Here is a 56,163-nt window from a genome sequence, read left to right on the forward strand (position 1 = left end):
CTGCAGCCCTTCCAAGGCCGGCCACCTCTGCAAGGCCATCGCCGTCCTTCAGAACCACCGCGTTGCCCAGGCCGCCTAAGGATGAAAAAGGGTCAATGTTCCGGCGGCCGGGAGTTCACGAAGCCACGCAGGCGCGGGCCGCTGCTTTTCGCATGGGTCTTGTCCGTGCCGACCCAGGGGCCAGGTTATCCCGCTGGATGCGGATCTCGGCGCCTTCCTCATTGACGCAGAACTACACAGTGTGGGAGGAAGCCACTAGACTCCTCCAAGATCCGGTCCGGGAATCGCTGCTGACCACAGGTAAACGGGGAATTATGAACAGTCCGAGTACGGACCCGCGTGACATCAATGCCACGATGATCGAGAAGATCTTGCACATGCCCCTTCAGCCTTATCGTGAAGCGGCATACGCGTTGCGTGTCATCCAGACGCGAGGTCGTCACACCGGGCAGCCCCGCCGGACGCCTATCGCCGTTGTCCAGCTTTCCGGTGAACATTACCTGGTCGCGCCGAACAGGCAACGACAGTGGGTGAAAAATCTCCTCGCCTCTGGTGAGTGTCACGTTCACGGTGAGGAGAGGGGGCCGTCGCGAACTCTTCTTGTCGAAGGTGAGGAGGCGGCTCGGGTCATCAGAACGTATCTGTCCGTTCTGGACCTTCCCTTCGCGACCGAGGCGTTTCCGTTCGGCGCGGGCGACAGTCTGGAGACGATCGTTCCTCATACCGTGCGCACCGCTGTCTTCCGCCTCGAACCCGCCGAGGGAACGGGGGAGACGGCGTTCGATCCTGCGGTGGAGGTCTGAACCGCGCTTCGCCGGCCGGGGCCACGGGTGGACGGCCACCACGTGACCGTTCGGAGTTCCCGGGGGCATCCGAAGATCGCGTGATGGCTGTGGGTGGTGGTGTCGCTCCCGGCGGTTTACCGTCGGAACTCTGGTGCAACCGTCAACGACCATGCGGAAGGCGCGACGGCCTTCTGCTGTGACAACGGGATGTGTCGCTGACTACGGTTGGGCATCGGGTTCGGCCTCGGAGTCGAACGGCGGCAGGCCTTCCATCTCACGGATCACATTGACGATCTTGGTGAGACTCTCCACCCCCATCGACGACAGCCCCACGGCTCGCATCGCGACCTTGCGTATACCTACGTTCTGCATCGCGATTCGCAGCTCCAACTCGGCGTCGACTTTGGCGGCATAGGCTTCGTCGAAGAAGTACGCCAAGTCGACGCCGAAGAAATCGGCGATACCGGCCAGATGGGAGACCGACAGGTCGTCGGTCTTGCCGGTCCGTATCCGCCAGAGTGTCGTGTGTGAGATCGGGGTGCCTCGCTCTGTGATCTCCCTGGCCACCTGTTCGTAGCTGTAAGAGGTCCCGTCTTGCTGAAGGACGGTCAGAAACAGGTGGTCAACTAGCTCCGCCAGTGGCTGGCGATAGGCCCTCGCAGACATGGCTCCCTCCGGTCGTAGTACTTGAGAGTGAGGCTTCTCGTAGCACTGGAAAGTGATGTCCCCCTCGGATGCCTCACGCAAGCTTGACACCGAATGTACCGCCGTGCAAACTTTCGATACGTTCATAACGTGCCAGATATGGAAATTTATTGGCATAACTGACGTGTTGGGGTGCGTGGCTGTTCGTTCCTGCATCCCGGAAGCTTGCTGATTCAGGCCGGCGTGCTGCCCCCTGGCGGCTGTGATCGGGGGATCCGTCGTCCGGCCGAACGAGATCGGGGCGAGGGGATTGTTCGGTGGGATGCCGTGACCGCTTCATCGATCAAACGCGACTGTTCCCGCACATGTACGCTGCGTGCCCGGTCGTCTACATGTCGGATGGGGCGTTTCTCCGCAGGGGCGTTTTGTAGGGGGTGCGGACGTGTGTGATCCAGGGCGGCCGCCTCACCGTTGCCGCGTTTTTCTTCGGACGGACTTGAAGGTGGATCTTGGGGGTGACTCCGGTTCTCCCGGAACGGTTGCCGGCTCTGTGAGGCGATGCTGGAGATGCGTATTTCCTCGGAGGGGGCGGTGGGGAACAACCGGTGACGACATTGATCGGTTCCGCGGGCAGGGGAACGCGGGAGAAATCTCTCGGGACGGTGTCGGTCGCATGGCCCGCCGACGGTCGGCCCGGTCGCTGCCGATGATGCGGTGAACGTCATACCGGTTCCGTGCGCCTTCCGGTGGATCTGATGTGTGGACGAGGTGGTCGGGGGTTCTCATGCCCGACTCCCTGTCCGGGTGGCCGGGATGTGAGGGAAACGGTGTGGCCGGGGGAATTCTCTCGACCTTCGCTATATCTCGATATACATTGATGTAATCGGCTGGAGAGCCTATGAGGTTCTGGGGATGCGCAAAGTTTCCTAATCCATTTGGGTTGTTTGCTGCAATGCAAAGGTGAGCTATGGCAACAGGCGCGACGGCTCCATTCCGTATCCTCGGCCCTATCGATCTGCACGACGGTGAAGTACCTATTTCCATTTCACCCGGCAGGCAACCGATCATCCTCGGTGCTTTGCTGCTGCAGGCCAATCACATCGTCAGTACCGAGCACCTCATCGACGCCGTCTGGGGTGAGGACCCCCCGCCGAGCGCGCGCGGCCAGGTACAGATCTGCATTTCGGCACTGAGGCGGCTGCTGGCCCTCATCCCGGCCAAGGGAGAAATCATTCGGCGTTCGCCCGGATACTGTCTGCAGATATCGCTGGAAGACCTGGACTCCTACCGTTTCGAAACGATGGTGAGGGAGGCCGACCACCTGGCGCAGGTGGATGCCGCCGAGGCGGCGGCCACATTACGGCAGGCGCTCTCCCTGTGGCGCGGCCCCGCTCTCGGCGGTGCCGTCAGCCGCCTGCTGGAGGGCAAGGCGCTGCGGCTGGACGAGGCCCGGCAGGCCGCGCTGGAGTGCTGCATAGACATCGAGCTGAGCCTGGGCAGGCATCGTGAACTGGTCGGTGAGCTGACCGATCTGGTGGAGCACACCCCGCTGCGTGAACGGCTGCGCGGTCAGCTCATGCTCGCCCTGCACAGGTCGGGACGGCAGGCCGACGCGCTGGAGGTCTACCGCATGGGGCGAGCCCTGCTGGTGGGCGAACTCGGCCTGGAACCGGGGGAGAAGCTGCAGCGGCTGGAAGCGGCCATCCTCCAGGGCGACGACTCGCTGCTGCTCGCCGATGCGGGAAGGGAGGCCGTCACGCTCACACCGGATCAGCCGGCGCCCTCCCTGCGGATTCCCCCGCACCAACTGCCCGCCGACATCCAGGACTTCACCGGCCACGACGACCTGGTGGACGCGGCCGAGGAGTTCCTGCGCGTCAGCGGCAACACCGCGACGCCGGTCGTGGTGATCACCGGCAAGGCCGGTGCCGGAAAGAGCTGCCTGGCCGTACACGTCGCGCACCGTCTCGCGAAGGTCTTCCCCGAGGGCCAGCTCTACCGGGACATGCGAGGCAGTCAGCAGCAGAACGCGCCCGTGGCGGACGTGCTCGGCACCTTCCTGCGCTCGCTGGGGATCCACGGCCCCGCCGTACCCGGGAGTGTGGAGGAGCGGATCGCCATGTACCGCAGTCTGCTGGCCGACAAGCGGATGCTGGTGGTCCTTGAGGACGTGGTCAGCGAGACCCAGGTTATGCCGCTGCTTCCCGGCAGCGGCGGCTGCGCCGTCATCATCACCAGCCGGGCCCGCCTGACCGGCCTGCCCGGCGCGCTGCAGCTTGAGGTGGACGTCATGGAGGAGGCCAGTTCCCTGGCGCTCATCGCCAAGGTCATCGGAGCCGACCGGGTGGCGGCCGAGCCGAACGCCGCCTCCGCCCTGACCCACATGACCGGAGGGTTGCCGCTCGCCCTGCGGATCGTGGCGGCCCGGCTGGCCGCCCGCCCCCACTGGTCGCTGGCCTCGATGGTGCGAAGGCTGACCGACGAACGGTATCGCCTCGACGAACTGGCCCACGGTGAGATGGTCGTCAGGAAGAGCCTGTCACTCACCTACGACGGGATGGGTGAGACGGCCCGTCGGCTGCTGGACCTGCTCGGCCTGGCGGAAGGCGAGACGATTCCCTACTGGTTCGCCGCGGCCGTACTCGACGGCGAGACGTATCGGGCCATGGACCGCCTTGAGGAGCTCGTCGACGCCCGGCTGCTGGACGTGGCGGGCATCGACGGCGGTGGTTACCCGCGCTACAAGTTCCACGGCCTCATCCGCGCCTTCTCACGGGAGAGGTTGGACGAGCACGAGGACGACACGGGCAAGACGGCCGCTCTCGAACGCGTGCTGGGCTGCTGGATGCACCTCGCGGAGGAGGCGCATCGGCGGCTGTACGGCGGTGACTACACCCTGCTGCACGGGGACGCGCCGCGCTGGAGGTTGCCCGAGGACCAGCTCGACCGCCTCCTGACGCGTCCCCTCGACTGGCTGGAGCAGGAACGGGCCAATCTCTGCGCGGCGGTGGTCCTGGCCGGAGAACACGGTCTGGTCGAGGTGTGCTGGGACCTGACGGTCACCTTGGTCACCCTCTTCGAGACACGCAGCTACTTCGAGGACTGGCAGGACACTCACGAGAGCGCCCTCAGCGCCGCTCGGCTGGCCGGTAACGAGCGAGGCATGGCGGCACTCATGTGTTCACTCGGCTCGATGCACCTCAACCAGCAGAGGCCGGCCCTGGCACGGCCCCTGCTGGAGCTGGCCTTCACCCGGTTCCAGGAGCTCGGGGAGACGCACGGCATGGCGCTGGCGTTGCGGAACCTCGCGATGCTCGAATACCGCCAGGGCTCACCGGACAGGGCCGAACACCTGTACAGGCAGGCGCTCACCGGTTTCCAGCAGGTCGGCGACCTGGTCGGGGAGGCCCACGTCCTGGCCAAGCTCGCCCAGATCGAACTCGACGGGCGACGGTACGCGCAGGCGGAGGCGCAGCTGGGCCATGCGCTGAACATCGCCAGGCAGACGGGCAGTCTCCGGGTGGAGGCCCAGGTGATGCACAAGCTCGGCAAGGCGCATCTTCTGAGCGCGAACTACAAGCAGGCCGAAGAGGTGGGGAGCGCCGTTCTGCGAATGGTGCGGGAGAACAGCGACATCATCGGCGAGAGCTACGCCCTGCACAGTCTCGGCGTCGTCTACGGTCATCGCCGGAAGTTCGATCTGAGCGAGCGGGCCCTGCGTCACGCGGCTGAGATCCGGGAAAGCGTCATGGACGATCTCGGCGCGGCTCAGATACGGCTCGACCTGGCTCGGGTCCTGGCCGTCCAGGGAGACGTCGTCCAGGCGCGGGAGCTGGCGGAGAAGGCTCAGGCGCTGTTCCAGGAACGGGAGGCGACGCAGTGGACAAGGGAGGCCGGGAGGATCATCGCGGACCTCGTCGTCCGAGAGCGAAGTGGAAGGCTCGCTGAGAGATGAACAGGCCGCAGTCCGAAACGGTGAACACGTCGGCGAAACCCGTCTGCTCGCCGGCGGTCGCCTCCGTCGTGCTGCCGATGACGACGACGTGCTCCCCGCAGGCCGAGACCATGATCCTGCTCACCGAGTAACGGCGGAGACCGGCGTGCCGCTGGTGGTAGCGTTCCAGTTCCTCTCTTCCGTAGATGGTCAGCTCCGGGCGGTGCAACACGGCGTCCTTCTCGAAGAGAGAGGTGTAGGCGTCGATGTCACCGGAATTGAGATACTCGTAGCTCAGCTGGGCGTGGTCGGCGGCCATGGTCGCCAGGTGGGCGCTACGGACGCTTCCAGGGGGCTGTTCGTCGTGCGGCACGAGGGTCAGCCCAGCAGGTTTCGCCGGGCCAGGTAGGCGACGGTGACGCAGTGTTCCGTCACCCGGCCGCCGAGCGCCTCCGCGGTGGCCTCGATGTCCCGCAGAAGGGCGTCCCTGACCGGTTCGGAGAGTTCCCGGACTGCGGCGAAGGTGGCGTACAGCCGGGAGAGCTCCTGGGCCGACATCGTCATCGGCCACTGGATCACCTCCGTCCGGATGCCCTCGAAGGAGGCGGCGCCCAACGCTTCGATCCAGACATCACGGTCGAACGGTCCGACAACATCCAGGACTCCCGCAGGGCGGTGGTGGCGAAGAACGGCGTTGAGCGCGCTGCGGAAAGGAGTGGGCCTTGCCGGGTTTCCGTAGACGGTCCACCACGCCGCGATCCAGCCGCCGGGACGAAGCAGGCACGCGATCCTCCGCAGAGCGGTGGACCTGTCCAGCCAGTGCAGGCTTGAGGCGCACACCACAAGGTCGAAGCCCCCGCTGAGGTCGGGGAGCGCGTCGAAGTCACCTTCGATCACGGTGAGCGGCCGGTCGTGGAACTCGGCACGGAGCCGGGCCGCGAAGTCGGCCCCCAGTTCCACGGCGCAGACATCGGCGCCCCGGTCCAGCAGTTCCCGGGTGGCCTGCCCGCTGCCCGCGCCGATCTCCAGGACCTTGGCGCCGGGGCGCAGCGCGCCGGCCTCCTCAAGAAGCCGGTAGGCGCGGGTGGGGTAGCCGGGCCGCGATGAACGGTAGCCGTCCGCGTCCTTGTTGAAAAGCTCGCGACGCCGTACGCGATTGTCAGTATTCATAATGAAAAATCCCTCATGTCTTTTTTGCCCCTTCTAGGGAGAGCACAGAAGGCACCTCTTCCGGGGCCACCAGCCGCAACAGGGACAGGCAGGCTCCGGCCCTTCCGGTGAGCAGCCCGGGAAAACGGCCGCCGTGCGCGTGTGCGACGACGGCGCCGCTCGCCACGAGATCCCGCCTCATCCGCCGGTACGGCTCTCGCCCCAGCCGGGGGAGGCGTTCGGCTGTGAGCTGGAGGAACTCCAGACCGCCAAGCCCCCCATGGCAGAGACCGTGGTCGGCGGGCGGGTTTTTCCTCGTGACCACGGGCAGGGCTCCGGCCACCTCTTCGACGAACGCCGGGGAGGGCCGCAGGCGGTGGGCGAGCAGCCGGGAGACTCCCGTTCCCGCGGCGCCGCTGCACCAGTGAGGCTCAGAGGCCGTCATGCCCCGGCCGGAGGCCAGGGCTTGGAGTCCCGCCTCCTCTGCTCCGGCATCCTTCAGGGCCCGGCCGGACCTGAGCAGCGCCCAGCCGATTCCGGCCCTCCCGTTGGCGAAGCCGTCGTCCACGTCATCCCACGGAGAGCCCGTCAGCCGCTCGACGCAGAGGGCGATCGCCGGCTTCAGCCCGGAGAGGCCATGTCGTTCGTAGAGGTCGCAGGCCACCACGGCCGCCCCGGCCAGCCCCGAGACCAGGCCGGGTTCCCACCGCTCACCGATGTTCCTGATGAAGAGCGGGGTCCAGCGGTCGATGACGTCGAGGTGGGTCTCGTCGGCGGTCAGCACCGCCAGGTGCGCCAGGACGTAGAACGTACCCGCCATTCCCGTGTACGCGCCGACCAGCCGTTCGTTCCGCAGTTCGGCGAGAACCGGACGCATGCTCCGTGACGCCAGCCCAAGATAACGATCATCCCCGTACACCTTCGCCGCGTAGCCAAACATGAGGGCCATACCGGACAGCCCGTCGTACAGCCTTGTGGGAAGTGCCCCATAGGTGCGTGGCTCGTCGCTCGCGCTGTCTCCGGCCAGACCGATCCAGGTACAGTCCGTTCTTCCGAGGATCGCCTCGTCGGCCAGCGCGTCGACGGCCTCACGGGTGCTGTCCCGCAGGCTCCTCCGCCCGGAAGCCGGGCGGGAGGAGGCGAGGACGGAGGGGGGCGAGGAGTGCGGCAGGGTGCTGAGAGCGGAGGTCAGGATGTCCAGCTGGGCGGCACGGTCCTCGGCGCCGAACATCCGCAGCCTGCGCTCGACCGCCTCACAGCCCGTCTCGTGGAAGAAGCCGTCGATCTCGCCGTCCTCCCCGAAACGGAGCGAGGTCGACGAGGCGCTGGTGAAGAAGCGGGGAACGTCCCCGGCCAGCAACTGGCCTCGCTCCGCCTCGGCCAGCAACCGGTCCCGCTCCGCCTCGGCCGGTTCGGGCCAGAGCTCCCCCGTCTCCAGGGGCTCTCGAAAACGACGAGGATGATGGAGCTCGCCCAACAGCACGCCGTAGACCTGGGTCGGCCGGGGCAGATAGCGGATCTCGGCGTCGCGGAACCGGCGGACCAGCGCGAGGAAGGCGGGCTTGTTCGCCGCGATGGCGTCGTAGGCGTCCAGGAATCCCCGGACGACATCGGGGACGTGGGCCGCGGGCTGAACCCTCCCGTGGTTCAGGAAGGGAAGGTTCCCGGTCTTCTCCAGGGTCGCGGGTATCAGCCCTGTCCGCATCACGTCGGTGAACGGCGCGACCAGGGCGAGTCTTCTCAGTGACCTCGGACCGCCCAGTCCACCGCCTATCGCACTGGTTTCCAGGGGGAGCTGCCGTCCGGGGACCATCGCGGTGGCCAGGACGCTTCGGGAGAGCGACGCGAAGGCCCTGTCCGCGGCGGAGTCCGCGACGGCCGAGGAGGAGGGCGAGGGCTGGAGAACGGTTTCGAGATCGATCGGAACGGGGAACTCGCCCGCCGCCCTGAGGTTCTCCATGTGGATGTCGGTGGCGGCCAGACAGGTCAGCAGCGCGGCGCAGGAGCCGATCCGGCGGTAGAACCTGCTGATTGCCTCGCGACCGGAGGCTGGACTGTGACCGATGAACTCGCACCAGCCGTACCGGCCCCGGTTGATGACCCGCATCGCCCGTAGTTCGGTCCTGTCGCCGTGGTCGCCGAGACCGTTCAGGTCGTTGAGCAACGTGACGGCCTGGCCGTACAGCTCCTCGGCGCCGAGTGGCCGGGGCTTGTAGATGACCCGGACTCCGCCGTGGAAGGCCACCTCTGTGACGGATCGGCCGCCGTTGTGCGGATCCCCGAGGCCGCAGCGGAGCGCGTCGACCGTCGTCGTGCCCTCCGATATCCATCCATGCCGCCGAAGCAGAGGAAGATCGGTGGTGAGCCGGGAGAGCAGCTCCAGGGAGTTCGTCAGCCAGTTCTCCGCATGGCTCAGCAGAGCCCGGCCGAGCCCGGGGTACCTGCCGGAAAGAGTGGCGAGGTAGGACGGGTCACCCAGCAGGTGGTCGTTGTAATGGCGATATCTGTCCTCGGGCGTCTCTCCGGTGAGCAGCCCGCCGGTCCGTGACTCGTTGAGCTCGAAGATCAGAGTCTGGTGGCTGACGGAGACCAGGCCGTCGATCAGGTTCGCCGTCAGGGAGTCCCAGGCGTCCTCGGTGAGGACGTCCTCGAAGGCCGCGGCCTTCGCTCTCAGGAGGCTTCGGTGACGGTCGGCGAACCTTTCCACCAGCCCACCGAAAGGGACCTGGTCGTAACGGGTTCCGTAGAGCCTCACCGGGGCCTTCACCCGGACAGGGCCGGTGGGGCGTGAGCGTATCTCGTCGATCACGGCATTCCTCAGGCGCGCCGGCCGGAAAGGAGCTGGCTGCCGACGAGTTCCCGATAGAAGCCGTCCGCCGCCAGCAGTTCCTCGTGGGTTCCGCTGGCACGCACCCGCCCGCCCTCCAACACCACGATGCGGTCGGCCCCCACCACGGTGGAGAGCCGATGGGCGATCATGACGACCGTGGTCGTCTTCGCCACGGCGGTCATCGTCTCCCGCAGCGCGAGCTCGTTGGCCGCGTCGAGCTGGGAGGTCGCCTCGTCCATCAGCAGGATCCGCGGACGACGCAGCAGGGCACGTGCGATGGCTATCCGCTGACGCTGGCCACCGGAGAGCGTCGTGCCCCGGTGGCCGATCCGCGTTTCGAGACCGTCGGGCAGGTTCGCGACGAACTCGGTGAGCCTCGTCCTGGCCAGCGCGTGTTCCAGCTCCTGTTCGGAGACCTCCTGTGTGGCGTAACACAGGTTTTCCCTGAGCGTGCCGGCCAGAACGGGGGCGTCCTGCTCGACGTAACCGATCTGCTGACGCAGTTCGGCCAGCGGCCACTGCCGCACGTCCTTGCCGTCGAGCGTGACGATCCCCGACGACGGCTCGTAGAAGCGCTCCAGCAGGGAGAAGAGGGTGGTCTTCCCGGCGCCGGACGCGCCCACGACCGCCGTGACCTCGCCGCCGGCGACGGTGAAGCTGACCTCGCGCAGGACGGGCTCCTCGCCGTAGCCGAAGGAGACCTTCTGGAAGGCGGCCGTGGCCTGCCGGTAGACGGGCTTGTCCACCGTGGCCGTGGGCCGCCCCTCCGCCTCGACCGGCAGGTCCTCCACTTCGCGCATGCGACGTACGGCGGCCAGGCCCACCTGCATCTCCGTGGCGCCCTGCACGAGGGTCGCGATCGGCTGGCCCAGGTTGAACAGGTACAGCAGAAACGCCACCAGCGAGGACACGGAGAGATCACCGGACGCGACCCGGGCGGCCCCGGCCCCGAGCACGGTGAGGAAGGCCACCTGGATGGCGAGCCCCGAGGAGACCCGGGCGAGCGCGGCCCACTTCGCCGCGCCGACGGTATGCCGCCACGCCTGGTCGACGGCGGTTCCCAGCCGGGATATCTCGGCGCTCTCCATACCGCTCGCCTTCACGGTGCGGAAGGCGCCGAGCGCCCGTTCCAGAGCCGTCGTGATCTCTCCGACCGACTGCTGCACACCCTGCTGGGCGCGCGAGATCCTGGGCATGGCCAGGCCGACCACTCCCAGAATGAGGATCAGGATGCCCGCGGTGACGGCGAGCAGCGGAAGGTCGAGCAGGGCCATCAGCGTGATGCCGCCGACGAGCATGAGGGCGCCGCTGAGCGGCTCAACCAGGGCTTGCGAGGCGGCGCCGCTCAGAAGCGTCGTGTCGGAGGTCACCCGTGAGATCAGGTCGCCGGGGCGGTCCAGCGCGTCGACCCGTAAACGCATGATCCTCGTGATGAGGTTGCCACGGGCGCGGCACACGACGGACGCCGCCACCCGTTCCAGCAGGTAGGTGCCCCATGCGGCGCAGAGCGCACTGAGGACGACGAGCCCGACGAGTGCCAGCACCGGGCTCCACGACGCCCCTCCCACGCCGATCGCATCGATGACCTGCTTGGCGACCAGTGGCTGGGCGAGTCCGGCCGCGGTTCCCACGAGGTTCAGGGCACCGCCCGCCAGGAGCGGCCCGCGGTGTGGAAGGCTGTGGCTCGCCAGGAGCCGCCAGGCGGGCAGGCGTGTCCGGATGTCTCCCGTCGTGGCGTTCATCAGCCCATCTCGAATCGGTTGAGGCTTCTCATCGCCGTACGCGAGGCCACCAGGCATCCGGCGACGGCGGTGACCAGCCCGACCAGCCCGAAGGTGGCGAGGGTGCCCACGGGCATCGCCCGTACGGCCGCCGCGACGTCTCCGCCCGCCATGAGGAAGGCCATCCACGCGGTCGCCATCACCCCCAGCAACCAGGCGGGGACGACCGTCAGCACCATCTCGTAGACGACCATCACGATGATCTGCCGCGGGGCCGCGCTGATCTGGCGGAAGGAGTTGAACTCCCCGGCGCGGTCCACCGCGCTCAGCACCAGCGCGCTGACCGCGGCCAACAGGAGGAAGCCGCCCACCAGAACCACGGCGAGGATGCCGATGCTGGAGGTGCCGGCCGCGCGCTCCGCCACGTACCGCTGACGGAACTCCCCTGTCGACTCCACCTTGACCAGTCCGCTCCCTCCGGCGACGTCGTGGAGTCGCGACTGCGCGGCGGGTTCGGCCTGGACCAGGATCCGGTTGTAGGCGGGCGTGGCCACATGGCCCGAGAGGGCACGGCCGGGCAGCAGCAGACCCTCCTGGCCGCCCTTGTCCAGGCCGAAGACGGCCGTGACCGGCAGGACGACCGGGGACGACGCGCCCGTGATGCGTACCTCCACCCGGTCTCCGAGCGAGATGCCACGCTGCTGCGCGTAGGAGTGGCCCACGGCGACTCCCTCGTCGGAGAGTCTGCCCTGCTGGATCTGGAGGTCGAGCAGCCCGTCGACCTTGCCGGTGGTCACGGTCGCGTAGGTGGCGGCGGTGTCCTGGATCCCCCCGGCCGATCCCGTGCGTACGGGCGTGGCCTGAGCCCAGGCGTCCCACAGGCCGACGGTGGCCGTGACACCGGCGATGCCCGCCACCTCCTGCCGGGTCTTCTCACTGAGCCCGATGTAGGCGTCGCGGATCAGCGGCGTCCTGAGGATGTAGTCCGCGCTGATCCGCTCCGCCGCCTCCTCCGTCGTGCTGAGCGTGTAGAGCGGGAGGCTGCTCAGGGCCCATCCCGCGATCGCCACTCCCACAGCGAGCGGTGCCACGACCCCCGCGTACCGGCGGTGCTGGAACCGTACGTTCGCGGCGGCCAGATAGCCGCTGACCGAGGAGAGCGCGGTGATGGGGGCACGGCTGGCCCGGGCCAGTCCGTAGACCACCCAGGAACCGATGAACCCGATGCCGACCATGACCAGCCCGCTCGCCAGCACGCCGTAGACGCCACGCAGGGCGGGCGGCATCAGACCGGTCATGCCAAGGACCTGGACGGTGCCCGCGCCGGCCAGCGCCAGGACACCCACCACGATCTTGAGAGTGCTCTTCCCGGTCTGCTCGGTCACCGCGACGGAGTCGGCAAGAGCCTCCGCGGGCCTGATTCTCAACGCGGTGCGTGCCGTCAGCCAGGCGGCCACCTGGCCGGCCAGGATGGTGGCGACGAGGGCCAGGACCATCGGCTGCGCGCTGTAGCTCACCCGGAACGCCGGGTTGAAGATCTCCCTGGAACGCAGGGCGACGACGAGCAGTTCGGCCATCCCCAGCCCCAGGACACCTCCGACGACTCCGCCGACCAGCGTGAGGATCAGTGCCTCCGCGTGGCAGAGGGACCTGACCTGTCCCGGGGTGGCGCCGACCGCCCTGAGCAGGGCGAGCTGCCGGGAACGGCGGCGGATCGACGTGATCAGCGCGCCGCTGATCACGGTGATGGCCATGAGGGCGACGATCGCGGTCAGCATGCTCATGGTCTGTCCGGTCGCCCGGTCGTCGGGCAGGCTTCCCTCCAGTACGCCGCGGTCGGCTCCCGCGGCCACGCGCAGGGTCGGCAGCCCCGCCGGTCCCGGGGCGTCACCCCGGACCGTCTGGCTCAGCAGGGATTCGACCTCCGCCGCGACCGTCGCGGGGCTGAACCCGGAGTTGACGGAGATCCCCAGCGCGTCCACCCGTCCGGCGCCGCGTCCGGCCAGCTCGGCGGCGCGCTCGTCGGCGAAGAAGAGCGTGCGCTGGTAGGGCAGCGGCCCTGTTGAGGATCCGGGCTCCGCCGTCCCGGCCAGCCGGTAGGTACGGCTCGCGCCGGCCACGAGCACCGGCACCGGCTGTCCGAGAGACACCCCGGCCGCCTCGGCCAGCTCCCGGTCCAGCACCACCTCGTCGGGGCCGGCGGGCCACCGGCCCTCACGGAGAGCGAAGGGGGTGAGTTTCGCGCTCGCCGCGGCGTGACCGAACTGCGCGATTCTCGTGAGCGGAAGCACCGGCTGCCCGTGCCTGTCCAGCACGATCGCGGTGAACGTCAGCTCCGGCACGACCTCGCGGACGGAGGAAAGCCCCCGGACCCGCTTGACCGCTTCCTGGGTGAACAGCCCCGTGCCCCCTCCCGCCACGACGGGGACGGCCGAGTACCGTTCGACCGGTGCCTCCGCGTGCGTCGCCGAGTACTGGATGACGGCGAACGCGTTGATCAGGCCGGACCCGATGGCGATCATCAGGAACGCCCCGAGCAGCACGCCCGGCTGACGCCGCAGCGTGCTCCATGCGATGGACAGCATCAGTCCTCACCTGCCAGACGCGTCATGGTGGCGGCCACCCGCTCGGGGGTGGGCGCCGTCATGACGTCGACGATCCTTCCGTCCACGAGGAAGAGCACCTGGTCGGCGTGGGCGGCGGCGACCGGATCGTGGGTCACCATGATCACGGTCTGGGCGAGTTCGGTGACGGCGTCGCGCAGCACCGACAGCACCGCCTTGCTTGAGGCCTTGTCCAGGGCACCGGTCGGTTCGTCGGCGCAGAGGACGCGTGGCTTGGTGATCAACGCCCGGCAGATGGCCACCCGCTGCTGCTGCCCGCCGGACAGCTCGTGCGGCCGGTGGCTCAGGCGGTTGGCGATGCCGGCGCGACTGGCGAGTTCGTTCATCCAGGCCTGGTCCGTGGCACGGTGCGCCAGCCGGAGGGGGAGCGTGATGTTCTCGGCGGCGGTGAGCGCCGGGATCAGGTTGAAGGCCTGGAAGACGAAGCCGATCAGGTCACGGCGGATGGTCGCCAGCTTCTTCTCCGACATTCCGTTGAGGCGGTGCTCGCCGAGGAGAACCGAGCCGTCGGTGGGTTCGAGCAGTCCCGCCACGCACTGCAGCAAGGTCGTCTTGCCGGAGCCCGAGGGCCCCATCACCGCGGTGAAGGAGCCCGGCGTGAAGGACCACGTCACGTTCTTCAGCGCGGTGACGGTGGTCTCGTTCGCGCCGTAGACGTGACTCACCTGCTCCAGACCCACGGCGGATGAGAGCCGCTGTTCCACGGAGGTCTTCTGCACAGTCATGAGCGGACCGACACTTTCATGGTGATGAAGAAATGAATGATCTCGTCGGGGTTCTCACCGATGGGCTCCCCCTCCGCCTCGACCCACGCGTGGGCCTCGAAGGGGTGGGTGCTCACACCCGCGCACCAGTCCGGCCAGCTGCCCGCCGCCCGGCACATGAGGGCGATCGCGATGGATCGTTCGAGGCAGCGCGGGCCACCGTGCCTGAGGCTCAGGCCCACGATCGCGTTTCTGGCCCGCTCCGCCTCCTCCGCGGTCGCCGCCCTGGCCCCTTTGCTCAGGGAGCGGAGTACGGCGTGCAACCGGTAGGGGGCGCAACGGGCCAGCGGCCAGGCCAGGAGGATGGCGGCCAGCACGACGGGGCGTAGCCGCCAGGGGGGCGCGGTGGCCTGCTGAAGCGCCACCATCTTGGGACTCACCGGGTCACCAGCTTGGCCGCGGCCAGCTTCTCGATCATCTGCTGGACGTCGTCGGCGGCCCGGTCCGCCGCGTCCGGGTACCGTTCACGCAGCACCGCGACCGCCGATTCGAGGTCCCCCTCGGCCATGAGGCACTTCAGCACGATCGCCGCGGTGTCGTTGGTCTGCCAGTATCTGCCGCGGCGGTTGTCCAGAAGGACCGCCCCGGTGTCGGTTTCGGTGAACGTCACATGCGCGGGCAGACGCCAGGCCATCACGGTGCTCCTTCACGGTCGGCTGTGGATCGAAGCCAGAGTTCGACACCCAGCGTGGAGTCGAACGGCATGAACGGCCGTGCGTCCGCGTGCTCTCCGAAGAGGACCGGGCGGATCGCCTCAGGGTCGATGAGACCCATCCTGGCCAGGTGTGAGTCCTCGCACATGGCCCAGAGCTCGTGCCGGTGCCGGCGCAACCCCTCGTAGAAGTCGGTGCTTCCGTCGGCCTTGGTCTGGCGGTCGAGGACATGGGGGACCAGCCCTCGCATCGCGGTGGCGAGGACGGGTTTCATGTGGGTGGGCGAGATCCGGTCCTCAAGGCGGATGGAGAGCGCAGCCTCAAGGACACGGTCATCGGTGTACGGAGCCTCCAGCAGGATGCCGAACTGCTCCGCGATCCGGGAGACTCCGCGGATGATCCAGCCGTTCGCCTGTACGGCGCGGATCATCTCGTGCTGGACCGGCAGGGGGGAGAACGGTTCGGGGCCCGCGGCCGCCGCCTCGCGGATCAACCTGCGCGCGGTCAGCACGGCCTCCTCGGTCGCCCAGGGCGGCATGCGGAGGGACGGTTCCCACCCGGTCTCGTATCCCCAGACCCGCTGGTCGGTGAGCTGGTCGGTGCTCCTGGCCAGCCAGCGGGCGTAGGGCTTGATGGCGGACATCTGGCGCACCGTGGTGGCCAGGCTCCAGCGATATCGTGACGCGGCGGCCCTGATGTGTTGCATGGACCGTCGCGGTTGTTGGCGTGACAGAGAGTGCAGGCAGGTGGTGGTGGCGAAGAACAGCTCGTCGCCCCCCGTTCCCTGCATGTGTCGGGTGGCACCGGTTTCGGCGGCCAGCCGCAGCACGTGCTCGATGCGCGCGCGGGGGCGGGCCAGAGGAGCAGGCCCCTCAAGGTCGAGCCGGGCCTCGGCCAAAGGGGAGTACAGGGCGGGGCCCGTGCCGCGCGGTACGGTCAGATGCCGGGCGTGCGGCAGGTCGGTTCTGCAGAGGTCGGTCCAGTGCTTGTCGTCGTTCAGGCTGCCCGAGGCCTCGTAGTGGACGGTGACCAGCTCGCTGCTCTTCCCGGCGGCGAGGAAACACAGGCTGGTGGAGTCCACTCCGCCGGAGAAGTCCGAGCTGAGGACTCCGGTTCCCCGGCTCCTGGCCGTGACCGCGGCGTCCAGGGCCTCGCGGACCTTCACCGCTCCCTCGGCCAGCGGGACCGTGGGCTCGGGAGGCGTCCACCAGGGCACCTGGCGATCGGCGCCGTTGGCGGAGATCTCCAGGTAGCACCCCGGGGTCAGGGCGCGGACGCCCTTCCACATGCTCACCTCGTTCAACGGCCACGGCGCTCCGAACGGGGTGAGCAGGTGCAGCGCCAGACGTTCCTCGTCGATCCCGGCCCCCGTGAGCTCGGCCAGACTCTGCGGGCGATCCGCGGCGACGGTGACGCCCATGACGGTGCCGTAGAAGATCTGCCGGGCGGTCGAGATGCTGCCCTGTGCCCTTACCGTGCCGTTCACGGAGCCGATCAGGTGGAACGACCCCGCGATCGAGCTCGCCAGGGCGTCGAGGTCACGTATGGAGCGGACCCGGCGGAGCCGTTCGGCCAGGGCGGTCTCGGTGATGTCCACCGTTCCCAGAAGGGCGACCCTGGCGTGTGCCGACTCAGCCTGGACGATGTCGAAGTCGGGCCACTGGCCCAGAAGCCACGGTCGGCCGGAACGATGCGTCAACACTTTCTCGCCGAGCGCGGTGGGAAGGATACTCCTGATCCTGTCCGCTTCCGGATTGTCGGGAAAAATGATGAATTTCATCCCGGCCTCCTTTTCCGTGTTGGAGACGGTGTCCGGCGGCGCCGCCGCCGGACACCGTCGCGGCTAGTTACTCTTCGAATTAGTCGAAGTAGTAGCCCCAGATGCTGTCGGCCCACTTGCCGCGGTTGGTGAGCTGGGTGAGCTCGGAGAAGTTGCCAACCTCGACCAGAGCCGGAACCTCGTAGACGAAGGTCTTCTCGTTCATGTTTCTTCCTTTCGAAAACGCGTTTCGCGTGTTTTTTAGTTTTAATGGCCGGGGCGTTTTTTGTTTCGCCCCGTCCTTGCTGACATGTGAAACTCTCGCAGGCCCCGTTTCCCGCACGCTTCCTCGTCACTTCTTCGCCCGGCAGACGGCACCCGAGGGCAGGGTGAGGTCGGTCAGGTAGCGCACCGCGTGCTCGACCACGCAGTGGGCGCCCGGCATTCCGCCCAGGTAGATGACGTGACCCGGGCCGTCGTAGCGCACGGTCGCCGAGCCCGGGATGTGCCTGAGCAGGCGGCGGGTCGGCGTGTAGTCGCCCGGGTGGGTTCCCGCTCCGAGGAAGGGGGGAAGCCTCCTCGCGGGCAGTGGCCGGGGCGGATTGGCAAGGGGGACGGTCCAGCCGGTACACGCCAGGTTGGGATAGGACAGGGCACCGAAGTCGGGGGAGAGCCGTTCGAGAAACCCACGGTTTCCGCGGAGGGCCGGGTAACCGGTCCTGCCCCAGAGGCCGTCCGGGCACTGCAGGGCGAGAACCACCGGCCTGGTCCAGTGCCGCAGGTTTCCGAGGCTCGGCATCGCGAACCCCGAGGCGTCCCCCCGCAGGGCTCCCCGTACGGACGCCGCGAAGGCACGCCAGGAGCTGTCGCCGGCGACACCGGGCAGCAGGAGGACGGGAGCGGAGATCCTGAGGTGCCAGCCGGTGAGCTCGCGCCCGGCGAAGGCCCCCTTCAGCACGGGGACGGGGAACGCGTCGGCCCGGCGGACCAGCCGGCGCCAAAGCGACCTGACGTTCCTGCCGTGCAGTTCGCACGCGGTGGTGGCGGCGCACCAGGAGACGAAACGGTCGAAGGCCTGCTCGGTGCCCGTGAGCCACTCCCTGCCTCTGCCGGTCCACGCGTCAACGTGGTCGGGAACCCCGTCGAGGTAGGCGGCGCGGACGCGCTCGGGGAACAGGCGGGCGTAGGCCGTCATCGGCACCCCGCCGTACGACCTGACGGTGAAGGCGAGCCGGGTCTCGCCGAGGGCTCGGCGGACCGCCTCCATGTCCCTGGCCGCGGAGATCGAGTCGAGGTGGGTGAGCAGGCCGGTGCGATCGTCGCGCCTGCAGGCGGCGACCCCTCTGCTCAGGGCCCTGACCTGTCCGGCGTAGGCGGCATGGTCGCGCGGGTCGGTGAGCGTGGACCAGGTCCGGGTGCACGAGGCGGGAAGAGCCGACAGGGCCACGGTGGTACGCGGGTCGTAGCCGACGACGTCGAACCGCTGACGCAGCGCTTTGTGCAGCTCAGAGGGGCGCTTCAGCGCCTCCGTGCCGCTTTCCCCCGGCCCGCCGGGGATGTCGAACAGGGTGCCGATGCGCCTGTCCGGCGCGAGGGCCGGCAGCTTCATGAGCCGCAGTGCGATCGTCCGGCCCTCTGGACGCGCCCAGTCCACGGGAACCCGCAGACTCGCGCACTGCGCGGCCACGTCGTTCGGGCAGGGCCTCCAGTCGATCATGGGAGCCGCGGAGGCGGGTGTCACCGTGTACAGGGTCGTCGCGGTCATGAGGAAACCGGCGGCCAGCAGTTTCATGGTGCTCTCCATGAAGAAGCCGTGTTCTGCGGACTTCTTCAGGATCGCCGCTGACCTGCGGGGTTTCCTCCCCCTCCAAGAGGGTCCTCGCCCTGGGACCCGAGTCCTACGAGCCGGCCGCTCTGGGGGCCTGGTCCCCCGGCTTCACGAGTCCGGCCTCGTAGGCCAGAATCACTGCCTGGGCCCGGTCGCGTACCCCGGTTTTGGCGAAGAGGCTGGTCACGTGGTTCTTGACGGTCGATCTGGTGACCTTGAGAGCGGCGGAGATCTCGGCGTTCGAGTGGCCGCGGGCGATCAACACCAGCACGTCCTGCTCGCGGTCGGTGACGCCCGTCAGCCTGGGACGGTGGCGTGGCGGCGGTGAGCGGACGAAGCTCTCGATCAGCCTGGTCAGCAGCCGGGGGGCCACCACGGACTCGCCCTCGTGAGCGATCCGTACCGCTCGCACCAGCTCCTCGGGGGGGATCTCCTTGGACACGAAACCGGACGCCCCGGCGTACAGCGCCTCCATGACATGTTCGTCGAGGTCGAAGGTGCTGATCACGACCACCCGGACGCCGGGATGCTCGGCGGTGATGCGCCTGGTGGCGGTGATGCCGTCGACGCCCTTGGGCATGTGGACGTCCATCAGCACCACGTCCGGAGCCGACCGCGCGCACATCCGGCACGCCGCGTCGCCGTCCTCGGCCTCGCCCACCACGACGATGTCCTCCTGGGCCTCAAGGATCATCCCGAAACCCGCCCGGATCAGCGCCTGGTCATCGACGATCAGCACCCTGATCGGCCGGGATGCGTGCACGGACACGGAAACCTCCCTCTGGAACGGACCCGATCTGCAGTTCCCCGCCACAAAGGGTGACACGCTCGGTGATTCCACGCAGGCCGAAGCCGTTCGTCTCCGACGTGTGCTGTACGGCCGGGCCGTCGTCGCTCACCTCCACCTCGACAGCCCCGGGAAGGTAGGCCACCGTGACGGTGGCCGCGGCTCCGGCGGCGTGTTTGCGGGAGTTGGTCAGCGCCTCCTGGACGATCCGGTAGACCGCGTTGTCCACGGTGGCCCCCAGCGGGAACGAATCTCCGGTCACCTCAAGCCGGACCCGCTGCCCGGCGCCCCGTGCCCGCTCCACGAGAGAGGGCAGAAGGGCGACCCCCGTCGCGTGGTCCTCACTCTCGGGTCTGTGCGTCTGCTCGGCGCGCAGCACGTGTAACAGGTGCCGCAGCTCCGCTATGGCGTCGCGACCGTTCCGCTCAGCCGTGGCCAGCGCCGTCTCCGCCCGGTCGGGGTCCTTGCGCAGGATCGTCCGTGCCGCACCGAGCAGGACGTTCACCGTACTGATGTGGTGGGCCACCACGTCGTGGAGCTCCCGCGCGATACGCGCCCGCTCGGCCCGTACGGCCGTCGCCTCCAGTTCGGACCGTTCACGTTCTCTCAGCTCGTGGCGTAGCCGCACCAGACACCCGAAGGCGACCAGCAGGAAAAGCGGACACAGCAGCAGCGCGGCGACGAGGAAGGCCACGGACAGCTGTCCGTCCGCGTCCCGGTTGAGGATCGGGGAGCCGAGGGCGTGCAGAACAACGAGCGTGCCGCCGTAGACCAGACCGGCGACCACCGCCGCCGTCCAGGAGACGCGGGGCGGAGCGTGCCTGCCGACGGCGTACAGGGCCACCGCCAGCGCCCCGGGCAGCACCGGATGCGACACCAGGAGCTGTGTCGCCAGGGCGCACACGAGGTTGACGACCAGGACCGGGACGGGTTGTGTCCGTCGCCGGAACAGGGCGACCGAGGCCAGACCGCCGATGAGCGCCTGAACGATGAGAGCGGTCCCGCTCGCGCCGGAGGAGGACAGTATCCAGGCGAACAGGATGACCAGGCAGTCCGCGGTCCGGGATCCGCCGAAACGCCTACGCCGCACAGTTCTGCACTCTGCCCCCCTGTGGTTTGGAGATCAATGGCGACCTGTCGAGTCTTCCATCCCGGTGAGAACGCGGCTGACGGCCGCGTCGAGTTCGGTGATCTGATCTTCGGTCAGGGCCCGTTCCCTTGAGTGCGCCAGCACCATCGGAGGGCAGTGATACGTGAACCGCCCACCGCTTTCCATTCCGGAGACCGTGAGCATCCGCGCATCGACGAGGGCCTCGATCCGCCATTCCGCCTCGGCCGGTGAGATCTTCTCCAAACACGAGGCGTCCTGGACCGAGACATCCTGTTTTCCGGAGTAGCCGATCTTCCTGAGCAGCGTCCTGGCCTCAGGGGACAGTGAGAGGTAACCGCTGTCGAGGGCGGCGCGGATGTCGAGGTCGTCATGGCGCAGCTCGGACAGGATTCTGCCGGGGCCCTCCAGGCGGGCGGCCAGGGTGGCGATGTCCCAGTGCGGTCTGGCGGCCAGTTTCGCGGCGATGATGTCCACGGCCAGAGGCAGGCCGTCACACAGTTCGATCACCCGATGGGTGGCCTCGGGCTCGGCCGCCAGGCGATGGGCCCCCACACCGTCGGCGAGAAGCGCCCACGCGTCATCGACGGACAGACCGCCCAGCGTGATCTGTACGGCTTCACGCAGCGAGGAGAGGGACGAACGGCTGGTGACGATGAGCGCGCACTCCCGGCAGGCCGGAAGGAACGAGCGGACCTGCGCCGCGCCGGCCACGTTCTCAACCACGATGAGGATGCGCCGACTGGCCAGGAGAGTGCGCAGGCGGCCGTTCTGTTCGTCCTGCCGTTTCGGCACCCTCGTGTCGCCCAGCGCGCGCAGCATGCCGGGCAGCACGTCGTCCGGCTCGGTGTTGTAGAGCTGCCCGTCGGGAAAGAGCTCCGCCGAACCGTGGGCCGCCTCCAGGGCCAGCGTCGTCTTGCCCGAGCCACTGGCTCCGGTGATCGCCACCGTACGGCTGCCCCGTTCCAGCGCCGTCCGGATCCGCTCCAACTCCCAGGACCGGCCGGTGATCTTCAGAGGGCGGGGCGGGAGCTGCCGGGGAACCGGCGCGTCCTCTGTCGGTACGGGTTCCTGGCGGAGGATCTGCTCGTACAGGTGCCGCAACTCGGGAGAGGGGTCGATGCCCAGCTGTTCGGCGAGCTCCTCACGGAGCCTGGTGAACGCGGCGATGGCCTCCCCGGTCCTACCGGCCCGGTAACAGGCCGTCATGAGCTGCCAGGAGAAGTGCTCACGCATCGGGTGTTCGCTGGTCAGGCGCCGGATCTCGGGGATCAGGTCGTTGTGGTTGCCGAGGGCCAGGTCGGCTCCGAAGCGCTCCTGGATCGCCGTCAGCCGCCGCTCCTCCCACTCCTCAGCCGCTGCCCTGAACACCTGGCTGTCCAACCCGGCCAGAGCCGGGCCACGCCAGACCTTCAGCGCCTCCTGCAGGAGCCTGACCTTGTCCCGGGGGTGCGCCGCGGTCCTGGCGGACTCGGTCAGACTCTTGAACCGCCACGCGTCGATCACCTCGGTGGGGGTGCTGAGCAGGTAGGAACCGTCCTGCTCGACGATGAGGACGCCCTGTTGCCGGAGTTCCCCGACCCCTCGGTGGATCTGGTTGCGCGCGCTCTTGACAGGACGCTCGCCGTAGAGTCCGTCCACCAGGGCGTCCATGCTCACCAACTGGCCCGGGGAGAGAAGCAGCCGGGCCATGACCGTCCTCGCCCGTCTTGTGGAGAGCCTGACCTCCCCGTCCTCCTTCCACAACGCCACGGCTCCCAGGAAGCCGAAGCGCGTGGACCGGCTCGTCCTCGCGCGTGTCCGCTCCGCTGACCGACCGCCCGCCTCTCGCACCATGTCTCGCCTCCTGCCGGTGGCAACCCTTTCAGGTTCCATGATGAGCAGGCGGCTGTCATGGCTCTATCGCCGTTCTATCGCGCCTTACTCGTCCGGGCGAGTAAGGCGCGGGATAGGGCCGCAAAGGACTTTCTCTCTACGTTCCTGCTGTCGCAGTCAGCGAGTTCAACCGAGGCGAAAGGTCGTAACCATGCCGGTCAGGAAATTGGTCATCACCACCATCGTCACCGCCGCCACCCTGCTTTATGCCGCGACCGCCGCCTGCGCCGGCCCTCTTCCGTCGGTTTCCCTGGTCGACACCCCCTGGGACTGATCTCCCACCGTGCTCGGGAGGACCGAGGCGGCGCGTTCGAGAGGCGCTTCGGAATTCGCCGTGGACGGGGTTTTCGGAAGCGCTTTCCGTTCGACGACCGGCCGGTGCGGGCCGGACGTCACATGAAGTCCTTGCAGCGTGTCTGTTTTCCACCCGGTACGGTCACCCGCACGTCGTTCACCTTCATGTGGTTCCTGGTTGCCGTGGCGGTGGCGATCGTGCAGACGAGCTGTCCCGTGGCCAGCCGCGAGAGGCGGCCGACCGTCGGAAACGACTGCGGCTCCAGACTGGCCCGGTCCTCCGGCTTTTCCACCAGGTCGAGGTCGAGGGTCGACAACCGGCGGTCCGGTATCGCCGGAACGCCCTTGCTCCGTGGCTGGATCGTCGGTGTCAGGCGTTTCCTCATCTTCGAACCGCTCGTGTCCAGCGTGAACCCGTGGTCGCTCACCTTGACGGCCAGGCCATCGGGCAGCCGGGTGCCGAGGGAGAGCTCCCGCTCCCGATCGGTCGGCCCTCCGAGCAGCAGTTCGACGGCCTCGGAGGCCCCGAACGGAGCGTCGGGACGGCTGACCAGGATGAGATCGCCGTCCCGCACGAAGTACAGGGGAGTGCCCTGGATGAAACCACGGGCGGGTTCTCCGGCGCCGATCACTTCGCTGGGACCGATGCCGCAGGCCGTACAGGCCATGAGAAGTGCCGCGCAGATCGTGAGAAGGGGGGCTCTCATGTGCGTTTCCTCGGCAGGGTGAGGGTGAAGACGGCGCCAGGGCCGGGGGCGACGGTCAGGTCGCCGCCGTGCAGGAGGGCGTTCTCGCGGGCGATGGCCAGGCCGAGGCCGCTGCCCTCCGAGCGGGCACGGGCGGCGTCGGCCTTGTAGAAGCGTTCGAAGACGTACGGAAGGACGTCGGCGGAAAGGCCGGGGCCATGGTCGGAGACCTCGACCGTCGCGATGTCGTCGGTCGCGCGCACCCGGACGGTGACGGGCGGTTCGCCGTGCCGCAGCGCGTTGCCGACGAGGTTGGCGATGATGACGTCCACACGGCGTGGGTCGAGGGGGACGACGATGTCCGGCGGCAGGTCCACGACGACCTCGGAGCCCCAGCCGCGTGAGCGCAGGCAGGCGGCCACGGCGGCGCCGACGTCCACGTCGTTGAGGTTGAGGACGGCGGCGCCCGCGTCGAAGCGGGAGATCTCCATCAGGTCGTCGACGAGCCTGGTGAGCCGGAAGATCTCGGCGCTCACCAGCCGGGCGGCGGTTCCGGCGTTGGGGTCGAGCCGGTCGGCTCCGGCCTCCAGGACGTCGGTGACGGCGGTCGCGGCGGCCAGCGGGGTGCGCAGTTCGTGGGAGACGTCGGCGACGAACCGCCGTGACCTGGCCTCCATCTCACGCAGCTCGCCGACGGAGTGCTCCAGCGCGGCGGCGGTCGCGTTGAACTGCCCGGCCAGCCGGGCCAGTTCGTCGCCGCCCCGTACCGGCAGGCGGGTCTCAAGCCGCCCCTCACCCAGCCGGCGGGCCGCGCGGTCCAGGTCGGCGACCGGGCGCAGCACGCCACGCGCGGCCAGCAGTCCGGCCAGCACCGCCAGCAGTACGGCGGGCAGCGTGGCGGTCTGGGCGGCGCGCAGTACGGCCGTCTCGTCGGTGGCGGTCTGCGAGAGCGATTCGACGAGATAGACGGTGATACCCGATGGTTCGCCGCCCGCGCCGAACATGACCCTGCTGCCGCCCACGAGGTACGGCACGCCATCGTCCACCACCCGCTGCCAGACCAGTTCGTCCCGCCGCAGGACTCTCGCACGCAGTTCACCGGTGATGCGGTTGTCGGAGGGGACCTCGCCGTCCCTGACCACGTACACGTCGCGGTTGCCGACCTCCAGGTCCTCGGCCAGCTGGTCGAGGACCTCGTCGTTCGCGGGCAGTGCGACGTCACGCGAGAGCAGCAGCACCCGGTACCTGAAGTCCTTCAGCAGCCGGTTCTGCGCTCCGGCCAGCAGGTTGTTCTGCGCCTTGTAGTAGGTCAGCCCGGCGGCCCCGACCGCGCTCAGCCCGCCGACCAGCACGAACGTGATGACCAGCCGGGCCCGTAGTCCTCGCAGCCAGGTCATACCGGCCCGAAGCGGTACCCGAACCCGCGCACGGTCTGCACGTATCTCGGCTCGCCCGGCACGTCCTCGATCTTGGAACGCAGCCGTTGCACACACGCGTCGACCAGCCGTGAGTCGCCCAGGTAGTCGTGGTCCCACACCGACTCAAGCAGCTGTTGCCTGCTGAAGACCTGCCCGGGCACGGCCGACAGGTGCAGCAGCAGGCGCAGCTCCATCGGCGGCAGCGCGATCCGCCGCCCGTCCCTGTTCACGGTCAGGGAGGCGCGGTCGATGCGCAGCGTGTCGTAGGTCTCGACCGGAGAGGGCACACTCTCCGTACGGCGCAGCACCGCCCTGATCCGGGCCTCAAGCACCTGGGGTCTCACCGGTTTGGTCACGTAGTCGTCCGCTCCGGCCTCAAGACCGCCGACCACGTCGAAGTCGTCGCCCCGCGCGCTGAGCATGATGATGGAGGTCGAGGTGGTCGCGCGGATGCGGCGGCAGACCTCGAACCCATCGATACCGGGCAGCATGAGGTCGAGCACCACCACGTCGGCGGCGAAGTGCGCCAGCAGCGCCAGTCCTTCCTCCCCGGACGCCGCCGACTCGACCTCGTGGTCCCTGCCCTTGAGGGCGATCGTCAGGGCGTTTCTGACGCTCGGGTCATCCTCGACCAGCAACACGCGTGCCATGCGTTCCAGTATCGACGGCCATGACTTGCGATTTGTCCGGTCTCGGAAGCTATTACACGTTCATGACATGGTGTGGACGGGTCGCTCATATGGACGGGCCAAGGTGATGGGCAGTCAACCGACCCATTGGAGAGAACCGTGTTGATCACCAAACGGCGTCTCGCCGTACTGGCCGTCCTTCCCACACTGGCGCTGAGTACGGCGTGCGGGGTACAGAGCTTCGCCAGCACGGCGAACTCCGGCGCGAAGGCCGCCACCTCCGCCGAGCCCGCCACGGCTCCCTCCGCCGCTCCGGCCACGTTGAGCTGGCACGAGGCCGCGGTGAAGTTCGCCGGATGCATGCGCGAGAACAAGATCAAGATCCCGGACCCGGTCAAGGGTCAGGACCTCGACACCAGCGCCGTGACCGACAGCACCCAGGCCCAGCTCACCGCCGCCATGAAGGCGTGCAAGGAGTGGGACTGGGTGATCCTCGGCGGCGGGCCGACGACCCCCGAGGAGGACGCCAAGTTCGCCACGTGGGCCAAGTGTCTGCGGGAGAACGGCGTCTGGCAGCCCATCGAAACGGATGAGCAGAAGCCCGCCGACTTCCAGGAGGTCAAGCCCAAGTCGGACGCCTGGGAGAAGGCCCAGAAGAAGTGCGCCCCGCTGGCCCCGCCCGCGCCGTACGAGGAGAAGTAGGGCGTGTCTCCGTCGTGAGACGGAGTCCGTGACGGCGCCGTGGCCAGGGGATACCAGGGGACGCGTCCTGTCCTCGCGGGGGTGGGGACAGGACGCGTGCGCCTCCGGCAGCGTCGCGAGCCGACAGACCGGGTGGTCACTCCACCCGGTCTGTCCGGTTGTCACGGCGGGCCGCGGTCACCGGTAGCGCGACGGGACGACGGGTCAGCCCCTCACTCCACTCGACCTGTTCGGCCGGTACGGCCAGGCGCAACCCCGGCCGCCGGGTCACCAGCGCCCTGAGGGCCTCGGTGAGTTCGACCCTGGCCAGCGCGGCGGCCAGGCAGCGGTGCGGGCCGTACCCGAAGGCCAGATGCGGATGCGGCGGCTGCGTTTCGAAGCGGTGGATGTCGAACCGTCCCGGTTCGGGAAAGGCGCGGGGGTCGTGGTTGGCGGCGTTGAGGTCGGGCATCACGACGCTTCCCGCCTTCAGCACGCCGCAGGAGAGTTCGACGTCCTCGGTCAGCCGGCGCATGAACGCGCTGGCGGGCGGCCCGTCGTAACGCAGGATCTCCTCGGCCGCGGTCGCCGCGAGCTCCGGCCGGGCGACCAGCTCGTCCCACTGCCCACGATGGAGCATGAGACGGAAGACCCCCTTGGACACCATCGAGGCGGTGGTCTCGTGCCCCGCCGTGATCAGCGCGAACACGGTGTTGACCAGCTCACCCTCGCTCAGCCGGTCCTCCTCGTCACGAGCCTGCACGAGCAGGTCGATGAGGTCGTCACCGGGTTCGGCGCGGTGGCGGGCCACCAGCTCCCGGGCGTAGGCCATGAACTCGGTGTAGCCCTGGTACCGGGCCTGTTCGGTGGCGGTCGAGGTGGTGAGGAACATGTCCGTCCAGGCCACGAACCGGTCGTAGTCGTCATAGGGGACACCCAGCAACCGGTAGATGACCCGGCCGGGCAACCGCACCGCGAACGCCTCGACCAGGTCGAACTCCTCGCCGACCCCGTCGAGCAGCTCACCGGCGATCGCCGCGACCCACGGCCGCCACGATTCGGTACGGCGGGGCGTGAACGCTCCGTACATGATCCGCCGGTAGCGGGTGTGCTCCGGCGGGTCCTGGTTGATCAGCGCGTCGGGGTCGTCGTCGATGCCCACGCCGCTCACCAGCCGGGGCAGGCCGGGAAGGCGCAGGTTACGGCTTGAGGCCGCCGAACCGAGCAGGGTCCGGACGTCCTCGTATCTGACGGCGACCGGCACCATGTCCCCGCTCGGCATGACGGCCGGGTCGAGCGGCCCCTCCTCGTGGCGTCGCGCGTACTCGGACGACGGGGTGCCCAGCGGCCCGGGGACGATGTCGTTCGAGATGTCGTTCGGGATGGAATCGGCGGCCATGGTGCCCCTCTCGGCTCCGGGCGCCACAGCGACGACCCTCCCGGAACGTACGCATACCACCGTTTACGGTCAATGCTTAACTTCCTCCGAAAACCGACTTTTCCTCATTTGCCGGATTAACCGGTCATTCTTTTCTGGGAGGTGGTCTGTCGGTTCCGTTGCCTAAGCTTCCCGGCCATGACCTTCACGACCCCTGACCCTCCGATCGATCTCGTCGAAAGGTTCCCCTGGATGAACGCCTACGCCAGGACGGCCGTCCGGCTTCATCCACGCCCGGGAAAGCCGACCATCCACGACAGTCACATCGGAGGGCCATTGATCTGGCCGGTCGCCGAACCGTGGCCCGCCTGTGACCGGGTCGTCCAAATACAGGTCGCGCCCTTTGGGCAGCCCGGTTGGCTGGATCGGCGCGATCACCTTCCGGAGAGCCCGGTGCCCATGGTCGGGGTCGCGCAGTTCTACGCGCGTGACATTCCCGAGATCCCTTTTCCGGAGGGCAAAGACCTGCTCCAGGTGCTGTGGTGTCCCAATGACCACGACATGGAAGACATCGTTGGACCCGTCCCACTACTGGTCTGGCGTCGAAGCGACGATCTCGTCGATGTGCTCGCGGAACCGCCCATGCGACACCACACCACCCCTGACCGCATTCTCGGTGCCCAGGCGGCCGACCTGAGCGTGGAACACTGTCTACCGCGTTCCTGCGTGCTGAGTCCCGAACGGGTCACCGAATACCCTTATCCCGAGGAACTGCCCGAAAAGCTTCAGGCGGCCCTCGACGAGTGGGACGACGGCGACTACCAGTACCTTCTGTCCATCGCGCCCGGCTGCAAGATCGGCGGGTGGGAGTCATGGCATCTCTCTGACATGTACGAGCTGCCCTGCGACGTCTGCGGGACCGAGACCGAGCCGCTCCTCAAGCTGGCCAGCAGCGAGTGGGACGCCGGCAGTGAGCCGCGATGGCGTCCTCTCGAAGAGCGCCATCTCGACCGGAGCACGTCCGAGTGTCAGGAGACCGTCGAGCCGACCACGCTCAACCTCGGTCGCTACGGCGCCTTGACCATCTTCCTGTGCCCCCGGTCCGTGGACCACGGTCACCGCCTGACCATCCAGTAGTCCCCAGACGATCACATGGGCCGCGATGAGGGAGTACACGGCGCCAGTCCACGACTCCTTCGGCATGGTCACCGTCGGCGAGGAGCCGGTCTGAACGAGCGGAAGGTTGACTTTCGCACATCATTCACGTTTATTAGCACATGTGGAGGGTTCGAATCGGCTGCTGGAGATCATCTCCTGGTTGCGTACGGCGGAGCGGGTCACGGTCGGCGAGCTGGCCGAGCGGACCGGCTGTTCGGAGATGACCATCCGCCGCGACCTCGACCAGCTCGCCGAGCAGGGAGTGTTGCGCCGGGTGCGCGGCGGCGCGGTGAGCCTGATGCTGCGCGGGGAGGCGCCGCCGTTCGCGGTGCGTGAGCGCGAGGCCGTGGACGTCAAGCGGCGGATCGCCGCCAAGATCGACGAGCTGGTTGCCGACGGGGAGTCCGTCGTGCTGGACAGCGGGACGACCGTGCTGCGCGTCGCCCGCGCGCTGGCCGGCCGGAGGATCACCGCGATGCCCCTCGACCTCCACTCGGTGAACGCGCTGAGCGGCGCGGCCGAGGTGAGACTGCTGGTGCCCGGCGGGCAGGTCCTGCCCAGGACGTCGTCGTTCACCGGGCACCTGACCGAGATGTCGCTGCGCGCTCTGCGGGTGGACACCGTGATCCTCGGGGTGTGCGGGCTTTCCGCAGGGCACGGGCTGACGGCCCACGACCTGGCCGAGGTGCCGGTCAAGCAGGCCGCGATCGCCGCGGCGCAGCGGAAGATCGCGGTGTGCGACGCCTCGAAGTTCGGCATGACCGGGCTCGGCCATGTCTGCCCGATCGGCGAGCTGGACGCGGTCGTCACGGACGACGGCGCCCCACCGGGAGAGATCGGGAAGATCGAAGCCGCCGGGGTCGAGGTGATCCTGGTTTGACCACGACAGGGGGAACGATGGGGCAGCGCTACGAGGCGGTCGTGTTCGATCTCGGCGGGGTGGTCGTCGACTGGAACCCCCGGCATCTCTACCGCAAGCTCATCGAGGACCAGGACCGGATGGAGTGGTTCCTCACCGAGGTCTGCCACGGCCCGTGGAACGCCGAGCAGGATCGCGGCCGTCCCTTCGCCGAAGGCGTCAGGGAGGCCGTGGAACGCCATCCCGACCACCGGGAGCTGATCGAGGCCTACTGGAGCAGGTGGCCGGAGATGCTCGACGGCCTCGTCCCGGGCACGTCGGAGATCCTGGCCGAGGTCCAGCGGGCGGGGACGGCGATGTACGCGATCACGAACTGGTCGGCCGAGACGTACCCGCTTGCGGTGGACCGCTATCCGGTCCTGAAGGTCTTCAGGGACATCGTCGTCTCAGGAGAGCTGAAGATGATCAAGCCGGATCCGGAGATCTACCGGTACGCGCTCGATCGTTTCGGCCTCTCTCCCGAGCGGGCGCTGTTCGTCGACGACAGCCCGGCGAACGTCAGGGGCGCCGAAGCCGTCGGCATGGGCGCGATCCTCTTCACCGACGCCGCGGCCCTGCGTGGTGAGCTGGAGCGGTACGGCCTGCTCTGAACCCCGGTGACCGGGGAACATACCCCCGAGAGCGCAAGGGGGTGTCTGATGGAGATCCTGAGGCGACCACCGACCACGAAGCTGCCCGCCGCGTGTTTCACCGGCGACGCCTGGGCGGACGTGGTCTACCGGGGCGATCACATACGGGCCAACATGGTCCGCTTCGCCCCGGGAGCCCGTACGGCGTGGCACTCGCACGGCCTGGGCCAGACCCTGCTCATCGTCGAGGGGGTCGCGCTGATCCAGGCACGCAAGGGCGGGATCATCGAGGCCCGTCCCGGCGACGTCGTCCACACCCCGCCGGGTGAGGAACACTGGCACGGCGCGGCTCCGGACCGGTTCATGTCCCATCTCGCACTGTGGGAGGACGACGACGTCTCCTGGCGCGAACACGTCAGCGACACCGAGTACAGCGGCCCCCGGACCGGCTCCCGGGGGTGAACGACCTGCTCAGAGGTCCGGTGGATTCCCGCCGACCGCGTGCAGGGCGTCGATGTAGCCGTCCCCGACGTCGAACCTGGTGATGTCCGTGGTCCGGTACTTGCAACAGTCGTACCCCCAGACCGCCCGGGGGCTGATCTCCTGGAGCCGCAGGTTCTTCTGTTTCGTGACCCCGTGGGCGCGGCCGATATAACAGACGTCCGGGTCGATCTTCTCGGTGTATACGCTCACCAGGGGAAACGCCCTGGTCAGCGTGTCGATCAGACCGGTCGTCGTGTCGAGGTCGATGCCCGGCGGCGTCCGGGGACGCTCCTCACGCAGCCGGAGGGCCCGGTGGGCGACCCGCGCGGCCTTCCAGTTGGAACGTGTCGCGTGCTCGACGTCGCGGAGCCGTACGACCGAGTGGCCGTCGAGGTGGAACCCGGCGGAGATGGTGTGGAGCAGTACCCACTTGCGTCCGAGCCCGACCACGTAGGCGTCGAGCCGGTCGGCGCCGTCGATGTCGCGAATGATCCGCACAGGTTTGCCGGATTCCAGCGCGCGCCGTAGACCTTCGACTGCCTGATGTGTGGCCATGATCAAGGATTGTCGTGGTTCACGGAGCGATGTTCAGCTGGTTTTACGTGGGGTCAGGCGCCTTCCGGGGGTGGGGTCCTGGTCATGCCCCGGGGCATCAGGAGGAAGACCTTGTGCGACAGGCGGTCCAGGGCACCGCCCCTGCCGAAGACCAGACCCGCCGCGAAGTCCACGAACTGCCTGGCCTCGCTGTCCGGCAGCCCGGTGAGGTCCATCACCACGGGGTTGCCGGTGCGGAAGTAGTGGCCGACGTGGAGGGCCTCTTTGTAGTCCTTCGGGCACAGTTTGATCACGGAGTTGGTTTTTCCCGTGTCAGGACATGGTCAAGCCTTCACATTGCGGGGGTACGGAGTCCTCACTCCCAGGTGTCGGGCGGGTCGATGACCAGGTCCTCGACGCGTGGCAGCGGGGCCGGGTCGCCGTCGCTGGAGTAGACCTCCAGGTGGGACAGGCGCCCGTGCCTGACGAAGAGGAGAACGCCGTCGTCGCGCCCACGCACGTAGGCGGAGGAGACCAGCTCCTTGCCCAGGGTGGGAGGCTCGTCCTCGGTGCGGAAGTCGATCGTCGCGCATCCGCACCCGCAGTTTCTGGTCACGACCACCGAGGGCACCTGTCTCCTGAGGTCTTCCGCACCGGGGAAGTCCCGGGCGAGAAGGGCCAGGATCACGGCCCGCTCATCGGCGGACAGAGGACGTTCGCTGGGCGACACATCGTCAATATATCGAACCGGCCGCATCTGACATATGCGTGATGATTTTTTGTGACCTTTCTCGCCGGGCTGATCGGCCCGTGGACGGCTTTCCCCGGGACAGGCCGGGCGGAAAACACGAAAGTGTGTCCGTTTCGTATTTCTATGGTAACGAGACTTGTGTCACGCATTGAAACTCTGCCATGGAGACGGCTATTTCGGGGAATGCCCGGCAGGAAAGCGGCCGGTCAGCGGATTCGCCGCAGCGTCAGCCACCAGGACGCCGCCGCGGCCACCAGGCCCAGCAGGATCGACCCGACCACCAGCCCGTACGGCAGGCCGATCGCCTGCGGGACGACGATCATGATGATGAACACGGCCATCAGCAGCTTCGCCCAGCCGTACGCGGAGGCCTGGCCCTCGTCGCGGCTGCGGATCCAGCGGGGGAGCCGGTTGGTCGCCAGCACGTACAGCCCGAGCGCTCCGGTCGCGAAGGCGAACAGCGTCGCGATCCCGGTGTGCACATTCATCGGGCCCGGCCTCCGTCACTGGTCGTCGGCATGAGAATCGGCTGCGTGGCAAGGCATACGATCTCACGATATTCGCGACATACCGGTGATACCACAGAGTTGACTGATGATTTGCGAGATGGGGGTGCGCTAGGCAGTCTTCAGCGATTTATCGGGATGATTGCCCATTTTCCACCCAGGCTGTGAAAGCCTTTACGGTGCTTTTCCTGGGCTTTTCTGGGTTTAAGAGCTAAAGCCGGGAAGAGGAGAACGGATCCCATGTGGAACGGTCAGCCCTGCATGAGGAACGACGTCGGCACGGAGCTGGGGTCCGGGGCCGTCGAGGGGACGTACGAGGGAACGGCGGACGGATCGGCAGGGGAGCCGTACGAAGGGGTCGCGGACGGATCAGTCGGGGCGCCGTAGGAGGGACTGGGCGAAGGGGTCACAGAAGGGGCGGCGGAGGGGTCCGAGGCCCTGCCGCAGCCGCCGGCGGTCCGTCGTTCCTGGGCCAGCTGGTCCACGGTCTTGGTCCGGTAGTCGGTCTCCTGCTGCGCGGGAGGCGTGTACCGCCACTCGCCGCCCTCGAAGACGAAGCCGAACTCGCTCTGGTCCCCGGGGCCGGTCGCCTGCACCGTGGCGTGGTCGCCCTCGACCGCGACGCTGGAGATGGTGAACTGGCCGTCCTGGACGAGGGGCGGGCAGAGCTGGAACAGCCTGACGTAGTCCTCCCGTTTGATCACCGTCTGCGACTGGGTGCTCCACAGGTCCCAGAAGTCGCCGTAGGACCCGCTTGAGTAGGTGTCGAGCGCGAGCTGGGCGGCCTGTCGCGCCGACGACTCGGAGCGTTCGGCCTCCTGGGTGGGGAAGGTGTCCTTCGGCGTCGAGACGGGGTTGAGCACCATCACCAGCGCGATGGTCGCCGCGATGAGCACGCCGATGACCATGGTCAGGATGGCCGCGACGCCCCGGCCCGTCTCGCCCCGCTGTGGCCTGCCGTACTGCGGCGGCGGGTGGGCCACGCGAAACCTCCGGGGGGCCGATGGGACCGGTATGGAACGGGCGGTACGGCACAGTCGCGACTAAATCGATCTTAACCCCCGAATCCGGAGCCACCCCAGCCGACATAATGCCCACGTGTGGCAAACGATCGGTACGGCGGCCGTCGTCTTCGCCGGGACGAACGTGGACGACATCGTCATCCTGACCGTACTGTTCCTGGCGGCGAGAGCGAAGGCCACTCCCAGGCCGGGGAAGATCGTCGCGGGGCAGTACACCGGCATCGCGGCGCTGGTGGCCGTGTCCGCCGTCGCGGCGCTCGGACTGACCGTGGTTCCGGACCGGTGGGTCGGGCTGCTGGGGCTGGTGCCGTTCGGCCTGGGGGTGCGGGGACTCCTGGCGAAGGCGGACGACGAGCGGCCGGTCGCCTCCGGGGTGGTCTCGATCGCCGGGGTGACCATCGCCAACGGCGCCGACAACATCTCGGTCTACACCCCGCTGTTCCGTACGGCCGGCACCGCGGCGAGCCTCGTCACGGTCGCGGTCTTCGCGGTGCTCGTGGCGCTCTGGTGTGTCACGGCCTCCTGGCTCGGCTCCCACGGAAGGGTCATCGACCTGGTCGACCGGTGGGGGCGGTGGCTCGTTCCCGTGATCTTCATGGTGATCGGCGTGACCATCCTGGTGGGCACGCTCTTTAGCGAATAATGCACCATTCGTCCGAATTTGCACGGCCTCGAATGGGGAATAGTTCCACATGCGAGGACATTTACGGTTCTATCGCCATAGATGGTTCAAAGTGTGGATCGCAATGATGGCGCTGTCCGCTTCCCTGATCTTCATGATGGAAATGGTCGGCAACCGCGCCGTGATGCCCGCGGCTTTCTTCTACGGCGCCGCCGCGGGGCCGGCCGCTCTCCTCCTCGCCATCCACGACCGCACCCGCATCGGCGACAGCGTGCCGGGCACCACGCTGGTGGGGATGTTCCTGTTCGGCGGGGGTGTCGCCCTGCTGCTCGGCGGCTACTTCGACGCCCTGCTCATCTCGGAGAAGGACAACCCCACGATCCTGCGCGTCGGCTGGATCGAGGAGGCGGCCAAGTTCGTCCCCCTACTCGCGGTCGCGCTGACCGGGGCGCACCTGACCAAGCCCGCGGGCGTCGCGCTCGGCCTGTCCTGCGCGACCGGCTTCGCCATCATGGAGTCGATGTCGTACGCCTGGAAGAGCATCAGGCACGACAGCGCCGTTGAGGCGGGGATGGTGCTGTTCATGCGGGGGCTCACCACCCCGTTCAGCCACCTGGCCTGGACCGGCCTGGTCTGCGCGGTCGCCTTCGGGGTGTGGCAGACCAGGAGACGGGTCGTGCTGACCAGCGCGGTCACCGCGGCCTTCGCGGCGGCGGCCGTACTCCACTCGCTCAACGACGGCCTGCTCATCCTCGACCTGCCGGGCGGCGTCAAGCTCTTCTTCCCGGTGGTCGCCGCGGTGAGCTACTGGCTGTTCCATCGGGCGACCCGCGACCTGGAGAAGGCCACGCTGTCGGAGACGGCACCGTCCTCGGCCTAGGAGGCCCTACTCGTACGGCTCCGCGGGCGCCGGTACCCTCGCCAGCCCGGTCCCCGCCAACTCGGGGTAGATCAACCCGTTGGGCATCTTGCCGAACGTGTGCGGGACCCACGTCCCGGTGACCTCGACCCAGGTGTCCCTCGGCGGTGCCTTGATTCCCTTGACCAGGACCTTCAGCGCGAAGGCGTCCGCCGCGCAGCAGGCGATCTGCATCCGGGTGACGTACCACTCGCCCCCGCGCCTGGCCGGGACGACGAAGCCGGTCAGCCGGACGGCACGGCCGGTGAGGGACTTCTTGTCGTCGTCCCACGCCCTGCCGATGAACTCGCCGATCGGCATGTCCACGGGACCGCCCCCGGCCAGCGGAGCGAAGGCGCCGGGATCCCGCTTGGGCAGCGCGGGCGCCTGCGACCTGGCCGCGGCGAAGGAACCGAGCGCGGGCGGCGCCACCAGGAGGATCGCGAAGACCGGCAGGCACAGCAACCACGCGACCCCGTGCCCGTGCCCATGTCCGTGATCATGGTCATGTTTGCGCTTGGTGAACAGCCCCGCGACGCCCAGAACCACCAGCACGACCCCCGCCCCGACCAGGAACGGCCGGAAGCCCGGTTTGACGTAGTTCAGATAGCTCGTGGAGAACCCCGAGATCCACAACACGACGCCGCCGAGCAGCGCCAGGACGAGGCTCTGGGTCACGCGGCTCACAGCAGCACCTCTCCGAACAGGGCGCTCACCAGTACGGCGAGCGCGAACGTCACCGGGACGAACCTGACCGCGAACGCCCTGCCGAACGTGCCCGCCTGCAGGGCGATCAGCTTCAGGTCGACCATCGGCCCGACCACCAGGAAGGCCAGCTTCGCGGTCGCGGGGAACGCGGTCATCGAGGCCGCGACGAACGCGTCCGCCTCCGAGCAGATCGACAGCAGCACCGCGAGCACGGCCATCACCGGTACGGCCAGCCACGGCACCCCACCGACCGCGTCCAGCCACTCCCGGGGGACGGCGACGTTGAGCGTGGCCGCGGCCAGGGCTCCCACGACAAGGAATCCGCCCGCGTGCAGCAGGTCGTGCCGCATCGCCTCGCCGTACCTCGCGAGCCTGCCGCCCGCACCGTGTGGATGGGAGGGAACGCGCAGCCACTCGTGACGGCCGTACCGCAACCAGAGCCAGCCGGTCAGCACCGCGACGGCCAGCGACGCGCCGAACCGGCACAGAACCATCATCGGCTGCCCGGGGAAGGCGACGGCCGTGGAGACCAGCACCACCGGGTTGATCGCCGGGGAGGCGAGCAGGAAGGCCAGTGCGGCGGCGGGCGTCACCCCCCGCGCCATCAGGCCGGACGCCACCGGCACCGAGGCGCACTCGCACCCCGGCAGCACCGCGCCCGCCAGGCCCGCGACCGGCACCGCGGCGGCAGGACGCCTCGGCAGCGCCCTGGTCCAGAAGGACGCCGGGACGAACGCGGTGATCGCCGCGGACAGCGCCACCCCGAAGACCAGGAACGGCAGCGCCTGCACGCACACGGCGACGAACACCGTCGCCCAGGTCCGCAGGGCGGGCGAGGTCAGGTGGGGAGTGAGGGTGAGCCTGCCCACGACCAACAGGACGACGACGAACGCGAACCCCCACGGCAGTCGCGACGTGCCCCGCCCCCACGAGTCAGGCGGCAGAACCCCCTCGTCATCCCAGCCACTCCGGGACCCAAACATGATCCATATCGTGTCAGATCCCTACGGTCCATCACAGCTGGGACAACAGCCACCTGGGACCGGTCACGTCCGCGCCCAGCGCGACGACCCGCTCATGCAGTCCCCGGTCCGCGGTGACGACCAGGACGTGCTCCCACCCCGGAGCCTGCCGTACGGCCCGCACCACGGCGTCGTCACCGCTGCCGGGCGCGGAGATCATCGTGACCCCGGGAACCCCGGGGACGTCACGGGCCGCCCCCTCGACCACCACGGCGAACCTGGGGAACCACCTGGTCAGCGTGGGTGTCCTGGCGGGCAGCGCGCGCACGCCGCTGGCCGCCAGGGCGCCGACCTCGGAGACCAGCTTGGCGGTGGCCCCCGCGCGGTCACGCCACCAGCCGTGTTCGGCACGGGCGCCGACGATGTTCGCGGCGTCGAGCACGACCAGCACGGGACCGAGCGCCCGCCCGATCACCGGCCAGCTTCCCGCGAAACCGGGATGCAGCGGCCTGTCGGGGATCTCGTCGGGGGTGAGCCAGCGCAGGTCGACGCTCTCGTCGTTGGCCGGCAGGGCGTCCAGCAGCCGGGGAGTCGCGGCGATCACCGTGTGGAAGGACCAGCCGCCGTGATCGTCGACGTAGACGCCCTGGATCCGCAGGTCGTCGCCGTCCAGCCCGGCCTCCTCGCCCGCCTCCCTGAACGCGCCCGCCACGGGGTTCTCGTGACTGTCGAGCGCGCCGCCGGGCAGGCCCCACGTGCCGCCGTGATGGCTCCACCCGGCACGTTCCTGCATCAGCACACGCGGGGTGCCGGCGTCGTCATGATGCACGGCCAGCAGTCCGGCCGCGCCGTACACCCCCCAGTGCCGATGGCCGAGCGCGCACTCGACCCACCCGTCCCCGTCCTTGGCCGCCATGCCCCCATCATCGCACCGCCTCTTCCGGCCGGTTCTGATCGCGGGGCGGGCGCTCAGTTTCCGCCCGCGGAGAAGTGCTGGTAGTCCTTGATGCCCGACCAGTCGCCGCCCCAGCCCCAGCCGACCCGGGCGAAGGCCTTGACGACCCGGTCGCCGGGGTTGACCACGCCGGGGGCGTCCACCGGGCGCTTGGCGAACTTTCTGGCGTTCTTGTGCGCAACCGAGCCGTCGGCCGAGACGTAGGGGTTCTCGCGGGGGTTGATGTCCACGGCCCTGCCGTAGGCGTGCTGGGACCAGTGACTCGACCCGGTCGCCGCGCGGCAGTTGAACGCCGAGGTGTTGTTCGCGTCGATGGAGTCGAAGTCGTCGCCCTTGTAGGCGTCGACGGGCTCCATCTTGTAGATGGGCCAGCGCCAGTCGTACAGACGGCCGAAGACCTTGGTGATGGCCTCGGTCGCGTCCTTGTTCACGACCAGCTTGCCGGTGTGGGGTTTGTCGTCGAAGCCCCAGTAGGTCATCGTGATCATCCGCAGGCCGTCGAGGGGGACGGGGCAACCCGGCCGCCAGGAGTGTTTGACCTGCTCACGGGTGACCTTGGAGACCGTGGCCGAGAACTTCGGCGGGGCCGTACGGCTCGGGGTCGAGCCCGGAGCCGGGGGTGCCGTCTCCTGGGCCGTCTTCTGGGCCGTCTCGTCGGCCGCGGAGGTCTGGGAGACGGGGGAACCGGAGGCGGGCCGCTGGGCGGTGGTCGTGCCGCACGCCGTCGCGAGACCGGTCGTGAGACAGGCGGTGGCCACCGCGAGCGTCGCCTGGATACTACGCATCACGAGTCGTGAGCCTCTCACTTGTCGTCGCCGCACGCCGGGCGGACCGTGGTAGTCGTCCGGCCACCTGACGTGACAAAGGGTAGCCGCCGCGCCCCACCGCCCCGTACGGTCGCCCGCGCCCTGACGTTCCTTGGCCGAGGTTTTTGGCGAAAATCCCGCGCAGGTGTTCGAAGGGGCGCTATAGTCGGTCGCACCGGATCGAACACGGGTTCGGGCGGTGTCTGCCCAGATGGGGGTGTGTCATGGCGATGCTCGCGGTGCCCGAGACACCCCATATCCCCGCGACGCACCCCTGCGCACGGCCTCGTGCGACACGCCGTAGCCCTTTCTACGGAAATCTACCTCGGCCGCTATATCCCGTCATAAAGTCCGAGACCGTGGACCCCGTGCGCAACCCGTACGCCCCCGGCGCGGGGCAGCGCCCTCCCGAGCTCGCCGGGCGTGACCGAGAGCTGCAGCAGTTCGAGATCGTCCTGGAGCGGGTGGCCCGCGGTCGTCCCGAGCGCAGCATGGTCATCACCGGCCTGCGCGGCGTCGGCAAGACCGTCCTGCTGAACGCCTTCAAGTCCATGGCCATGCAGCGGCTGTGGGGCACGGGAAAGATCGAGGCCAGGCCCGACCAGTCGATCCGGCGCCCGGTCGCCGCCGCGCTGCACCTGGCCATCCGTGAGCTCGCCCCCCGGCACCGCGCGCCGGAGCGCATCGAGGAGTTCCTCGGCGTGCTCAAGGCCTTCGCGATGCGCGACCCGAGCGCGGCCAAGGGCACCTCGCACTGGTCGCCGGGCATCGACGTGCCCGCGAGCCGGGGCCGCGCCGACTCGGGCGACCTGGAGATCGACCTCACCGAGCTGTTCGTCGACGCCGCCGGGGTCGCCACCGACCTGGGGGTCGGCATCGCCCTGTTCATCGACGAGATGCAGGACGTGCAGGCGCCGGACGTCTCAGCGCTCTGCGCCGCCTGCCACGAGCTGTCCCAGAACGGAGGCCCGCTGATCGTGGTCGGCGCGGGCCTGCCGCACCTGCCCGGCGTGCTGTCGGCCAGCAAGAGCTACTCCGAACGGCTGTTCCGCTACGCCAGGATCGACCGGCTCGACCGAGAGGCGGCAGACCTGGCGCTCATCGCCCCGGCCGAGAGCGAGGGGGTCGAGTTCACCCAGGAGGCCCTCGACGCCCTCTACGAGGCGGCCGACGGCTACCCCTACTTCGTCCAGGCCTACGGCAAGGTGGCCTGGGACCTGGCGCTGAGCAGCCCGATCACCGCCGACGACATCAAGGTCTCCGCGCCCGAGGCGGAGGAGGAGCTGGCGGTCGGCTTCTTCGGCAGCCGATACGAGCGGGCGACACCCGCCGAGCGTGACTACATGCACGCGATGGCCGCCATCGGGGACGAGCCGGTGGCCACCGCGGAGGTCGCCGAGGGGCTGGGTCGTAAGCCCTCAAGCCTCTCCCCGGCCCGTGACAGCCTGATCAAGAAGGGCCTGATCTACAGCGCCGAGCGCGGGTTCATCGCGTTCACGGTGCCACACTTCGGAAAGTTCCTGCGTTCCCAGCCCGTTTGAACACATGTTCGATATAGTGATGTCACGGTCTACACGGGGCCCTAGCCCTCTATACGGCTCTCTAGTGGGGAAGCTAGAGAGCCGTATAGAGCTGTATGGAACCGCTAGAAAGATCTAGGGCTCTCTAGCGTCCAGCCGATACGGGCATAGATTCCAGCAGAGACATCTCCTCGACCGGCTGACCGTCGAAGCCGACCATCGCCACCCGCACCGCCGGGTGCCGCCCGCTCAGATAGACCGCGAAGACCACCTCGACCGGCTCACCCGTGTGACCGCGCCCCTCGTAGACGAAGAACCGCCAGCACAGCTCACGCCAGCTGTCCACGGGCTCGGTGCTCGACAGCAGCTTCACGTGTGAGCGCCAGGTCGCGCTCGCCCGTAGCCGGCCGAGGGCGTGCGCGGGGTCGAGCGGGCGCTGCTCACACGGCGCGCGATACCGCAGCCGCGCCGCCGCCTCCTCGATCTCCGGCGAGAGTACGGCGAGCACCAGCAGCCCGCCCAGGGCGGCGACCGCCTGCGTCCAGTTCATACCGGACAACAGCGCCCAGCCCGGAATCCGCGGCGTCCAGACCAGCCCGAGGGACATGGCGGTCAGCACCATGGTGCGCCCCAGCGAGCGCAGCCCGACCGGCACCGCGCTGACCTCGCCGAAACAGCCACACCCCACGTCCGGACGGCGCCGCCGCAGCTCCCACAGCACGTAGGTCGACACGGCGAAGAACGCGGCCGTACCCCAGCGGAACACCGGATGACCCGTCGTCACCAGCCCGGCGACCAGGACCACCTCACCGGCCGCGCAGCCGAGCATGGCGGGCGCGCGCCAGCGGTCGGCCACCAGCACCGCGGGACCGAGCCTGCTCAGCACGCCCGGCTCCGCCTCGCCCCTGGCCGTCCACACCTTGGCGAGCGCTCCCGCGACGAGCAGCGCGCTCAGCACCGGAAGCTGCGCGGCGGCGATCATCGTCAGCATCTGTGTCACCCCAATCCGACCCGGGCGTTGAAACACCCCTTGGTCAGCTCCCCGCCGAGCTCCACGAAGGAGACCGGCGACAGTTCCACGATCCGGCCACGGGGAGAGGTGCCGCATTCCAGGCAGCGGTCGCAGAACCGGCCCGCCAGGCAGCCGCAGGCCACGATCGGAAGCACCGAGGTCCGCCCGGCGCACACGTTGCGCACGCTGAGCGCGGAACCCAGCGCGAGGTACGGCAGCGCCGTACAGGACACGCCGGCGTCCTGGCAGTCGCTGTCGGCGTGTTCCAGCATGGGATAGGCCACGCCCCGCTCACCCCAGTCGAAGGTGTCGGACCAGGTCGAGGTGCCCGAGATGCGGGACTGCGCGCCGTACCCGGGAGGCGGTTTCGGCACGGAGGTCCACCGGTAGGGCGGCTGGGAGGTCGCGGGCAGACGGGCGTGGGCGACACCGTCCTCGCGGATTCCGATGGCGTCGAACAGGTAGCCGGGCTCGAACTGCGGGTGCCGTACTCGCAGGCGTCCCGAGGCGCCGTAGGGGATGACGATCGTGCGCCGCCCCCGGTGGGGCCCGCAGTACAGCTCGACCGTGAGGTCCCTGCGGCCGCTGCCGACGGACTGGATCACGCCGGTGATGCGGGTGATGTCGGCCCAGATCCGGTCGACGACCCGGCCGCCCTGCAGGGCCCTGACGATCACGTGGGCACCGACCGGCAGGTCGGCGGGGGAGACGTTCTCACCGCGCCATGCGGTCGCCCACGGCGCGATGACGAGCCGCTCCTCCTCCCCCTCGGGGGTCTCCACGACGATCAGGTGCGGGCTCACGTCCAGGATCTCGCCGGTGATCGAACGCAGGGGCTCCCCCTCCTCCGAGTCGGCCTCGGGGTCCGGCTCCCGCTCGTCGGAGGAGCCGGGGGAGTCGAGGGATCTGCCAAGCACGGCGGCGGCCAGCACACGGCGGCGGTCGGCGCTGCGATACGGCATCGTCACTCCCATGTTTCGCGAAGGTCTCCCGGTCAGCGTCACACGCTCACGGGAGTCTCGCCGTTCGCTTCGGCCAATAATCCTGTCGGTGGGGTGGCGGGGTAGCAAAATTCCCCCTCCCGGTGGAACGCGTCATTCCCCGTTCTAGGGCAAACCAGTACCTGACTCCGACTTGGGACACCTCTGCCTGGGGGAGGCGTTCTTTGCTGTTGACGGGACGAAATATAGGTTCCGGTTCAGCCGGTTTAGGGGCTCTGGCTGCGATTCTGGCCACGAGGCACACCTGACCACAGGCTGGTGATCGCGGTGAGCGGCGGAATCCATGAGGAGTTCCGCGAGTACGTCGTTGCTCGCGGTCCGACACTGCTGCGCGCGGCCCGTCAGCTCACCGGGCATCCCAGTGACGCCGAGGACCTGCTCCAGGCCGCCCTGTTCAAGACCTATCTGGCCTGGGGTCGCATCCACGACCGCGCGGCGCTCGACGCCTACGTGCGCCGGGCGATGGTCAACATCAACATCTCCTGGTGGCGGCGGCGCAAGCTGGAGGAGTATCCCGCCGAGGAGATCCCCGAGCCCGTCCTCGTCAGCGGCTCGGGCCATCTGCCCGAGCAGGTCGAACAGGCCCTCGACCGGCTGCCGACCAGGATGCGGACCGCCGTCGTGCTGCGCTACTACGAGGACATGACCGAGCCGGAGATCGCCAGGGCGCTGGGCATCAGCGTCGGCACCGTCAAGAGCACGGTCTCCAGGGCGATGGCGCGGCTACGCGGCGATCTCACGGTTCCTGAGCAGCGACAGCCGCAGCCCCAGCGCTAGACTCCCCGGACTCCGCCCCGGCCGTCGCGCACGGCCGTACGGCGTCGCGGATCGTCCGCAGCATGTCGAGGAAGACATCGAGCTGCTCGGGGGGGAGCAGGCCGGTGAACCACTCCTCGATGTCCGCCAGGTGCCGGGGGAGCACCGCGGTGAGCCGGTCCGTGCCCGCCTGGGTGATCACGGCGTAGGAGGCCCTGCGGTCGGTCGCGCACGCCTGCCGTGCGACCAGTCCCTCACGTTCCAGCCTGTCCACGACCCGGGTCACCCCACTGGTGGACAGGCTGGTCTGCGCGGCCAGGTCGCTCATGCGCAGGCGCCTGCCCGGGGAACGTGCCAACCGGATGAGGGTCTCGAAGTCGATGTCCGAGAGCCCCGCCTCGGCGAAGGAGGTGTGGGTCTTCGCCAGCAGGCCGCCGAAGGCTTCCGCGAACAGGCCCATGGCCGTTAACCGGGAGTCGTCAAAGGAGGTCACCGTTCCACTTTAACCGATGATGGTTGACGTGGGGAATATTCCTCGTGTAGAAATCTGTTGGCGCAAACATCCGCACTGCAAGCACCTCTTCAGGAGTAGTCATGACCACTCGGACCTGGGAGAACCTTCAGCTCCCCGCCGCGGGTACCTTCAACCTCGACGCCGCCCACACCCGGATCGGCTTCATGGTCAAGCACATGATGGTGAGCAAGGTCCGCGGTCACTTCGACCAGTTCGCCGGAAGCGTCACCGTCGCCGAGAACCCCCTTGAGTCCTCCGCCGAGCTGACGATCAAGGCCGAGAGCATCAGCACCGGCGTCGCCGACCGCGACGGCCACCTGCGTGGCGACGACTTCCTCGCCGCCGAGAAGTTCCCCGAGATCACCTTCCGCAGCACGCGCGTGGTCGGCCACTCCGGCGACGAGTTCACCGTCCTCGGTGACCTCACCATCCGCGACGTCACCAAGCCGGTCGAGCTCACCGTCGAGTACGGTGGCGCGGGCACCAACCCCTGGGGCCAGTCCGTGTGGGGCTTCTCCATCACGACCGAGATCGACCGCGAGGAGTTCGGCCTGACCTGGAACCAGACCCTGGAGACCGGTGGCGTCCTGGTCGGCAAGAAGATCAAGATCGAGATCGAGGGCGAGGCCAACCCCGCCGCCTGACGATCGTCATGGGAGGGTCGATTGGCCCGCGTGGTGTCGTGGTCCTCGCCGCCTGCCCGGTGTCGTGACCTTCGTCGCCCGATAGTCGTCGTCCACAGGTTCCCTCCCGGCGTTCGGGATTCGTTGTCCACAGGCTCCTTTCCGGTGTTCGGGAGGGAGCCTGTGGATTTTCCGGTGAGATCACTCATGTGGTCTTTGGGCACGGCTGGGCTTGGGGTCCGGCGCCCGCCTGTGTGGTCGGGGCAGTACCCTCCGGCTTTCCCGGGAAGTTGATATTCCGTCAGGTGGTACCGGACGTCTCGTCTGGCGGGAATCCCCAGACTCACAGCCGTGTCTGCCTGCGAGAATCGCTGATCGTCCACAGGTGTGCACAAAGTTATCCACAGGAGTGGATAACCGGTACACGCCTCCCCGACACGGCGTCTGCGGGAACCGCTTTGCTGCCTCGCCTGATGGCCGGTACTCTATGCTGAGCCACTCGGCAACCAGGAGGCTTCGCCTAGTCAGGTCTATGGCGCCGCACTGCTAATGCGGTTTGGGTTTACCGCCCATCCGGGGTTCAAATCCCCGAGCCTCCGCCAGTGAAGGGCCCTCTCCCGATCTCAGGGAGAGGGCCTTTTTGATCTATGAGGGGCTTCTAGTTGTAGTTCTAGTTGCAACGGGGGCACAACGAAGGCTCAGGCCTCGCCCAGCGAGATCATGAAAGGAACCGTGCAGGTCACCTCGTTCGAGGTGATCGAACGGGTCGCCCAAGGGCTCCAGATGCCCGACAGCGCTCGCCTGGCTCTCGGCCTCGCCCACTCCACCGCACCGCAGGTGATCGGCAACGCCTCACATCCCGCCCCGGTTATCCCGCCTCGGGATGGAACGACGACAAGCAGCCTGCTTAGCGTGGAAAGCCCTGTCACTGTCGGCCAGAATCACAGCGCCGTCCCCTGGGACGCCGACGTTCTGACACTGGCCTGGATCGTGGGAAGGCTGGACGCTCACGTGGACCGCCGAACGATGCTCCTACTCGCCGCCGGGATGACGGCCGAAGCCGCGGCCAGTATCACTGACCCCTGGGACCGCCTGTCCCGGGCACTCACCGGCCCTCAAGCACTCGACGAGGACACCGTCGAACGCCTCGAAGCCCGCACCGTCGGCTTTCACCGCCTGGAGTACGTGCTTCCCGCCCGAGCCATCTACCAGGGCCTCACCACCCACATCACCGAACTGAGCAACCTGCTCCAAAGCGGTCCACCCGAGAGGTTCCGCCGACGTCTGGCCGCCACCGCAGGCGAAGCCGCCACCCTCGCCTCCTGGATCGCCTGGGACCTCAAGCAGCCCGGCCAGTCCCTGTCCTTCGACCGCGTCTCGACCCTGGCCGCCAAGGAAAGCGGACACCAGATCATCCAGGCGTGCACCCATGCCTACAAGTCATACGCCGTCCAAGGCCGCGCCGCTCACGAGGCCGTACGCCACGCCCAGCAGTTCCTGCCCGCCCACGGCGACGACGCCACCCGGGCCTGGCTGCTCAGCCGTCAGGCCGAGGAACTCGCCGCTCTCGGAGACCGACGCGCCGTCAGCCTCCTGCACCAGGCCGAAGACGCCTACAGCCGTGCCCGCCCACACCGCGAACGCGCCTGGACCCGCTTCCTGGACGCCGGCCGGATGGCCGCCTTCCACCTGTCCACCTACGTACGGCTCGGCGACGACCACCGGGTGATCGAGGCAGGCCAGGCCGCGTTGTCGGCCGTCGCCCAAGACACCGACCACAAGAAGGTCGCCGTCGTCTACGCCGACATCGCCCAGGCCCAACTCCAGATCGGCGACGTCACCGAAGGCGTCACCTACGCCCGCCGCGCCCTGGAATCCGCCCGGCGCAGCGAATCCACCTGGGGACTACAGCACCTCGCCACCGTCGAAAAGACCCTTGCCGTACAGAAGGACCAGGCCGCCCGGGAACTCCTGGGAGACATCACTTCCACCCGCCGGGCGCTGGGGACGTCTCCCGCCTGATCCACTCCAGATAGTCAGCCGTCCCGGCCACCAGGGGAACAGCGACGATCTGCGGCACCTCATAGGAGTGCAACTCCCGCACCCGCGCCGCCAGAGCCTCGAACCGGCCAACGGTCGTCATCATGACCACCAGCCACTCATCAGCACGCCGGATCTCCCCGGCCCACCAGTAGACCGACTCGATCGGCGCGACGACCTGAGCCGCAGCGGCCAACCGCTCCTCCACCACTGCCGAACAAATCCGCGACGCCTCCTCACGACCGCTGACGGTGACCCGAACCTCTGCACAATCCGAAGCGTTCCCGACCACGCTGCAACACTGCCGAATTGTTCTCATGGGTATCAAGCGCGGCGGCGCGGCGCGCCGCCGCACGGCCCGCCGCCCGAACGCCGCCCGAGCGTGCGGCGTGGGCGCCGGTCTCGGCCGGCGGCGGGACCGCGAGCCGCCCACCGCACCGCCCACGCGCCGTACGCGACCACCAGCCGCCGCACTGGGGCCACACCGCCGCCCACATGCAGCCCTTACGATCGCCTGGCGATAGCTGGTCTTTCCGCATAGTCGGGGGCGATCGACGATCCGGGACTTCGTTCCTCAGCCCCGGCTCACCGTTGAGCCTGAGTAGCCGTCAGAGCGCCTCGCGCTGTCCTAATGGGTGAACGATCCCCGCCCAGGGAGCCTGTTTATGCGTCTGAGCTGAACTTAACCGAGCACTCGTGGTTGCTTTTCAAAGCTAAGGATGAGGAGCAATCGTGGGGGTTCCCCCCGGAAAGGCTGCTCTCAAGTCAGCGGCAAAACGGTCCCATCCCACCTCTGGGTCTGGCTCCTGCCATAGGAACGGATCATCTTGAACGCCTACAGCCCACGTCAGATGATACAGGCCAGTATCTCGCATCCGCTTACACATTATTGCTGTTCGCCTCAAATAAGAGGCTCCCTGGAAGGCGGCGTCAGGTTCTCCGTAAGAAACAGATATACCAACAGGCTTGACACTTTCTGGGGTGATTCCCATAACGAAAACGTATGCACGCCTTAAGTCTCTAGAAAGAAGGCCCCGTGCTTCTGCTTGGCGCGCATCTTCGGCAACGCCAAATACTTCGTCGGCGCGATTATTAAGATTCTTTCCCTCGCTACCCTTCATGGTTTTATATTCAACTGCTAAGACTGGAGATCCTTGCTCTAGTACTAGCAGATCCCAGGCTTTTGATGCTCGATAGAATCCCGCAAGAGTGGTCTTCGATCGGCTGCTTACTATCTCTAGTCCTGTAGCTCCTGTTGATGCGACCTCATCTACAATGAGTTGATTTATGCCTGAGAGGTGATTTCCTGCGGTTACGGCAGCACGGTTTCCTGCTTGTGCCCGCCCCGAGGCCGTTGAGTCGGCCTTCTGTTTATCTCTTAGTTCCACCCAGCGTTGGAGTGCGGCGTCGATTCTTATTTTAGTTGCATAATCCAAGATTGGCTCTTTCTGAATTAAGTGAGCAAAAGTGGGCTAGCTGGGAATGCCCACATCTTGGAGATAGTGGATACGGCTGTTGATGTGGGCGGCGAAATGTTTCCAGTTCAACTCATCGATGGGTTCGCCAGGTCGAGAAGGATCCTCCGCTGAGGAGGTAAGGTAGCAGACGGCATCATAAAGGCGCTCATCCAAGAGGCGTTGACAAAAAACTGCAAAGCGCTGCTGGTAAGACTGGTTTTCCTTCCAGATCGGATCGACATCGAAAGCACCGATCTGAGGAGCTACAGGTCTACGGGAGCCTTCAGCATCCTGCATGATGAAGAAGTAGCCTAGCCAGGGCTTTTCTCCTGGAAAAGTATTGGCGAGTTCTGCGCGACGCAAGTCAACAGCACTGCCGAGAGCTTCCTCGACACGGTTGTTGTAGTTGTTGCCGAAAGAGGGGCCACCAAGAGCTTTGAGCTCGAACGCAGCTACTAAAGTGTTGTCATGAGCAATGACGACGTCCCACTGCTTAGATGGGCGATAGTAGCCGGGCAGCTCAAGCCGGTCACCCTTCTTGATGCGGATGGCACTAGGTGGGTAGCCGGCCTCGACGAAGAACTTCGCCAGTAGAGCTGCGATCGCGTCGAAGTGTTTGCCACCGCGTACCGACCCTGCAGTTCCTGCGCCTACGGCTTCAGCGATGGCTGAAGATTGCAGCTGAAGCTCTTTGGCTCCCCAGTAGGCAGCCATGGCCGCCTCGAAGTCGGTGCGTGTCACTGCCACCCGTGCGACCCCCTGGTCGTATCAGCTCGGCCATGCGATCAAGCCGTATATCTCTAGCGCGGCAGCGGTGGCGGCGTCAACATCGCGGGCCTCAAAGGCTGAGCTGAGCGCTTGCTTCTGCTCAGCTGAGAGCGTGTCAGGACGGGGGACCCGGATCCGACGTAGGTACTGGGCTTGGAAGCGTAGGGTTTTACCACGCATCTTAACGGCATAGGCTTCAATGAAGCCTTCAGCTACCTTGGACAGCAGAAGGCCGCCCAAAACCTTCAGATCCCAAGCGTCAGAGGTAATGAAGTACAGGTTATGGTGAGGGTAGTGGCCGCCTTCATCAAATACCGGATGACTGGTGAGCTTCATATCAGGAAACAGCAGTTTAGGCTGGCTGGTGAGAGCGACTTCGACTTTGTCGATAGTTTTGTACCAATTAGCTGGGTTTTTGCGGGCGATGTAGCGGCCCAACAGTGCTTGACGATGCTGGTTGAAATAATGCCTCAGCCGCGGATAGCGGGCAAGGTCCACGAGCTTGCCGTGCTCATCCCAGGGATTGACGAGATAGCGCTTTCCCCATTTGAGGGAACCGGTAGTGGTATCACGAACCATTGCAAGCGGTAGAAGGCGTTCCTCTTCAACGAGCTGATCGTCAGTAGTGATGAAGACTTTGTCGGCGCCCGTGGCTATACCAATGCCAATACGCACCCCTGAATCAGGGTCTCCGAGAGCCGGGAAACGATCAGAGAGACTTTCTAGAACTGCCAATCGGGCTGGTGATCCTTGTGGCCAGGAGTCGGTTCCAGAGAACCAGTGCGGCAGAAATGTCGCCTGGTACGAGCTATTAGCAAGTACGGTTGGCTGTTGTGGTCGGCGGGTCCAGTCGACGAGCTGCTTAGCCGCAGCTGGCCCGAAATCTTTGTTAGCGTCAGCGACTATCACTTTTTTCTGAGGTGCGCGACGCAGTATGGTGATTGCGGGATAGGCGGATACCTGTTCGTCGAATGCGTCGACGTCGTGCATGACGATGCAGGCATTCATCGCATAAGAGGTACTGATCAGATTGCGTAGGGTGCCGCCATATTGATTGCGCATCCATCGGTCGGCGCAGATGAAACCTAGCGCACCGCCGGGAGCGAGAGATCGCAGGGCGGCCTCATAAAAACCGATGTATATGTCCGATCGGCCAGTCATGGAGGGCCAGAGAGACCGATAGCGTCGCATTCGGTCCTCTGGCATGTCTTCAATACGAATATAGGGGGGGTTGCCAACGACAATGTCAATGTCGGTCTCCGTGGAGCGGAGGAGGTAGTCGCTTTGATGGATCCAAGCTGTAGCTATTTGATCAGCTATAGCTTTTCCCCACCCTTCTTGGTAAAGAATATCCCGTACTACGGTGCGGCTAGAGGCGACATTGCGCGCGAGTAGATCGAAAGCGCGGACCGAATTAACTGCATCAATGATAGGGCGATCATGCTTGCGGCAAGAATCACTGATTCTCTGAGTAATTACTGCAAGAAATGCACCTGTGCCGCAAGCTGGTTCGACTAGTCTTAGTTCTGAGAGATCTCGATCTTCGGAGTAATCAACAAGATCTAGGATCATTTCTACGACCCAGCGCCGAGTGAACACCTCCCCATGCTGATCGTTTCTCTCCGGGGTCTGTGCAAGGGGAGAGGGCGAGGATACATCGAGGTCAGACGGCGAGACGTTCACTCGCACACCTTAGCGGGTGGGTCCATGATCGGGGCTAGTTCAGTGCCGAACTTGTGTGACCTTCGCGAGCGGATGTCGCGCTCTACCAGCTTCAATGCCTGTCCAAGAGCACTGACTTTTCGGTTCGAAGGCTAGAGGCCCCCCAAAGATGATCTCGTCGAAGGTGATCTCGCTTAGCCGTGTGAAGTCGGCTGCTCCAGTTGATTGCGGGACGTTCAAGCGTTTCTCGTTTAATAGAAGCTGGTACATCCCATTTTTAGGGTAAGTGAGTTAGCTTGAGGAGGGCTTTCCTCTCGTCACCTGAATAGGATCGTTCCCATGGGTTTCTTTGAGTACTACCGAGCCGCCAATCGCGAAGCGGCCCTTGTTCGACCGGCAGCTTCCCGCGTGATCGATGAACCTCATGGGGCTACCGGCTTCGACGCTGTGGAGGCCAAGTGGATTGATCCGTTGGGAACCCTGAACAAGCTTGTGGCGCTCATCAGTGATGCAGATCTTTCTACGGATCTGGTCGGCATGGTAGCTCTGTATCCCCCACCGGAGGGGGCCCGCAGAGTGAGGAGGAGTGGGACGCCTTGCCGGAAGGTTCGCCCTACCTGGACGGGCCGAGTATTCAAGAGTTGTCGGTGAACGTGCGTGACCTGCTCGCCGGTGCTGACGGCGCACGCCTACCGGCCTTGACGGAGCGGTGGGCAGAGATCGAGGAGTTCTCACACTTCACCTCGGTCGACATGGAATACCTACTGTCGGTAGCTGAGAACCTGGTTGGGTTATCCCGTCGTGCGAAGGAGCATGATCAGCTGCTCTACTGCTGGATGTGCCCCTAACTGGAGTAGTCACCGCTGGATAAGGCCAGGGTGGTTGGTCGACTGGGGGAGGGGACAGCGAGAGTGCGATCGGTCGCTGGACGGACCTCCGGCCGCGTCTGCCGTGACGTGCAATATACGTGCAATGATCATGGTGGTGGGGGAGCCGTGAACATGCTGCGCACCAGGTCAGCGGCCATGTCACCCGAAGAACGGTCACGAGCTGTAAAACCGTCGGCTCAGCCTACGCAGGTTCAAGTCCTGCACCTGCCACCAGCCAACTGGCAGCTCAGAGGCCCTACGGGGCCTCTTTCGCTTTTCCGGGTCATGCAGCCGTGCGCCATCCCGCACCTGACTGTCGCCCACGGCCAACAGGCGCATGTGCTCGACGAGGCGGAAGCCGCGCTGACCGCACGACTGCCCATCACAGCCAACGTCACGTTGGTCAGCCTCTTCGTCAGCGACGGAGACCGCTGGCACTCACGTGCCGAGTTCCCGCTACTCGGATGATCTCTCCACCCGTACCTCATGGAAAAGATCGTCTCCGGCGGGGGCGCTCCGGCTCCGAGATGATCGCCGTTCGGGCCTGAGGTTCGTGGGTGGCTGAGGTGGGAGCCTGTTCATCCCGCCCACCATCGACCCGGGACAAGCCGAGCAGACCAGGGTCACGGGGCCAAGGTCGTTCCTGTGGTTGGGGGCTCCACCTCGTCCCCGTGGCCGGCCCGTTTCCCTTCGGGCGGGTCGAAGGCGGATGGGATGATCAGGCGGGCCGGGGTACGCACGTTGCGCGAGAAATACCAGGTCGTTGGCTGATCGTTGGGCCATTAGCGGGCCATTAAGAGGGGACGAGGGGCCCGCCACGGTCACTCAGGACCGGCTCGCTGCCCAGCTTAGGGTTCCAGTGGGCCATGATCGATGCAGTTCCCAAGCTGACAGCGCGGGTTCGATTCCCGTCATCCGCTCCACGCGCGAAGGCCCAGGTCAGGACGCTGATCCAGACTCGCACCTTGGTCATTTTAGGGCCATGTCCATGTCCCGTTGCGAGCGTTCTAACAGGCGGCACATACTGGTGGGGATGAAGTCAGCCAGCGGCGCGCCCCGTCGCCACCTGTCCACAAGTCCCTTCAAGCCCTCGCCCCCCGCCCCGCCTGCCGAGCGGTTCAGCGTGAACGACCAAGTGACCCATGATCGGTATGGTCTCGGCGTCGTCATCGCTGTAGAAGACGAGATCGCCGTGTTCGTTGATTTCGGATCGCGGCAGCAACGAATCACTACACCGTTCAACAGGCTGTACAAACTCTGAGACCGCTGTCATACGCGATACTCGCGGGCTGCCACTTGCCCAGGTCGGGACCACTGCCCCTGGTGACCGGACCGATTTGCAAGCAGGGTGTTAGAAGCTCGGGCTTTCCACATTCGTAGCGCTCTCTGTTTGATCAGCGACCTGCGGGCACCGGGACGTCTACCTTGCGGGAACGCCTCAAGACCGCGCTCCGCTTGATCAGGATCACTGCACTGATGAGCAGGGTCGCTCCTCCCGAAAGCACGGCGAGCATCGCCATGAAGGATTCACCGTCCGGATCGCCGACCCCGGAGGGGCGGCCGTCGAGCCATCTGGTCGTGGCCATCGCCTGTGTCATGACCAGAACCCCGAACGCGAAGGTGATCCCTCCAAGGACCAAGCCTGGAGGCGACGGCCGGGGGCGCTTGCTCCAAGGGCGAGCCTTTTACCGAGGTCATGCCGCCCGTGGCGGCGGTTCTCTAGTTGCAGTTCCAGTTGCAATCCCGCGCCGTCTCGCGCCGTTCCGAGTAGACCGTCCGCGTCCGTTGGTCCAGGCTGAACCGCTGTGAACGGCCAAGATCAGAGCTGCTAATGCGGTTTGGGTTTACCGCCCATCCGGGGTTCAAATCCCCGAGCCTCCGCAGTGACCAGGGAGTTCGTGAGAGATCACGGACTCCCTTCGTCATTTCAGCGATCACTTCGGCCTTCTGATGGCACATAGATGGCACAGGCGGTCAGATCCGGTTCCGGCGCGGCACGAAAGCGGCGATCGCCTGTGCGGCCTGCTCGGCGGGTTCCTCGGCCACCGACGTGTAGACGTCGCTCGTGAAGGCCGCGGTCGCGTGCCCCGGAATCTCGGAGATGGCCTTGGTGGGGACGCCGACGGCGAGCAGCATCGTGGCCGCGCCGTGGCGAAGGCCATGGAAGCGGACGGGCGGCAGGCCGGCCCGTGCCGTCAGGGCGCCGAACCGTTCGGAGACGCACTCGGGGCGGAGAGCGGAGCCGTCCTCCCAGGTGAAGACCCGACCGGAGTCCACCCACGCCTCCTCCCACGGAGGGGAGGTGCGGGGCCGCTCTTTTTGTGCCGAAGACTGCCCTCAGCCCCCAGATGATGTCGACCACCCGAACCACCTCGACCGCGTCGAGGATGAGGAAGGTGACGAATCCGCAGCCCTCGCCGAAGTCGGCACGCCGTACCTGTTCGTCGCCGGTGCCCATGGTGGTGAGCGGATCGTAGGGGCCGTCGCACACGTCGGCCATGGCTGCGACGAGCGCTCCGAGGGCGTCAACGAGGAAGCCGCCGAGTTGGCTGAGGGCCCGCTCGGACAGGTCAGGGCGGGGGGCACCGGCGGCGGGCCACCTCGGCCTTGAGCGCCTCCATCAGCGGCACGCCCTGCCCGGTCTTCGCCTGCTGGATCGCCTCGTAGTAGCCGGGCCTGGTCGTGGCGATGACAACCAGGTGCCAGCGGTGCAGCAGCCGCGCGAGGTCCTTGTAGCGGGCGACGTCGTTCCTGGCGGCCTCAACCGCCTGCCGGTACTGGCGCAGGAACCCCGGCCGTTCCCGGGTGGGTAGGTCACACAGGATCACCTGGGGGTCCTGCGGGCTGGGCGCTCATCAGGCCACCGTACCCACAAGAGGGATGTCGCGGAAAAGGCCTGGTCGTCCATCCTTGCGGGCCGGACGCCCAACTCGGTCTTCGCCGCTCCCGGTCCTCCTGCCAGACGGCGTCATCCTGGGCTTCCCCGAAGGATATTCATCCCTTACAGCCACCCGGAATCTGACAGGAGACTTGACGTCGTGCACGGGGGCAGCCATCTTCCTTTTGGAAGCTTTCTTAACAGTGCACCACCTTCGGGGGACCGTCCACGCACCAGCCAACATGCTGGAGGTCAGCACATGCACATCAGAAAGCACGCCGCGGCCTTGGCCGCTACCCTCCTCACCGCTGGCACGCTCCTCGCCACAGCGGCCCCCGCACACGCCGACCCCACCGACTGCAGGATGTTCAAAGAGAACGTGACCGCGACAGGCGGCACCGTTTACTACATCTGCACTGGTGGTACCGGCGGGTACGCCTTCGAGTACCGCGTCAAGTCGTCCCCCAACCCCGATCATGGCGGATGGAGCTATGGACGCACCGCCTGCGTGCCCGTCGGCCAATTCCTCGTCTTCGAGTATGTCTTGAATCAGCGAGAAGTAACGGCGATCGTCAACTGCTGACGCCAGGGCCGTGACCCTATCCCCGTCGGCTACCACAGGTCTGTCGGCGGGGATCCCAACACCCAGCAGGGGACTACGGCTGGACGCCTTCGAGGCGCGAGCCCGGCATGACCTGCTCATGTAGGTACTCATACACATGACCACCTTTGATCAAGATGGATGCCTCAACAGGACGTTCGTCATCGGAATACGCCGTCCTGAACTGCCGGACCACCGGGATGCTGGACGCCGTCTCCAGTGCTCTCGCCTCCTCTGTCGTCAGCGCCCTAGACGACGGCCGGTCTGCGAACCCTCGTAAGGGTGATAAGGACCTCAACGCAACACTGGTGCTGCTGTCCCCGGTCGACATGTCACGAACCCTCAGGGGTGATGAGAACAGGGGCCGGGCCGCGAGGGGCGGTTGATTGCGGGCCCTCTCAGGCTGCTGAGCCACCAGTCTGCTCTCACGACGCCGACGGCCGCAAGCGACGACGGGGATGCTTTGTTGGGAAAAGCCAGCGGATCAGCGGGCCGTCAACGGCGTTGGGGCGGTAGTTCGCCCACCGGTGCGGCGGTGTGCGTTCCGCCGCTCGTGCAGCGCCACACGGCGATCTCGTTCTCCAACTCGGCGAGCAGGCACCGATCGTGCACCGGGCAGGCGGGCCACATCTTCCACGTCGCCTCCACGACCACGTCCTGGGTGGCGTCGGCCACAGACTGGAGCACCTGTTGGGCGTCCCCGCCGGGCCCGAGGCCGCTGCCATGGCAGATGCCCCGGAACTCCACCCGTGCCAGACTCATGGCGCCCCGGTCGGGAACGACCATCCGAAGCGTCCCGGTGATCCCCGCGGCGCGGACATCGCGCTCCACGACCTTCAGCGCCTCCTCCAGCGGAACCAGCAGGTCCGGTTCCAGGGCGAAGGTCGGCGCGAAGCCGATGTCGTCGAGGAAGGCCTTGCCCAGCCGAGCCAGGTCGGCGTCCGTCAGCTCGGCGGCGGGGCGTTCGAGGAGCTCCCGGGTGACGGAAGTGGGCACGTCCCACTCCTCCACCAGGCGGGCCAGCTCGACGAGAGGCCCGGCGTCGAGACCACCGTCGCGCAACGCCGTGTAGACGCGGACGCTCAACTCCTCGACGGCCTGGTCGAGCTCATCGTCCTGCTCGTAGGGATGCATGCCGCAGCGTCTCCCGCCTCGCATATCCCGGCAAGCGAGATTTCACCCATCGCCGTTGAATATCGGTGATCTCTGACGTCATCCTTTTCGCCGGCCGGAGCACAATCCTCGGTCGACGTTCGACACGCATCCGCTGATCTTCACGCTGCATCAGGGAATCAATGGTCACCAGTATTTCGGATCGCAGCACAGGGTGTTCAGAGCCGTTCAGGGGACCACACATGCCCTCTGACCTGGGTTGAACCGTCTGAACGGCCTGAGGGCGATCTCCGAGAAACCGGGCCGGGCCATGTCGGACCGGCCGGTGAGTCGCTGGACGGGCTGGGTCCCTCATCGCGCGGCAGTCGCAGCATCTCCCGGCGCACCGGACTGGCCGGGACCGTGAAGATTGGATCCTCGGAGTCCGTACGGCCGACGCCGATGACTCAGCCATCGGCGGAAACCGGAGTGACCGGCCCAAGGACAGGAGAAAGCGAGGGCGTCGCCTTACCGGGATCGACAGAGATGCCGCCACGGTGATGGCCATGGGTGTACGGCACCGCGCACTGAGCGATCTCGTACGAGGCGTGGGCGGTCTGGTCGGCGAACGCGGCGGTGAGAAGGCCGTCCCACCCCCGCCGGTCCGCAGGGCGCGCTGGCTCCGCCGGTCCGCGACGGTAGGGACGTCCCTACCGTCGCGGACCGGTCCGCCTCCCCCCTTACTGTCTCCCTGGCGGGATCGTTCGCCGAGGTCTGCCCTCCTAGCGTTGTGACCAGCGCCGACGTGGCGCGAGAACCTACCGGGAGAACCTCCTCATGCGCACCACCCCGTCCAAAGCCGCCGCCGCTCTCGCCCTCGCCACCACGGGTCTGGCTCTCTTCTCCGTCCCGGCGCATGCCGGGCAGAA

Annotated in this window: 55 protein-coding genes, 1 tRNA gene and 1 pseudogene (1 of these 57 only partly in view); 18 read left to right on the forward strand and 39 right to left on the reverse strand. The window is 67.2% G+C overall.

Annotated features, from left to right (window positions below; genetic code table 11):
* Positions 1-356 precede the first annotated feature (356 nt).
* Positions 357-803, forward strand: a complete 447-nt coding sequence (locus ACIBVQ_RS38125; protein ID WP_352014876.1) for a nitroreductase/quinone reductase family protein — start codon at positions 357-359, stop codon at positions 801-803.
* A 201-nt stretch (positions 804-1,004) separates the two neighbouring features.
* Here ACIBVQ_RS38125 and ACIBVQ_RS38130 read toward each other — a convergent pair whose 3' ends face one another.
* Complete coding sequence (locus tag ACIBVQ_RS38130; protein WP_352014875.1) at positions 1,005-1,451, reverse strand: helix-turn-helix domain-containing protein; 447 nt, start codon at positions 1,449-1,451, stop codon at positions 1,005-1,007.
* 1,057 nt (positions 1,452-2,508) lie between these two features.
* Between ACIBVQ_RS38130 and ACIBVQ_RS38135 the strand changes: the two genes are divergently transcribed.
* Positions 2,509-5,385, forward strand: coding sequence for a BTAD domain-containing putative transcriptional regulator (locus ACIBVQ_RS38135; protein WP_399183688.1), 2,877 nt, complete (start codon positions 2,509-2,511; stop codon positions 5,383-5,385).
* Here ACIBVQ_RS38135 and ACIBVQ_RS38140 read toward each other — a convergent pair.
* From ACIBVQ_RS38140 to ACIBVQ_RS38205, 14 genes are all read right to left on the reverse strand, one after another.
* Positions 5,333-5,737, reverse strand: coding sequence for a nuclear transport factor 2 family protein (locus ACIBVQ_RS38140; RefSeq protein ID WP_399183690.1), 405 nt, complete (start codon positions 5,735-5,737; stop codon positions 5,333-5,335). The two genes, ACIBVQ_RS38135 and ACIBVQ_RS38140, sit on opposite strands and share 53 nt — an antisense overlap.
* A gap of 5 nt (positions 5,738-5,742) precedes the next feature.
* A complete protein-coding gene (locus ACIBVQ_RS38145; RefSeq protein ID WP_399183693.1) occupies positions 5,743-6,534 on the reverse strand; it encodes a class I SAM-dependent methyltransferase in 792 nt (263 codons plus the stop codon).
* 13 nt (positions 6,535-6,547) lie between these two features.
* On the reverse strand, positions 6,548-9,220 hold the full coding sequence (lanM, locus tag ACIBVQ_RS38150; protein WP_399183695.1) for a type 2 lanthipeptide synthetase LanM: 2,673 nt from the start codon (positions 9,218-9,220) through the stop codon (positions 6,548-6,550).
* Positions 9,221-9,330: 110 nt separating this feature from the next.
* Positions 9,331-11,085, reverse strand: a complete 1,755-nt coding sequence (locus tag ACIBVQ_RS38155) for an ABC transporter ATP-binding protein (RefSeq protein ID WP_399183697.1) — start codon at positions 11,083-11,085, stop codon at positions 9,331-9,333.
* Positions 11,085-13,649 carry an FtsX-like permease family protein gene (locus ACIBVQ_RS38160; RefSeq protein ID WP_399183699.1) on the reverse strand — a complete coding sequence of 855 codons (2,565 nt, stop codon included), beginning with the start codon at positions 13,647-13,649 and terminating at the stop codon, positions 11,085-11,087. The genes ACIBVQ_RS38155 and ACIBVQ_RS38160 overlap by 1 nt, the downstream gene beginning before the upstream one ends.
* Positions 13,649-14,413, reverse strand: coding sequence for an ABC transporter ATP-binding protein (locus tag ACIBVQ_RS38165; RefSeq protein WP_352014868.1), 765 nt, complete (start codon positions 14,411-14,413; stop codon positions 13,649-13,651). The genes ACIBVQ_RS38160 and ACIBVQ_RS38165 overlap by 1 nt, the downstream gene beginning before the upstream one ends.
* A complete protein-coding gene (locus tag ACIBVQ_RS38170) occupies positions 14,410-14,832 on the reverse strand; it encodes a lasso peptide biosynthesis B2 protein (RefSeq protein WP_352014867.1) in 423 nt (140 codons plus the stop codon). Before ACIBVQ_RS38170 ends, ACIBVQ_RS38165 begins: the two co-directional genes overlap by 4 nt.
* On the reverse strand, positions 14,829-15,086 hold the full coding sequence (locus tag ACIBVQ_RS38175) for a lasso peptide biosynthesis PqqD family chaperone (RefSeq protein ID WP_352014866.1): 258 nt from the start codon (positions 15,084-15,086) through the stop codon (positions 14,829-14,831). Before ACIBVQ_RS38175 ends, ACIBVQ_RS38170 begins: the two co-directional genes overlap by 4 nt.
* Entirely contained in the window at positions 15,086-16,885 is a 1,800-nt protein-coding gene (locus ACIBVQ_RS38180) for an asparagine synthase-related protein (protein ID WP_352014865.1), read from the reverse strand. The genes ACIBVQ_RS38175 and ACIBVQ_RS38180 overlap by 1 nt, the downstream gene beginning before the upstream one ends.
* A 79-nt stretch (positions 16,886-16,964) precedes the next feature.
* On the reverse strand, positions 16,965-17,090 hold the full coding sequence (locus ACIBVQ_RS38185; protein ID WP_399183702.1) for a lasso RiPP family leader peptide-containing protein: 126 nt from the start codon (positions 17,088-17,090) through the stop codon (positions 16,965-16,967).
* 126 nt (positions 17,091-17,216) lie between these two features.
* Positions 17,217-18,656 (reverse strand): alpha/beta fold hydrolase, encoded by a 1,440-nt coding sequence (locus ACIBVQ_RS38190; protein WP_399183704.1) that lies wholly within the window; start codon positions 18,654-18,656, stop codon positions 17,217-17,219.
* Positions 18,657-18,762: 106 nt separating this feature from the next.
* Positions 18,763-19,461 carry a response regulator gene (locus tag ACIBVQ_RS38195; protein WP_386194237.1) on the reverse strand — a complete coding sequence of 233 codons (699 nt, stop codon included), beginning with the start codon at positions 19,459-19,461 and terminating at the stop codon, positions 18,763-18,765.
* On the reverse strand, positions 19,415-20,569 hold the full coding sequence (locus ACIBVQ_RS38200; RefSeq protein WP_386194235.1) for a sensor histidine kinase: 1,155 nt from the start codon (positions 20,567-20,569) through the stop codon (positions 19,415-19,417). Before ACIBVQ_RS38200 ends, ACIBVQ_RS38195 begins: the two co-directional genes overlap by 47 nt.
* Positions 20,570-20,602: 33 nt before the next feature.
* Positions 20,603-22,423 (reverse strand): BTAD domain-containing putative transcriptional regulator, encoded by a 1,821-nt coding sequence (locus ACIBVQ_RS38205; RefSeq protein WP_399183707.1) that lies wholly within the window; start codon positions 22,421-22,423, stop codon positions 20,603-20,605.
* 190 nt (positions 22,424-22,613) lie between these two features.
* On the opposite strand from ACIBVQ_RS38205, the gene ACIBVQ_RS38210 reads away from it, so the two are divergent.
* Entirely contained in the window at positions 22,614-22,736 is a 123-nt protein-coding gene (locus ACIBVQ_RS38210; protein ID WP_362783966.1) for a hypothetical protein, read from the forward strand.
* Between the two features lie 118 nt (positions 22,737-22,854).
* Here ACIBVQ_RS38210 and ACIBVQ_RS38215 read toward each other — a convergent pair whose 3' ends face one another.
* The 3 genes from ACIBVQ_RS38215 to ACIBVQ_RS38225 are packed head-to-tail and all read right to left on the reverse strand — an operon-like array spanning position 22,855 to position 25,510.
* Positions 22,855-23,463, reverse strand: a complete 609-nt coding sequence (locus tag ACIBVQ_RS38215; protein ID WP_399183709.1) for a hypothetical protein — start codon at positions 23,461-23,463, stop codon at positions 22,855-22,857.
* Positions 23,460-24,839, reverse strand: coding sequence for an ATP-binding protein (locus ACIBVQ_RS38220; RefSeq protein WP_386194228.1), 1,380 nt, complete (start codon positions 24,837-24,839; stop codon positions 23,460-23,462). Before ACIBVQ_RS38220 ends, ACIBVQ_RS38215 begins: the two co-directional genes overlap by 4 nt.
* Positions 24,836-25,510 (reverse strand): response regulator, encoded by a 675-nt coding sequence (locus ACIBVQ_RS38225; protein WP_399183711.1) that lies wholly within the window; start codon positions 25,508-25,510, stop codon positions 24,836-24,838. Before ACIBVQ_RS38225 ends, ACIBVQ_RS38220 begins: the two co-directional genes overlap by 4 nt.
* Before the next feature lie 138 nt (positions 25,511-25,648).
* Between ACIBVQ_RS38225 and ACIBVQ_RS38230 the strand changes: the two genes are divergently transcribed.
* A complete protein-coding gene (locus ACIBVQ_RS38230) occupies positions 25,649-26,191 on the forward strand; it encodes a hypothetical protein (RefSeq protein ID WP_362911090.1) in 543 nt (180 codons plus the stop codon).
* A 136-nt stretch (positions 26,192-26,327) separates the two neighbouring features.
* Here the strand turns inward: ACIBVQ_RS38230 and ACIBVQ_RS38235 are convergent, their stop codons facing one another.
* A complete protein-coding gene (locus ACIBVQ_RS38235) occupies positions 26,328-27,569 on the reverse strand; it encodes a cytochrome P450 (RefSeq protein ID WP_399183713.1) in 1,242 nt (413 codons plus the stop codon).
* Between the two features lie 177 nt (positions 27,570-27,746).
* Between ACIBVQ_RS38235 and ACIBVQ_RS38240 the strand changes: the two genes are divergently transcribed.
* The 4 genes from ACIBVQ_RS38240 (at position 27,747) to ACIBVQ_RS38255 (ending at position 30,656) form a co-directional block, all read left to right on the forward strand.
* Positions 27,747-28,685, forward strand: a complete 939-nt coding sequence (locus ACIBVQ_RS38240; RefSeq protein ID WP_399183715.1) for a hypothetical protein — start codon at positions 27,747-27,749, stop codon at positions 28,683-28,685.
* A 142-nt stretch (positions 28,686-28,827) separates the two neighbouring features.
* Positions 28,828-29,586 (forward strand): DeoR/GlpR family DNA-binding transcription regulator, encoded by a 759-nt coding sequence (locus tag ACIBVQ_RS38245; RefSeq protein ID WP_352014854.1) that lies wholly within the window; start codon positions 28,828-28,830, stop codon positions 29,584-29,586.
* Positions 29,583-30,215 carry an HAD family hydrolase gene (locus ACIBVQ_RS38250; protein ID WP_399183717.1) on the forward strand — a complete coding sequence of 211 codons (633 nt, stop codon included), beginning with the start codon at positions 29,583-29,585 and terminating at the stop codon, positions 30,213-30,215. Before ACIBVQ_RS38245 ends, ACIBVQ_RS38250 begins: the two co-directional genes overlap by 4 nt.
* A 48-nt stretch (positions 30,216-30,263) precedes the next feature.
* Entirely contained in the window at positions 30,264-30,656 is a 393-nt protein-coding gene (locus ACIBVQ_RS38255) for a cupin domain-containing protein (protein ID WP_399183719.1), read from the forward strand.
* Positions 30,657-30,665: 9 nt separating this feature from the next.
* Here the strand turns inward: ACIBVQ_RS38255 and ACIBVQ_RS38260 are convergent, their stop codons facing one another.
* The 5 genes from ACIBVQ_RS38260 to ACIBVQ_RS38280 all read right to left on the reverse strand — a co-directional run bounded on the left by ACIBVQ_RS38260 (position 30,666) and on the right by ACIBVQ_RS38280 (position 33,451).
* Complete coding sequence (locus ACIBVQ_RS38260) at positions 30,666-31,232, reverse strand: hypothetical protein (RefSeq protein WP_352014851.1); 567 nt, start codon at positions 31,230-31,232, stop codon at positions 30,666-30,668.
* Between the two features lie 53 nt (positions 31,233-31,285).
* Complete coding sequence (locus ACIBVQ_RS38265) at positions 31,286-31,525, reverse strand: cell division protein SepF (protein ID WP_352014850.1); 240 nt, start codon at positions 31,523-31,525, stop codon at positions 31,286-31,288.
* 62 nt (positions 31,526-31,587) lie between these two features.
* The gene (locus ACIBVQ_RS38270; protein ID WP_352014849.1) at positions 31,588-31,941 is read right to left on the reverse strand and encodes a hypothetical protein; all 354 of its coding nucleotides are present in this window, start codon (positions 31,939-31,941) and stop codon (positions 31,588-31,590) included.
* Positions 31,942-32,168: 227 nt separating this feature from the next.
* A complete protein-coding gene (locus tag ACIBVQ_RS38275; RefSeq protein ID WP_352014848.1) occupies positions 32,169-32,450 on the reverse strand; it encodes a hypothetical protein in 282 nt (93 codons plus the stop codon).
* A gap of 269 nt (positions 32,451-32,719) precedes the next feature.
* Positions 32,720-33,451: a hypothetical protein gene (locus ACIBVQ_RS38280; RefSeq protein WP_399183722.1), complete on the reverse strand. Its 732-nt coding sequence runs from the start codon at positions 33,449-33,451 to the stop codon at positions 32,720-32,722.
* Positions 33,452-33,566: 115 nt separating this feature from the next.
* Between ACIBVQ_RS38280 and ACIBVQ_RS38285 the strand changes: the two genes are divergently transcribed.
* Both ACIBVQ_RS38285 and ACIBVQ_RS38290 read left to right on the forward strand, forming a co-directional pair.
* Positions 33,567-34,133 carry a cadmium resistance transporter gene (locus tag ACIBVQ_RS38285; RefSeq protein ID WP_399183724.1) on the forward strand — a complete coding sequence of 189 codons (567 nt, stop codon included), beginning with the start codon at positions 33,567-33,569 and terminating at the stop codon, positions 34,131-34,133.
* Between the two features lie 133 nt (positions 34,134-34,266).
* Positions 34,267-34,992 carry a PrsW family glutamic-type intramembrane protease gene (locus tag ACIBVQ_RS38290; RefSeq protein ID WP_399183726.1) on the forward strand — a complete coding sequence of 242 codons (726 nt, stop codon included), beginning with the start codon at positions 34,267-34,269 and terminating at the stop codon, positions 34,990-34,992.
* Between the two features lie 6 nt (positions 34,993-34,998).
* Here ACIBVQ_RS38290 and ACIBVQ_RS38295 read toward each other — a convergent pair whose 3' ends face one another.
* Genes ACIBVQ_RS38295 through ACIBVQ_RS38310 form a run of 4 tightly spaced genes read right to left on the reverse strand, consistent with a single transcriptional unit; the run spans position 34,999 to position 38,420 of the window.
* Complete coding sequence (locus tag ACIBVQ_RS38295) at positions 34,999-35,697, reverse strand: TIGR03943 family putative permease subunit (protein ID WP_399183728.1); 699 nt, start codon at positions 35,695-35,697, stop codon at positions 34,999-35,001.
* Entirely contained in the window at positions 35,694-36,701 is a 1,008-nt protein-coding gene (locus ACIBVQ_RS38300) for a permease (RefSeq protein WP_362911100.1), read from the reverse strand. The genes ACIBVQ_RS38295 and ACIBVQ_RS38300 overlap by 4 nt, the downstream gene beginning before the upstream one ends.
* A gap of 31 nt (positions 36,702-36,732) precedes the next feature.
* Complete coding sequence (locus tag ACIBVQ_RS38305) at positions 36,733-37,596, reverse strand: NUDIX hydrolase (protein ID WP_399183730.1); 864 nt, start codon at positions 37,594-37,596, stop codon at positions 36,733-36,735.
* 53 nt (positions 37,597-37,649) lie between these two features.
* Complete coding sequence (locus ACIBVQ_RS38310; protein ID WP_399183776.1) at positions 37,650-38,420, reverse strand: M15 family metallopeptidase; 771 nt, start codon at positions 38,418-38,420, stop codon at positions 37,650-37,652.
* 380 nt (positions 38,421-38,800) lie between these two features.
* Between ACIBVQ_RS38310 and ACIBVQ_RS38315 the strand changes: the two genes are divergently transcribed.
* Positions 38,801-39,982 carry an AAA family ATPase gene (locus tag ACIBVQ_RS38315; RefSeq protein WP_399183732.1) on the forward strand — a complete coding sequence of 394 codons (1,182 nt, stop codon included), beginning with the start codon at positions 38,801-38,803 and terminating at the stop codon, positions 39,980-39,982.
* A gap of 124 nt (positions 39,983-40,106) precedes the next feature.
* On the opposite strand, the gene ACIBVQ_RS38320 is transcribed toward ACIBVQ_RS38315, so the two are convergent.
* Together ACIBVQ_RS38320 and ACIBVQ_RS38325 are read right to left on the reverse strand one after the other, a co-directional pair.
* Complete coding sequence (locus ACIBVQ_RS38320) at positions 40,107-40,952, reverse strand: MauE/DoxX family redox-associated membrane protein (RefSeq protein ID WP_352014840.1); 846 nt, start codon at positions 40,950-40,952, stop codon at positions 40,107-40,109.
* 5 nt (positions 40,953-40,957) lie between these two features.
* Positions 40,958-41,935, reverse strand: a complete 978-nt coding sequence (locus ACIBVQ_RS38325) for a hypothetical protein (RefSeq protein ID WP_386194200.1) — start codon at positions 41,933-41,935, stop codon at positions 40,958-40,960.
* A 306-nt stretch (positions 41,936-42,241) separates the two neighbouring features.
* On the opposite strand from ACIBVQ_RS38325, the gene ACIBVQ_RS38330 reads away from it, so the two are divergent.
* Entirely contained in the window at positions 42,242-42,751 is a 510-nt protein-coding gene (locus tag ACIBVQ_RS38330) for a SigE family RNA polymerase sigma factor (protein ID WP_352014838.1), read from the forward strand.
* Here the strand turns inward: ACIBVQ_RS38330 and ACIBVQ_RS38335 are convergent.
* Positions 42,711-43,223: a MarR family transcriptional regulator gene (locus tag ACIBVQ_RS38335; RefSeq protein ID WP_352014837.1), complete on the reverse strand. Its 513-nt coding sequence runs from the start codon at positions 43,221-43,223 to the stop codon at positions 42,711-42,713. The genes ACIBVQ_RS38330 and ACIBVQ_RS38335 overlap by 41 nt on opposite strands.
* A gap of 101 nt (positions 43,224-43,324) precedes the next feature.
* On the opposite strand from ACIBVQ_RS38335, the gene ACIBVQ_RS38340 reads away from it, so the two are divergent.
* The 3 genes from ACIBVQ_RS38340 to ACIBVQ_RS38350 all read left to right on the forward strand — a co-directional run bounded on the left by ACIBVQ_RS38340 (position 43,325) and on the right by ACIBVQ_RS38350 (position 45,889).
* Positions 43,325-43,888, forward strand: a complete 564-nt coding sequence (locus ACIBVQ_RS38340; protein ID WP_352014836.1) for a YceI family protein — start codon at positions 43,325-43,327, stop codon at positions 43,886-43,888.
* Positions 43,889-44,376: 488 nt separating this feature from the next.
* Positions 44,377-44,469 (forward strand) — tRNA-Ser (locus ACIBVQ_RS38345).
* Between the two features lie 424 nt (positions 44,470-44,893).
* On the forward strand, positions 44,894-45,889 hold the full coding sequence (locus tag ACIBVQ_RS38350; RefSeq protein WP_399183737.1) for an XRE family transcriptional regulator: 996 nt from the start codon (positions 44,894-44,896) through the stop codon (positions 45,887-45,889).
* Here the strand turns inward: ACIBVQ_RS38350 and cutA are convergent.
* The 4 genes from cutA to ACIBVQ_RS38370 form a co-directional block, all read right to left on the reverse strand.
* A complete protein-coding gene (gene cutA, locus ACIBVQ_RS38355; protein ID WP_399183739.1) occupies positions 45,849-46,226 on the reverse strand; it encodes a divalent-cation tolerance protein CutA in 378 nt (125 codons plus the stop codon). The genes ACIBVQ_RS38350 and cutA overlap by 41 nt on opposite strands.
* A 394-nt stretch (positions 46,227-46,620) precedes the next feature.
* Positions 46,621-47,343 carry a PaeR7I family type II restriction endonuclease gene (locus tag ACIBVQ_RS38360; protein ID WP_399183741.1) on the reverse strand — a complete coding sequence of 241 codons (723 nt, stop codon included), beginning with the start codon at positions 47,341-47,343 and terminating at the stop codon, positions 46,621-46,623.
* Between the two features lie 36 nt (positions 47,344-47,379).
* Positions 47,380-48,111, reverse strand: a complete 732-nt coding sequence (locus ACIBVQ_RS38365) for a PaeR7I family type II restriction endonuclease (RefSeq protein ID WP_399183743.1) — start codon at positions 48,109-48,111, stop codon at positions 47,380-47,382.
* A gap of 21 nt (positions 48,112-48,132) precedes the next feature.
* Positions 48,133-49,815, reverse strand: a complete 1,683-nt coding sequence (locus ACIBVQ_RS38370) for an Eco57I restriction-modification methylase domain-containing protein (protein ID WP_399183745.1) — start codon at positions 49,813-49,815, stop codon at positions 48,133-48,135.
* Positions 49,816-51,696: 1,881 nt separating this feature from the next.
* Here ACIBVQ_RS38370 and ACIBVQ_RS38375 point away from each other — a divergent pair.
* Positions 51,697-51,924, forward strand: a complete 228-nt coding sequence (locus ACIBVQ_RS38375) for a hypothetical protein (protein WP_399183747.1) — start codon at positions 51,697-51,699, stop codon at positions 51,922-51,924.
* 133 nt (positions 51,925-52,057) lie between these two features.
* Here ACIBVQ_RS38375 and ACIBVQ_RS38380 read toward each other — a convergent pair whose 3' ends face one another.
* The 3 genes and pseudogenes from ACIBVQ_RS38380 to ACIBVQ_RS38390 form a co-directional block, all read right to left on the reverse strand.
* The gene (locus ACIBVQ_RS38380; RefSeq protein WP_399183749.1) at positions 52,058-52,261 is read right to left on the reverse strand and encodes a hypothetical protein; all 204 of its coding nucleotides are present in this window, start codon (positions 52,259-52,261) and stop codon (positions 52,058-52,060) included.
* A 376-nt stretch (positions 52,262-52,637) separates the two neighbouring features.
* Complete coding sequence (locus ACIBVQ_RS38385) at positions 52,638-52,940, reverse strand: tyrosine-type recombinase/integrase (protein WP_399183751.1); 303 nt, start codon at positions 52,938-52,940, stop codon at positions 52,638-52,640.
* A gap of 293 nt (positions 52,941-53,233) precedes the next feature.
* A pseudogene (locus tag ACIBVQ_RS38390) lies at positions 53,234-53,497 on the reverse strand (DUF6247 family protein); the annotation flags it as partial.
* A 303-nt stretch (positions 53,498-53,800) separates the two neighbouring features.
* Between ACIBVQ_RS38390 and ACIBVQ_RS38395 the strand changes: the two are divergent.
* Complete coding sequence (locus tag ACIBVQ_RS38395; protein WP_399183753.1) at positions 53,801-54,124, forward strand: hypothetical protein; 324 nt, start codon at positions 53,801-53,803, stop codon at positions 54,122-54,124.
* 513 nt (positions 54,125-54,637) lie between these two features.
* Here ACIBVQ_RS38395 and ACIBVQ_RS38400 read toward each other — a convergent pair.
* Positions 54,638-55,276: a hypothetical protein gene (locus ACIBVQ_RS38400; protein ID WP_399183755.1), complete on the reverse strand. Its 639-nt coding sequence runs from the start codon at positions 55,274-55,276 to the stop codon at positions 54,638-54,640.
* A 795-nt stretch (positions 55,277-56,071) separates the two neighbouring features.
* Between ACIBVQ_RS38400 and ACIBVQ_RS38405 the strand changes: the two genes are divergently transcribed.
* Positions 56,072-56,163: the start of a serine hydrolase domain-containing protein gene (locus ACIBVQ_RS38405; protein ID WP_399183757.1), read on the forward strand. 1,039 nt of this gene lie beyond the right edge of the window; 92 of the gene's 1,131 nt are visible here — the first part of the coding sequence; it begins with the start codon at positions 56,072-56,074; its stop codon lies beyond the right edge, outside the window.

Source organism: Streptosporangium sp. NPDC049376 (assembly GCF_044466505.1).
Lineage (GTDB): Bacteria > Actinomycetota > Actinomycetes > Streptosporangiales > Streptosporangiaceae > Streptosporangium.

Coding starts and splice junctions, on each gene's coding strand:
- ACIBVQ_RS38125 (WP_352014876.1), top strand. CDS start 357: ATGATCGAGAAGATCTTGCACATGCCCCTTCAGCCTTATCGTGAAGCG.
- ACIBVQ_RS38130 (WP_352014875.1), bottom strand. CDS start 1,451: ATGTCTGCGAGGGCCTATCGCCAGCCACTGGCGGAGCTAGTTGACCAC.
- ACIBVQ_RS38145 (WP_399183693.1), bottom strand. CDS start 6,534: ATGAATACTGACAATCGCGTACGGCGTCGCGAGCTTTTCAACAAGGAC.
- ACIBVQ_RS38155 (WP_399183697.1), bottom strand. CDS start 11,085: ATGAACGCCACGACGGGAGACATCCGGACACGCCTGCCCGCCTGGCGG.
- ACIBVQ_RS38160 (WP_399183699.1), bottom strand. CDS start 13,649: ATGCTGTCCATCGCATGGAGCACGCTGCGGCGTCAGCCGGGCGTGCTG.
- ACIBVQ_RS38165 (WP_352014868.1), bottom strand. CDS start 14,413: ATGACTGTGCAGAAGACCTCCGTGGAACAGCGGCTCTCATCCGCCGTG.
- ACIBVQ_RS38175 (WP_352014866.1), bottom strand. CDS start 15,086: ATGGCCTGGCGTCTGCCCGCGCATGTGACGTTCACCGAAACCGACACC.
- ACIBVQ_RS38180 (WP_352014865.1), bottom strand. CDS start 16,885: ATGAAATTCATCATTTTTCCCGACAATCCGGAAGCGGACAGGATCAGG.
- ACIBVQ_RS38185 (WP_399183702.1), bottom strand. CDS start 17,090: ATGAACGAGAAGACCTTCGTCTACGAGGTTCCGGCTCTGGTCGAGGTT.
- ACIBVQ_RS38190 (WP_399183704.1), bottom strand. CDS start 18,656: ATGAAACTGCTGGCCGCCGGTTTCCTCATGACCGCGACGACCCTGTAC.
- ACIBVQ_RS38205 (WP_399183707.1), bottom strand. CDS start 22,423: ATGGTGCGAGAGGCGGGCGGTCGGTCAGCGGAGCGGACACGCGCGAGG.
- ACIBVQ_RS38210 (WP_362783966.1), top strand. CDS start 22,614: ATGCCGGTCAGGAAATTGGTCATCACCACCATCGTCACCGCCGCCACC.
- ACIBVQ_RS38215 (WP_399183709.1), bottom strand. CDS start 23,463: ATGAGAGCCCCCCTTCTCACGATCTGCGCGGCACTTCTCATGGCCTGT.
- ACIBVQ_RS38220 (WP_386194228.1), bottom strand. CDS start 24,839: ATGACCTGGCTGCGAGGACTACGGGCCCGGCTGGTCATCACGTTCGTG.
- ACIBVQ_RS38225 (WP_399183711.1), bottom strand. CDS start 25,510: ATGGCACGCGTGTTGCTGGTCGAGGATGACCCGAGCGTCAGAAACGCC.
- ACIBVQ_RS38235 (WP_399183713.1), bottom strand. CDS start 27,569: ATGGCCGCCGATTCCATCCCGAACGACATCTCGAACGACATCGTCCCC.
- ACIBVQ_RS38240 (WP_399183715.1), top strand. CDS start 27,747: ATGACCTTCACGACCCCTGACCCTCCGATCGATCTCGTCGAAAGGTTC.
- ACIBVQ_RS38255 (WP_399183719.1), top strand. CDS start 30,264: ATGGAGATCCTGAGGCGACCACCGACCACGAAGCTGCCCGCCGCGTGT.
- ACIBVQ_RS38260 (WP_352014851.1), bottom strand. CDS start 31,232: ATGGCCACACATCAGGCAGTCGAAGGTCTACGGCGCGCGCTGGAATCC.
- ACIBVQ_RS38275 (WP_352014848.1), bottom strand. CDS start 32,450: ATGAATGTGCACACCGGGATCGCGACGCTGTTCGCCTTCGCGACCGGA.
- ACIBVQ_RS38290 (WP_399183726.1), top strand. CDS start 34,267: ATGATGGAAATGGTCGGCAACCGCGCCGTGATGCCCGCGGCTTTCTTC.
- ACIBVQ_RS38300 (WP_362911100.1), bottom strand. CDS start 36,701: ATGTTTGGGTCCCGGAGTGGCTGGGATGACGAGGGGGTTCTGCCGCCT.
- ACIBVQ_RS38305 (WP_399183730.1), bottom strand. CDS start 37,596: ATGGCGGCCAAGGACGGGGACGGGTGGGTCGAGTGCGCGCTCGGCCAT.
- ACIBVQ_RS38310 (WP_399183776.1), bottom strand. CDS start 38,420: ATGCGTAGTATCCAGGCGACGCTCGCGGTGGCCACCGCCTGTCTCACG.
- ACIBVQ_RS38320 (WP_352014840.1), bottom strand. CDS start 40,952: ATGCTGACGATGATCGCCGCCGCGCAGCTTCCGGTGCTGAGCGCGCTG.
- ACIBVQ_RS38325 (WP_386194200.1), bottom strand. CDS start 41,935: ATGCCGTATCGCAGCGCCGACCGCCGCCGTGTGCTGGCCGCCGCCGTG.
- ACIBVQ_RS38340 (WP_352014836.1), top strand. CDS start 43,325: ATGACCACTCGGACCTGGGAGAACCTTCAGCTCCCCGCCGCGGGTACC.
- ACIBVQ_RS38350 (WP_399183737.1), top strand. CDS start 44,894: ATGCTCCTACTCGCCGCCGGGATGACGGCCGAAGCCGCGGCCAGTATC.
- cutA (WP_399183739.1), bottom strand. CDS start 46,226: ATGAGAACAATTCGGCAGTGTTGCAGCGTGGTCGGGAACGCTTCGGAT.
- ACIBVQ_RS38375 (WP_399183747.1), top strand. CDS start 51,697: ATGAAGTCAGCCAGCGGCGCGCCCCGTCGCCACCTGTCCACAAGTCCC.
- ACIBVQ_RS38380 (WP_399183749.1), bottom strand. CDS start 52,261: ATGACACAGGCGATGGCCACGACCAGATGGCTCGACGGCCGCCCCTCC.
- ACIBVQ_RS38395 (WP_399183753.1), top strand. CDS start 53,801: ATGCACATCAGAAAGCACGCCGCGGCCTTGGCCGCTACCCTCCTCACC.
- ACIBVQ_RS38400 (WP_399183755.1), bottom strand. CDS start 55,276: ATGCATCCCTACGAGCAGGACGATGAGCTCGACCAGGCCGTCGAGGAG.